The 57,671-nt window shown below is 68.5% G+C and carries 50 protein-coding genes (2 of these 50 cut by a window edge); 38 read left to right on the forward strand and 12 right to left on the reverse strand.

The window, feature by feature from the left end; translation table 11 throughout:
* The 3 genes in view from ACWETB_RS03595 to ACWETB_RS03605 are tightly spaced (at most 56 nt apart) and all read left to right on the forward strand, a layout consistent with a single transcriptional unit that may run on beyond the window.
* Positions 1-96, forward strand: partial view of a hypothetical protein gene (locus ACWETB_RS03595; protein WP_452209329.1) — the final stretch only. It extends 471 nt beyond the left edge of the window; 96 of the gene's 567 nt are visible here — the last part of the coding sequence; the start codon falls outside the window, past its left edge; it ends in the stop codon at positions 94-96.
* Positions 96-1,097: an ROK family protein gene (locus tag ACWETB_RS03600; RefSeq protein ID WP_449743708.1), complete on the forward strand. Its 1,002-nt coding sequence runs from the start codon at positions 96-98 to the stop codon at positions 1,095-1,097. Before ACWETB_RS03595 ends, ACWETB_RS03600 begins: the two co-directional genes overlap by 1 nt.
* Positions 1,098-1,153: 56 nt before the next feature.
* Positions 1,154-1,861, forward strand: coding sequence for a lysophospholipid acyltransferase family protein (locus tag ACWETB_RS03605; RefSeq protein WP_449743707.1), 708 nt, complete (start codon positions 1,154-1,156; stop codon positions 1,859-1,861).
* Between the two features lie 59 nt (positions 1,862-1,920).
* Here ACWETB_RS03605 and ACWETB_RS03610 read toward each other — a convergent pair whose 3' ends face one another.
* Positions 1,921-3,261 (reverse strand): glycosyltransferase 87 family protein, encoded by a 1,341-nt coding sequence (locus ACWETB_RS03610; protein ID WP_452209332.1) that lies wholly within the window; start codon positions 3,259-3,261, stop codon positions 1,921-1,923.
* A 57-nt stretch (positions 3,262-3,318) separates the two neighbouring features.
* Between ACWETB_RS03610 and ACWETB_RS03615 the strand changes: the two genes are divergently transcribed.
* The gene (locus ACWETB_RS03615) at positions 3,319-3,810 is read left to right on the forward strand and encodes a polyadenylate-specific 3'-exoribonuclease AS (protein ID WP_348804105.1); all 492 of its coding nucleotides are present in this window, start codon (positions 3,319-3,321) and stop codon (positions 3,808-3,810) included.
* A 95-nt stretch (positions 3,811-3,905) separates the two neighbouring features.
* Positions 3,906-5,312: a class II 3-deoxy-7-phosphoheptulonate synthase gene (locus ACWETB_RS03620; protein ID WP_449743705.1), complete on the forward strand. Its 1,407-nt coding sequence runs from the start codon at positions 3,906-3,908 to the stop codon at positions 5,310-5,312.
* Positions 5,313-5,349: 37 nt separating this feature from the next.
* Here ACWETB_RS03620 and ACWETB_RS03625 read toward each other — a convergent pair whose 3' ends face one another.
* Complete coding sequence (locus ACWETB_RS03625; protein ID WP_449743704.1) at positions 5,350-6,540, reverse strand: protein kinase domain-containing protein; 1,191 nt, start codon at positions 6,538-6,540, stop codon at positions 5,350-5,352.
* An 85-nt stretch (positions 6,541-6,625) separates the two neighbouring features.
* On the opposite strand from ACWETB_RS03625, the gene ACWETB_RS03630 reads away from it, so the two are divergent.
* On the forward strand, positions 6,626-6,991 hold the full coding sequence (locus tag ACWETB_RS03630; protein WP_449743703.1) for an Rv2175c family DNA-binding protein: 366 nt from the start codon (positions 6,626-6,628) through the stop codon (positions 6,989-6,991).
* Positions 6,992-7,012: 21 nt separating this feature from the next.
* On the opposite strand, the gene mptB is transcribed toward ACWETB_RS03630, so the two are convergent.
* Positions 7,013-8,530 (reverse strand): polyprenol phosphomannose-dependent alpha 1,6 mannosyltransferase MptB, encoded by a 1,518-nt coding sequence (gene mptB, locus ACWETB_RS03635; protein ID WP_452209335.1) that lies wholly within the window; start codon positions 8,528-8,530, stop codon positions 7,013-7,015.
* A gap of 6 nt (positions 8,531-8,536) precedes the next feature.
* Positions 8,537-9,679 (reverse strand): polyprenyl synthetase family protein, encoded by a 1,143-nt coding sequence (locus ACWETB_RS03640; protein WP_452209337.1) that lies wholly within the window; start codon positions 9,677-9,679, stop codon positions 8,537-8,539.
* A 156-nt stretch (positions 9,680-9,835) separates the two neighbouring features.
* On the opposite strand from ACWETB_RS03640, the gene ACWETB_RS03645 reads away from it, so the two are divergent.
* A complete protein-coding gene (locus ACWETB_RS03645; protein WP_348804099.1) occupies positions 9,836-10,792 on the forward strand; it encodes a methylenetetrahydrofolate reductase in 957 nt (318 codons plus the stop codon).
* Between the two features lie 57 nt (positions 10,793-10,849).
* On the opposite strand, the gene ACWETB_RS03650 is transcribed toward ACWETB_RS03645, so the two are convergent.
* The 3 genes from ACWETB_RS03650 to ACWETB_RS03660 form a co-directional block, all read right to left on the reverse strand.
* On the reverse strand, positions 10,850-11,794 hold the full coding sequence (locus ACWETB_RS03650; RefSeq protein ID WP_449743700.1) for an LppM family (lipo)protein: 945 nt from the start codon (positions 11,792-11,794) through the stop codon (positions 10,850-10,852).
* A 67-nt stretch (positions 11,795-11,861) separates the two neighbouring features.
* Positions 11,862-13,481, reverse strand: coding sequence for a phytoene desaturase family protein (locus tag ACWETB_RS03655; protein WP_452209340.1), 1,620 nt, complete (start codon positions 13,479-13,481; stop codon positions 11,862-11,864).
* Between the two features lie 33 nt (positions 13,482-13,514).
* The gene (locus tag ACWETB_RS03660) at positions 13,515-14,186 is read right to left on the reverse strand and encodes a GNAT family N-acetyltransferase (protein ID WP_449743698.1); all 672 of its coding nucleotides are present in this window, start codon (positions 14,184-14,186) and stop codon (positions 13,515-13,517) included.
* A gap of 268 nt (positions 14,187-14,454) precedes the next feature.
* Between ACWETB_RS03660 and ACWETB_RS03665 the strand changes: the two genes are divergently transcribed.
* From ACWETB_RS03665 to ileS, 22 genes are all read left to right on the forward strand, one after another.
* The gene (locus tag ACWETB_RS03665; RefSeq protein ID WP_449743697.1) at positions 14,455-14,916 is read left to right on the forward strand and encodes an SAV_6107 family HEPN domain-containing protein; all 462 of its coding nucleotides are present in this window, start codon (positions 14,455-14,457) and stop codon (positions 14,914-14,916) included.
* 165 nt (positions 14,917-15,081) lie between these two features.
* On the forward strand, positions 15,082-15,489 hold the full coding sequence (locus ACWETB_RS03670; RefSeq protein WP_452209343.1) for a DUF3040 domain-containing protein: 408 nt from the start codon (positions 15,082-15,084) through the stop codon (positions 15,487-15,489).
* Between the two features lie 591 nt (positions 15,490-16,080).
* Positions 16,081-16,521 (forward strand): division/cell wall cluster transcriptional repressor MraZ, encoded by a 441-nt coding sequence (gene mraZ, locus ACWETB_RS03675; RefSeq protein ID WP_348804093.1) that lies wholly within the window; start codon positions 16,081-16,083, stop codon positions 16,519-16,521.
* Between the two features lie 284 nt (positions 16,522-16,805).
* A complete protein-coding gene (rsmH, locus tag ACWETB_RS03680) occupies positions 16,806-17,747 on the forward strand; it encodes a 16S rRNA (cytosine(1402)-N(4))-methyltransferase RsmH (RefSeq protein ID WP_449744010.1) in 942 nt (313 codons plus the stop codon).
* Positions 17,744-18,631, forward strand: coding sequence for a hypothetical protein (locus ACWETB_RS03685; protein WP_449743891.1), 888 nt, complete (start codon positions 17,744-17,746; stop codon positions 18,629-18,631). Before rsmH ends, ACWETB_RS03685 begins: the two co-directional genes overlap by 4 nt.
* Before the next feature lie 21 nt (positions 18,632-18,652).
* The gene (locus ACWETB_RS03690; RefSeq protein WP_452209345.1) at positions 18,653-20,566 is read left to right on the forward strand and encodes a peptidoglycan D,D-transpeptidase FtsI family protein; all 1,914 of its coding nucleotides are present in this window, start codon (positions 18,653-18,655) and stop codon (positions 20,564-20,566) included.
* Positions 20,567-20,734: 168 nt separating this feature from the next.
* A complete protein-coding gene (locus ACWETB_RS03695) occupies positions 20,735-22,384 on the forward strand; it encodes a UDP-N-acetylmuramoyl-L-alanyl-D-glutamate--2,6-diaminopimelate ligase (protein WP_452209347.1) in 1,650 nt (549 codons plus the stop codon).
* Positions 22,377-22,940: a UDP-N-acetylmuramoyl-tripeptide--D-alanyl-D-alanine ligase gene (locus ACWETB_RS03700; RefSeq protein ID WP_449743894.1), complete on the forward strand. Its 564-nt coding sequence runs from the start codon at positions 22,377-22,379 to the stop codon at positions 22,938-22,940. The genes ACWETB_RS03695 and ACWETB_RS03700 overlap by 8 nt, the downstream gene beginning before the upstream one ends.
* A gap of 30 nt (positions 22,941-22,970) precedes the next feature.
* Positions 22,971-24,068: a phospho-N-acetylmuramoyl-pentapeptide-transferase gene (mraY, locus tag ACWETB_RS03705; protein ID WP_348804087.1), complete on the forward strand. Its 1,098-nt coding sequence runs from the start codon at positions 22,971-22,973 to the stop codon at positions 24,066-24,068.
* Between the two features lie 10 nt (positions 24,069-24,078).
* Entirely contained in the window at positions 24,079-25,788 is a 1,710-nt protein-coding gene (murD, locus tag ACWETB_RS03710; protein WP_452209350.1) for a UDP-N-acetylmuramoyl-L-alanine--D-glutamate ligase, read from the forward strand.
* Positions 25,785-27,611: a putative lipid II flippase FtsW gene (gene ftsW / locus ACWETB_RS03715; RefSeq protein ID WP_449743896.1), complete on the forward strand. Its 1,827-nt coding sequence runs from the start codon at positions 25,785-25,787 to the stop codon at positions 27,609-27,611. Before murD ends, ftsW begins: the two co-directional genes overlap by 4 nt.
* A 177-nt stretch (positions 27,612-27,788) precedes the next feature.
* Complete coding sequence (gene murG / locus ACWETB_RS03720; protein ID WP_452209352.1) at positions 27,789-28,991, forward strand: undecaprenyldiphospho-muramoylpentapeptide beta-N-acetylglucosaminyltransferase; 1,203 nt, start codon at positions 27,789-27,791, stop codon at positions 28,989-28,991.
* 38 nt (positions 28,992-29,029) lie between these two features.
* Entirely contained in the window at positions 29,030-30,592 is a 1,563-nt protein-coding gene (gene murC, locus ACWETB_RS03725) for a UDP-N-acetylmuramate--L-alanine ligase (RefSeq protein ID WP_452209354.1), read from the forward strand.
* Positions 30,589-31,290, forward strand: a complete 702-nt coding sequence (locus ACWETB_RS03730; protein WP_452209356.1) for a cell division protein FtsQ/DivIB — start codon at positions 30,589-30,591, stop codon at positions 31,288-31,290. Before murC ends, ACWETB_RS03730 begins: the two co-directional genes overlap by 4 nt.
* Positions 31,291-31,526: 236 nt before the next feature.
* Entirely contained in the window at positions 31,527-32,702 is a 1,176-nt protein-coding gene (gene ftsZ, locus ACWETB_RS03735; RefSeq protein WP_449743900.1) for a cell division protein FtsZ, read from the forward strand.
* A 1-nt stretch (position 32,703) separates the two neighbouring features.
* A complete protein-coding gene (gene pgeF / locus ACWETB_RS03740; protein ID WP_449743901.1) occupies positions 32,704-33,510 on the forward strand; it encodes a peptidoglycan editing factor PgeF in 807 nt (268 codons plus the stop codon).
* Positions 33,507-34,238, forward strand: a complete 732-nt coding sequence (locus ACWETB_RS03745) for a YggS family pyridoxal phosphate-dependent enzyme (protein ID WP_449743902.1) — start codon at positions 33,507-33,509, stop codon at positions 34,236-34,238. Before pgeF ends, ACWETB_RS03745 begins: the two co-directional genes overlap by 4 nt.
* Before the next feature lie 97 nt (positions 34,239-34,335).
* Positions 34,336-35,073 (forward strand): cell division protein SepF, encoded by a 738-nt coding sequence (locus tag ACWETB_RS03750; RefSeq protein WP_348804076.1) that lies wholly within the window; start codon positions 34,336-34,338, stop codon positions 35,071-35,073.
* A 143-nt stretch (positions 35,074-35,216) separates the two neighbouring features.
* On the forward strand, positions 35,217-35,534 hold the full coding sequence (locus ACWETB_RS03755; protein WP_452209512.1) for a YggT family protein: 318 nt from the start codon (positions 35,217-35,219) through the stop codon (positions 35,532-35,534).
* A 246-nt stretch (positions 35,535-35,780) separates the two neighbouring features.
* Positions 35,781-36,620, forward strand: a complete 840-nt coding sequence (gene wag31, locus ACWETB_RS03760) for a DivIVA-like cell division protein Wag31 (protein ID WP_452209360.1) — start codon at positions 35,781-35,783, stop codon at positions 36,618-36,620.
* A 24-nt stretch (positions 36,621-36,644) separates the two neighbouring features.
* Complete coding sequence (locus ACWETB_RS03765) at positions 36,645-37,427, forward strand: hypothetical protein (RefSeq protein WP_452209362.1); 783 nt, start codon at positions 36,645-36,647, stop codon at positions 37,425-37,427.
* 329 nt (positions 37,428-37,756) lie between these two features.
* Positions 37,757-40,957 (forward strand): isoleucine--tRNA ligase, encoded by a 3,201-nt coding sequence (gene ileS, locus ACWETB_RS03770; RefSeq protein WP_449743905.1) that lies wholly within the window; start codon positions 37,757-37,759, stop codon positions 40,955-40,957.
* A 210-nt stretch (positions 40,958-41,167) separates the two neighbouring features.
* Here ileS and ACWETB_RS03775 read toward each other — a convergent pair whose 3' ends face one another.
* Positions 41,168-41,896 (reverse strand): TetR/AcrR family transcriptional regulator, encoded by a 729-nt coding sequence (locus tag ACWETB_RS03775; RefSeq protein WP_452209364.1) that lies wholly within the window; start codon positions 41,894-41,896, stop codon positions 41,168-41,170.
* A 110-nt stretch (positions 41,897-42,006) separates the two neighbouring features.
* On the opposite strand from ACWETB_RS03775, the gene ACWETB_RS03780 reads away from it, so the two are divergent.
* Complete coding sequence (locus ACWETB_RS03780; protein WP_449743907.1) at positions 42,007-42,450, forward strand: nitroreductase family deazaflavin-dependent oxidoreductase; 444 nt, start codon at positions 42,007-42,009, stop codon at positions 42,448-42,450.
* 98 nt (positions 42,451-42,548) lie between these two features.
* Positions 42,549-44,027 (forward strand): DNA polymerase IV, encoded by a 1,479-nt coding sequence (locus ACWETB_RS03785; protein ID WP_452209514.1) that lies wholly within the window; start codon positions 42,549-42,551, stop codon positions 44,025-44,027.
* Here ACWETB_RS03785 and ACWETB_RS03790 read toward each other — a convergent pair.
* Positions 43,970-44,983: an asparaginase gene (locus ACWETB_RS03790; RefSeq protein ID WP_452209367.1), complete on the reverse strand. Its 1,014-nt coding sequence runs from the start codon at positions 44,981-44,983 to the stop codon at positions 43,970-43,972. The genes ACWETB_RS03785 and ACWETB_RS03790 overlap by 58 nt on opposite strands.
* A 241-nt stretch (positions 44,984-45,224) precedes the next feature.
* On the opposite strand from ACWETB_RS03790, the gene ACWETB_RS03795 reads away from it, so the two are divergent.
* Positions 45,225-45,779: a hypothetical protein gene (locus ACWETB_RS03795; protein ID WP_449743909.1), complete on the forward strand. Its 555-nt coding sequence runs from the start codon at positions 45,225-45,227 to the stop codon at positions 45,777-45,779.
* A gap of 102 nt (positions 45,780-45,881) precedes the next feature.
* Here ACWETB_RS03795 and ACWETB_RS03800 read toward each other — a convergent pair whose 3' ends face one another.
* Complete coding sequence (locus ACWETB_RS03800; protein ID WP_449744012.1) at positions 45,882-46,796, reverse strand: hypothetical protein; 915 nt, start codon at positions 46,794-46,796, stop codon at positions 45,882-45,884.
* A 240-nt stretch (positions 46,797-47,036) separates the two neighbouring features.
* On the opposite strand from ACWETB_RS03800, the gene lspA reads away from it, so the two are divergent.
* The 5 genes from lspA to ACWETB_RS03825 all read left to right on the forward strand — a co-directional run bounded on the left by lspA (position 47,037) and on the right by ACWETB_RS03825 (position 54,353).
* Entirely contained in the window at positions 47,037-47,627 is a 591-nt protein-coding gene (gene lspA / locus ACWETB_RS03805; RefSeq protein ID WP_449744013.1) for a signal peptidase II, read from the forward strand.
* Positions 47,620-48,546 carry an RluA family pseudouridine synthase gene (locus ACWETB_RS03810; protein ID WP_452209369.1) on the forward strand — a complete coding sequence of 309 codons (927 nt, stop codon included), beginning with the start codon at positions 47,620-47,622 and terminating at the stop codon, positions 48,544-48,546. The genes lspA and ACWETB_RS03810 overlap by 8 nt, the downstream gene beginning before the upstream one ends.
* A gap of 182 nt (positions 48,547-48,728) precedes the next feature.
* Positions 48,729-52,277 (forward strand): DNA polymerase III subunit alpha, encoded by a 3,549-nt coding sequence (dnaE, locus tag ACWETB_RS03815; protein WP_452209371.1) that lies wholly within the window; start codon positions 48,729-48,731, stop codon positions 52,275-52,277.
* Between the two features lie 40 nt (positions 52,278-52,317).
* Positions 52,318-53,985, forward strand: coding sequence for a potassium channel family protein (locus tag ACWETB_RS03820; protein WP_452209373.1), 1,668 nt, complete (start codon positions 52,318-52,320; stop codon positions 53,983-53,985).
* Positions 53,986-54,086: 101 nt separating this feature from the next.
* The gene (locus ACWETB_RS03825) at positions 54,087-54,353 is read left to right on the forward strand and encodes a hypothetical protein (RefSeq protein ID WP_452209375.1); all 267 of its coding nucleotides are present in this window, start codon (positions 54,087-54,089) and stop codon (positions 54,351-54,353) included.
* On the opposite strand, the gene ACWETB_RS03830 is transcribed toward ACWETB_RS03825, so the two are convergent.
* Positions 54,296-55,273, reverse strand: a complete 978-nt coding sequence (locus ACWETB_RS03830; RefSeq protein WP_452209377.1) for an SMP-30/gluconolactonase/LRE family protein — start codon at positions 55,271-55,273, stop codon at positions 54,296-54,298. The genes ACWETB_RS03825 and ACWETB_RS03830 overlap by 58 nt on opposite strands.
* A gap of 129 nt (positions 55,274-55,402) precedes the next feature.
* Between ACWETB_RS03830 and ilvA the strand changes: the two genes are divergently transcribed.
* Positions 55,403-56,797, forward strand: coding sequence for a threonine ammonia-lyase IlvA (gene ilvA, locus ACWETB_RS03835; protein ID WP_452209379.1), 1,395 nt, complete (start codon positions 55,403-55,405; stop codon positions 56,795-56,797).
* 15 nt (positions 56,798-56,812) lie between these two features.
* Here ilvA and treZ read toward each other — a convergent pair whose 3' ends face one another.
* Positions 56,813-57,671 carry the 3' end of a malto-oligosyltrehalose trehalohydrolase gene (treZ, locus tag ACWETB_RS03840; protein ID WP_452209381.1) on the reverse strand. Its footprint extends 983 nt past the window's final position, so the window shows 859 of its 1,842 coding nt (coding positions 984-1,842); its start codon lies off the right edge, out of view — the gene reads right to left on this strand; the stop codon is at positions 56,813-56,815.

A 57,671-nucleotide genomic window follows, 5' to 3' on the forward strand; every position in this document is an offset into this window, starting at 1 on the left:
GCTCCGGGTGCGCGTCCCGGTCCGGGTGCGTCCGACAGGTCTCGCGTCGATCCGTGGCCGCGCCCGGCTCCGGGGACGCCGGAAAGTGAGATGTGATGAGTGAGCTGACGATCGGAATCGACATCGGCGGCACCAGTGTTCGCGCCGCGGTCGTCGACGACGCCGGGGTCATGCTCGACACGCTGCGCGCGGCGACACCGCCGACGGCCCTCGCTCTCGAGCACTGCCTGGACCGGCTGGTCGGTGAACTCACCTCGCGGTGGTCGGCCGGGGCCGTGGGGATGGCGATCGCCGGATTCCTCACGCCCGACCGGCAGATCGTGCGTTTCGCCCCGCACCTGCCGTGGCGGGAGACGGCGGTGGCGCAGGAGATGACCGCCCGCATCGGGATTCCGGTGTTCACCGAACACGATGCGAACTCCGCCGCGGTCGCCGAACAGCGTTTCGGCGCCGCCGCACGCGGCCACAATGCCCTGGTGCTCGCGATCGGCACCGGCATCGGTGCCGGTCTGCTCATCGACGGGCGGATCTACCGCGGCAGTTTCGGTGTCGCTCCCGAACTCGGTCATCTCACGGTCGTCCCGGACGGCAGGCAATGCTCGTGCGGCAAGCGGGGTTGCTGGGAAAGGTATTGCAGCGGAACCGGTCTGGTGGACACCGTGGTGGAGCTGCTGGCCGACGGTGATTGGGGGCGCAGTCAGCTGGCCGCAGATGTGGCCGCCGATCCGGGCTCCTTGACCGGCCGCCGGGTGGCCGGTGCGGCCGCCGACGGCGATGCCGTGGCGGTGGCCGCGTTCGCCGCGTTCGCGGCCTCGCTCGGTCAGGGCCTGGCGATGATCGCCGACGTCTTCGACCCCGATCTGATCGTGATCGCCGGTGGTGTGGGGTCGGCGTCGGGGTTGTACCTGGATGAGGCCCGCGAACACTACGCGCGTCTGGTCACCGGGGCCGGGCACCGTCAACTCGCCCGTATCCGGGGCACGCAATTGGGGGAGAATGCCGGTGTCCTCGGCGCGGCCGCGGTGGCCCGTCAAGGTCTTGCGGCACTTCGTGGACAGACGGCCGATGCCGCACCGGCGGCAGCGGTGAGTGAGTAATGTTCCAACCGGGCCGAGGCGCGCTCACGGCGTGATGGAAGGTACTGAAAAGACCGATGTGGTACTACGCGTTCAAGTATGTGTTCCTGGGGCCGATTCTGCGGGTGCTGGGGCGTCCGACGGTGGAGGGGCTGGAGAATATACCGGCCCGCGGACCCGCCATCCTGGCGAGCAATCACCTTGCGGTGATGGATAGTTTCTTCCTTCCGCTGATGTGCCCGCGCCGGATCTACTTCCTCGCCAAGGCGGAGTACTTCACCGGTCGCGGCCTCAAGGGCGCGTTCCAGCGGTGGTTCTACACCGCCGTCGGCCAGATCCCCATCGACCGGTCCGGGGCCGAGGCCGCGGCCGGCGCGCTGACCGCGGCGAGCCGGCAGTTGGAGAAGGGTGAACTGATGGGGATGTATCCGGAGGGCACCCGGTCACCGGACGGTCGTCTTTACAAAGGCAAGACGGGGCTGGCGCGTATCGCGCTGGAGACCGGTGTGCCGGTGATCCCGATCGCGATGATCGGCACCGACAAGTTCAATCCGCCGGGGACGGTGCTGCCGCGACCGACCCGGGTCATCGTGAAGGTCGGCAAACCGCTGAACTTCGACCGCTACGAGGGCATGCAGGGCAATCGGTTCATTGAGCGTGCGGTCACCGACGAGATCATGTACGAGCTCATGCGATTGACCGGTCAGCAGTACGTCGACGTGTACGCGGCGTCGCTGAAGGAACGCAAGCAGTCCGAACACCCGAAGGAGACCCCGGCGGCCTGATCACCCCCCGTCAGGGTTGGGAAGGCCGCTCGCCGGCGCTTGATGGGTCGGTGTGCGCCTCAGCGAGTGTGGCTGTCGGCCAGGGTGCGATCGGCCCCGGCACGTCCGGCGGTGTCGTCGGAGGCGGGGGTGTACGGCAGGCGCCAGATCAGCACGAGCGCGGCGATGCCCCAGATCGAGTACGAGCTGCCGACGATGTGGCCCCATACCGACCACGTCGAGGAGTCCTGCGCCAGGAACTGGAACGGGCCCAGCGAGAACAGGATCAGCCCGGTCATTGCCAACGTCAGGTAGCCGATCCGGCCGGCCCGTGAGGTCGTGCGCGCCGCGACGGTCACCGCGGTGAGGATCAGTGGGATCGCCCACACCCAGTGATGCGCCCACGATGTGGGCGAGACGAGCAGGCCCCAGACCGCGATCACGCAGGTGGCCAGCACCGCATTGATGCGGGCGGTGGTGTCGGCGCGGGCGCGGAAGGACTCCACCGGGTGGCAGGCGCGCACGGCGCACACCGCCAATGCGGTGATGACCAGCGCGCTGATCACCCACGCGATCTGACCGTCGAGTCCGGGCAGGATGCGAATCCACGCGGCGTTGAGGTTTTGATTGATCCGGCCGGCCGGATCACCGATGCGGGTGGTGTGGAACAGGGTGTGCGTCCAGTACCCGTAGGAGTCGTGCGGCAACCACACCCACGCAAAGGCGCCGGCGAGCACGAAGGTGGCCGCGGCGGTCGCCACCGCACGCCACCGGCGGGCGACGATGAACACCCCGATGAACACCAGGGGCGTCAGTTTGATGGCCGACGCCAATCCGATGAGAATTCCCTGCCCGCGGGTCCACGGGCGGCGTAGTCGGGTGATCACGAAGATGTCGACGATGATCATCGCCATCAGGATCACGTTGACCTGGCCGAAACCGAGGGTCATCCACACCGGATTGAGCCACAACGTCCCGGTGGCGATGAGCAGGGCCAACCACCAGCGGTTCCCGCGGTTACCGATCGACAGCAGCGTCGCCACGATGTGCAGGATCACCACCACCAGGGCGGTGGTCACCACCGACATGATCACCCCGGCCACCGGCAGCGGCATGGCACCCAGCGGCACGAAGCCGAGGGCCGCGAACGGCGGATAGGTGAACGGCAACCAGATGCCATCGCTGGTGAAGGGCATCGATCCGTCGGCGTAGAGGCTCTGACCGTCCTGCCAGATCTGCGCGCCGATCCGGTAGACGTCGAGGTCTATGCGGGTGCGGGTGCCGAAGTTGGAGGTGAACGGCACCCCGAACATCTGCATCCCCGCCGACACCGCGAATGCCACGCCGATGAGCACGCGCACCGCACGCGAGGGCGACCAGCGGCCCAGTCGCTCGTCGAGTGCGGTCAGCGGAGCGTTCATGGCCTTCGTTTCTTCCGGTGATGTCCACTCGGATGGCGGGTGCGCATACTTACCAGTATGCGGTTCTTCTACGATTCGGAGTTTATCGAGGACGGCACCACGATCGAGCTCATCTCGATGGGTGTCGTCGCGGAGGACGGACGGGAATTCTACGCGGTGTCCACCGAGTTCGATCCGGCGCGTGCCGGTGGGTGGGTGCGGGCCAACGTCCTGCCCAAACTCCCGTCCCCGTCGGCGTCGGTGTGGCGGTCACGTCGGCAGATCCGCGACGAACTCTTCGCCTTCCTCACCGAGACCGGCGACGACATCGAGTTGTGGGCCTGGGTCGGCGCCTATGACCACGTCGCGCTCTGCCAGTTGTGGGGTCCGATGACGGCGCTGCCACGCCAGATCCCCCGCTACACCCGCGAGTTGCGGCAGCACTGGGACGCGGCCGGACGGCCGGCGCTGCCGTCGGCACCCGCCGATGCCCACGATGCGCTGGCCGATGCCCGGCACAACTTTCGCAAGTGGCAGGCGATCGAACGGTCCCGGACCTCCATGCGCTGAACCGGCGTCGTGGCGTCGTGGGTGTCGCGGACGTCGTCGACGCCGATATGGCGGTCCCGGGATGATGGTCTCCGGCCGGTCGCTACCCTGGACGGGTGGTGAACTGGACCGTAGACGTTCCGATCGACGAATTGCCCGAACTCCCGCCGTTGCCGGGTGACCTGCAGGCGCGCTTTGCCGATGCCCTCGGCCGGCCCGCCCTGCAGCAGCCGAGCTGGCCCGCCGACGAGGCCCGCCGGATGCGCACGGTGCTGGAAAGTGTTCCGCCGATCTGCATGCCCGCCGAGGTGCGCACGCTCGGCGAGCAGCTCGCCGAGGTCGCGCAGGGCCGCGCCTTCCTGCTGCAGGGCGGTGACTGTGCCGAGACGTTCGCCGACAACACCGAGCCGCACATCAAGGGCAACATCCGCACGCTGCTGCAGATGGCGGTGGTGCTCACCTACGGCGCCAGCATGCCGGTGGTCAAACTCGCCCGAATCGCCGGGCAGTACGCCAAGCCGCGCTCGTCGGACACCGACGCCCTCGGCCTGCCGTCCTATCGCGGTGACATGGTCAACGGGTTCCCGGCGGAAGCGGGTGTGCGCATCCACGATCCCTCGCGCCTGGTCCGCGCCTACGCCAACGCCTCCGCGGCGATGAATCTCGTTCGGGCACTGACTCATTCGGAGGCGGACCTGCGCCGGGTGCACGACTGGAACCGCGAGTTCGTGCGCACCTCACCGGCCGGTGCGCGGTATGAGGCACTCGCCGCCGAGATCGATCGCGGGCTGCGATTCATGGACGCCTGTGGCGTCGACGACGCGTCGCTGGGTGCCGCCGACATCTTCGCCTCGCACGAGGCGCTGGTCATGGACTACGAGCGCGCGTTGCTGCGCCTGGCCGACGCACCCGAGGATCCGAGTGCCGGCCCGGACGGGAAGGTGCTCTACGACTTGTCCGCGCATTTCCTCTGGATCGGGGAACGCACCCGGCAACTCGACGGCGCCCACATCGCCTTCGCCGAGCTGATCCGCAATCCGATCGGCGTCAAGATCGGGCCGTCGACCACCCCCGAGCAGGCAGTCGAATACGTCGAGCGCCTCGATCCCTACAACGAGCCCGGTCGGCTGACGCTGGTGGCGCGGATGGGCAACGGCAAGGTGCGTGATGTACTGCCCGCCATCGTGACCGCCGTCGAGGCCAGCGGCCACAAGGTGATCTGGCAGAGCGATCCGATGCACGGCAACACCCACGAGTCGTCGACCGGTTACAAGACCCGGCACTTCGACCGGGTCGTCGACGAGGTGCAGGGCTTCTTCGAGGTCCATCACGCTCTCGGTACCCACCCGGGCGGCATCCACATCGAGTTGACCGGCGAGGATGTGACCGAGTGCCTCGGCGGGGCCCAGGACATCTCCGATCTCGACCTCGCCGGCCGGTACGAGACGGCCTGCGATCCGCGCCTGAACACCCAGCAGTCGCTGGAGTTGGCCTTCCTGGTCGCGGAGATGCTGCGCGGCTGACGACGCCCGGGCATGCACAGGGCGTTCCGTCGACGGTTCAGGTGACCGGCAGCATCGAGCCCGCCCACCATCCGACGCCGCCGGCGACGGCCGCGAGCATCAGCACCACGATGATCCAGATCAGCGCGCGGAGACGACCCGACGCGGGATCGGCCATCTCCTCGGCGAGGGGATGGGGAGGTGTCTCGACGCGTGCCGTGGCCGCACGTGACGGGCGCCGGGATGCCTCGCGTGCCTCGTCGTCGCCGGCCTCGGAGTCGGGGGCGGTCGGCTGTGGACGGGAGGCCACGCGGGTGTGATGGGCGGCGCCCGCTCGTGCGCGCAGACGTGCGACCGTGTCGCGTTCGGCCGACCGGCGTGGGGCGGGCACGGTGAACGGCGGCAGGTCGAGGTCGTCGGCGACGTCGAGGAGTGCCTCCCGCATCGCGAAGCCGTCGGCGTAGCGGTCGGCGGGCCGTCGTTCGGTGGCCCGCAGCACGACCTCGTCGAGTTCGTTGGGTACGCCGGCGATCACATCACCAGGTGCCGGCACATCGTAGGTGAGTCGCTGGTACGCCAGTGCCAGAGGGGTGTCACCGCGGAAAGGTGTTCGGCCGGTAAGTAGTTCGAACATCATCACGCCCATCGAGTACACGTCGCTGCGGGCGTCGGCGTGCCCCGCCTCCACCTGCTCGGGGGAGAGGTAGGCGGCGGTGCCCAGAATGACGCTCGCCGAGGTGACCCCGGATTCGGCGACGGCGCGCACCAGGCCGAAGTCGGCGACCTTGACCTCCCCGGCATCGGAGATCAGGACGTTCTCCGGTTTGACGTCGCGGTGCACCAGTCCGGCGCGGTGGGCGGTGCCCAGGCCGCCCAGGACCGGGTCGGCGACCGCCACGACGGCATGCGGTGGCATCGGTCCACGTTCGCGCAGCAACTCGCGCAGGCTCCCGCCCTCGACGAGTTCCATCACCAGGAACGCCACCCCGTCGTCGATGCCCTGGTCGTAGACCGCCACCAGTCCGGGATGCTTCAGCCCGGCCACCGCGCGCGCCTCGAACTCGAAGCGGCGCAAGAACTGTGGATCGGCGGCATACCGGGTGTCCATCACCTTGACCGCGACGTCGCGGCCGAGTCGCAGATCCACCCCGAGATACACCGCCGACATCCCGCCACGGGCAATCGGCGCATCGATGCGGTAGCGGTCCTCGAGGACCGATCCGATCACCTCGTCGACGCCAGCCTTCACGTCAATGCAATCTACCCGTGTCCCACCGTGCGAGTCGTGCACAACCGTGCGCCACGGCGCGCGGTGAGACGGTAGGCTCTGGGCGGTGAGTTCACTTCCGCTCTCGCCGGACATTATTCCCGCTGACGTCGAGACCTACTCCGTCGATCAGGTGGCAGCCCGACTCCGGGTGTCATCGTCCAAGGTGCGCACCCTCATCCGGGACCATCGCCTGCTCGCCATCTCGCGAGACCGACAGCCGGCCATCCCGCGCCTGTTCTTCGATGACCTCGGGATCGCCAAGCATTTCACCGGTCTCGTCGACGTACTCCTCGACGGCGGGTTCACCCGCGACGACGCGATGGCGTGGTTGTTCACGGTGCAGGACGATCTCGACATGTATCCGGCCGCGGCCCTGCACACGCACTCGGCGCGGGAGGTCATCCGCCGCGCGCAGGCCGAGGCGTTCTGAGGACACGCGCCAAAGGCCCGGTCACTCACCCCAGGCGCGACGGGCGAGCGCCCGCAGCCGCAACGGATCCGGGCGGATCAGCGAGATCGCCGCGAGCGCGGACAGCGCGACGGCCAGCACCACCTCGGGGAGCTTGTAAAACACGATCGAGTCGTCGGGCTGGAACACGATCAGCATGAAGGTGGAGACGGCGACGACGAGGGCGCGGGTCCACTCGGGGAGCGTGAACGCGGCGGCGATCACCAGAACCCACGTGTAGTACCACGGCAGGGTAGACGGTTCGAGCACGAGCACCGCCAGCATCGCCCACGCCAGTGCGGTCATGGCGGAGCGTTCGTCGCGCCGACCGCGCCACCACAGGGCGACCAGGATGACCGCCAGGCAGACGGCCCCGATCGCCCGTGTCACCGTCAGCACCGGCCACAGGCTCAACGAGGTGAAGGGTGCGGCCACCAGCGTGACCAGGTGGGCGGCTGCGGTGGGCAGGGTGAACCAGTTGATGATCCGATCGGCCCACCCCAGTCCGGTCAGCCAGCCCAGACCGAGTCCCAGTGCCGCCGTCCACGCGGCGAACACGGCCACCGGGACCGCCACCACCGCGGCGAGCGTCGACGTCACGTCCCGGGCGGTGAGTGTGCGCTGCGCGCGTATGTGCGCCAGCCAGATCCACAGCATGAACGGAATCGCCACGCCCGCGGTGATCTTGACCGAGACCGCGAGCCCCAGCACGGCGAGCCCCGCGACGTGGCGGCCGTCGACGACGAGGGCGACACCCGCGGCGAGCAGGCCCATCATCAGCAGCTCCACGTGAGGTCCGCCGACGAGGTGGATCAGCACCATCGGGTTGAGCAGGGCCAGCCACAGCCCGGCCTGCGCCCCGGCACCGAAGTGGTCGGCCAGACGCCCGACGGCCCACAACGACAGTGCGAGCCCGGGCAGCAACACCACGCGCATCGCGATGACGCCGAGATACACGTGCTCACCGGTGATCTCGTCGACACCACGGGCAATGGCCATGAACATCGGGCCGTACGGAGCGGTGGTCGACGCCCAGACCTGCGCCATGCTGTCGACGAGCGGGCCCGGGTGATGTGCCGGGCCGTCGGCGTACGGGTCGAACCCGGCACCGAACACCGACGCCTGGCCGAGATAGGCGTAGACATCCCGGCTGAACAGCGGAACGGACACCAGAAGTGGTGCAGCCCAGCCGATCACGGCCCAGCGGATGGTCGTCGCCGACGGACGATCGGCGGGCGCGATCCGCGGGCCGACGCGGCGGCCGATCCGTACCCACGAGAAGATCATCAGCGCCACACCCAGCCAGAAGATGGTGCCGCCCAACGTCTTACCGTGTCCGTAGGTCACCGCGTCGAGACCAAGACCGGCGAGTCCCGGATGATTGCGCGGGATATCGGCGACCGCGAACCCGCCGAGACAGACGAGGATCGACCCGACGAGGCCGCGCCAGATGTCGGTGCGGGTGCCGTCGCGGTGGGCGGTGAGCTCACTGCCGCCGGCGGGGATCACGCTGTGGCGCATCGACGATCAGGCCTCACGGTGCGCTATCGACTCGGCCAGGCCGCGGAGTTGGGTCCGGACGCCGGCTGCGATGTCGGCCGCGTCCAGGCGTGCGGTCGCCGACCCGAGCAGTCCGTCGACGCGGTCCTCGACCTCCGCACGGGCGCCGACGTCGACGAGGATCGAACGGGCACCGGCGAGTTCGTCGGAGTCGAGCGTCCGGCCGAGGTATCCGCGCAGGCGGTCGGCCAGTGTCGGGTCGCGGTCGGTGGCCCGACGTAACCCGGAGGCGAGCAGCACCGTGCGCTTGCCCTCGACGAGGTCGTCGCCGGATGGTTTGCCGGTGCGGTCGGGATCGCCGAATACCCCGAGGACGTCGTCACGCAACTGGAAGGCGATGCCGAGGTCGTGGCCGACGGCGGCCAGGTCGTCGAGCAGTTGTGGTGGCGCCCCGGCCATCCGGGCGCCGAGTTCGAGAGGCCGGGCCACGGTGTAGGCGGCGGTCTTGTATCGCATCACCCGATACGCCGCCTCGACGCTGTCGTCGCCGGCGGCCTCGTTGACGATGTCGAGATACTGGCCACCGAGGACCTCGGTGCGCATCGCCGCCCACGTCGAACCGACGGCGGCGGGCAGGGGAGTCGGTGCGTCGTCGGTGGGATCCGCGCCGGCGGGGGAGTGTCCGGCAACCATGTCGTCGGCCCACGCCAGGGCGAAGTCACCGGCCAGGATCGCCGCCGCCACACCGTGATCGGCGGCATCGCCGGACCACTCTGATTCCCGGTGGTGCTGTTCGAAGAGTCGGTGCACGGTCGGGCGGCCGCGACGCGTGTCGGAGTGGTCGATGATGTCGTCGTGGATCAGGGCGCATGCCTGCACGAGTTCCAGTGCGGCACAGACACGTAACGCATCCGTCGCGGTCTGCTCCGGCTGCGGTGGCCGACGATCGGGGTGGCCGATCCCGCAGAGCCAGCCCGCATAGCCGAAGGTGGGCCGGACCCGTTTGCCGCCGTACCGCACGAAGTCGGCGACGATCTCGGCGGCGTGGCCGACAACCGGCGAGATCTCGGTGGCCACCGGCACTGCGCGGGCGAAGAACTCCTCGAGCACGACGCCGGAGGCGGCGGGCACCTCCGACAACGAGGTCGGTGGGACTACGGTCGGCGTCACCCACTCAGGCTAGGGCATGGCGCGCGACGCTCCGGGGCTGCCGTCGCGCCCCACGGAATCTGCGTCCGAGTCCGTGACGGAGTGAGGAAAGGGCGCTCTAACTTCAGCGGCGTGCGCCGCGCGGAGGAGATCGCCCGGCGTACGTACAATGGCGCGGTGACCACCTCCTCCCCGGCGACGTCCGTCGTCGAGCGCCTCGCCACGCCGCCGGCCAACGGCGTGGTGCATTTCTCGGTCGAGTTCTTCCCCCCACGCGACGCCGACGCCGAGGCCCGTCTGTGGCGGGCGGTGCGGGTCTTCGAGCGCCTCGATCCGGCCTTCGTGTCGCTGACCTACGGTGCCGGTGGCTCAACACGGGACCGCACCGTGCGCATCGCCGGTGAACTCGCCGCCCAGACCACGCTGCTGCCCGTCGCCCACCTGACCGCGGTCAACCACAGCATCGCCGAACTGCGCGGACTCGTCGGCGCCTACGCCGATCAGGGCATCACCAACCTGCTCGCCCTGCGTGGCGACCCGCCCGGTGATCCCCTCGGCGAGTGGGTCCGGCACCCGCAGGGTCTGTCGTATGCGCAGGAACTCGTCGAACTGATCGAGAGTCTCGGCGACTTCCACGTGGGTGTCGCCTCCTTCCCCGAAGGCCACCATCGGGCCCGTGACCTCGCCCAGGACACCGAGGTGCTGGTCAACAAGCTGCGAGCGGGTGCGGAGTACTCGGTGTCGCAGATGTTCTTCGATGTCGAGGACTTCCTGCGGTTGCGTGACCGGGTGGCCGCCGCCGATCCGGAACAGGCGCACAAGCCACTGATCCCTGGCCTCATGCCCATCACCTCGCTGGCCAGCGCGCGGCGGATGACCCAGCTGTCGGGGTCGGTGATCCCGCCGGCCGTAGAGCAGCGTTTCGCCGCGGCCGCCGGCGACGGTCCCGAGGAGGACCGCGCCGCGGTGCGTCAGGTGGGTATCGATTTCGCCACCGAGACCGCGCAGCGGCTGATCGCCGAGGGCGTCGTGTGCCTGCACTTCTGCAGTCTCAACTTCGCCAAGGCCACCTGTGAGGTTCTCGAACGGCTCGGCGTCGACACCCGCGAGGCGTTGCCGAGCGCCGTCGGCTGATCGCGATCACCTGTTCGGCGGGTCGGCTGCCTTGACCATCGACACCGGCAGCAGCGACTACGTGTTCTCCGAGCGGGGTACCTCGTGGCGGCCCGCCGTCGGCGTCGATCCGACCGCGGCCGCATCCCGCGCGGGTTCGTCGCCGCGGGGACCCGACGGCCCGGGGGAAGCGGGATCGGCGCTCGTGTTCTTGTTTGTCGATCGCTTGCCGGCCTTCGAGGTCTTCGCCGTCTCGGCGGGCCGGCCAGGGCGCGGGCTGCGATCACGGGAGACGTAGGCCAGCCGGGCGACCACCAGGACCACCGCGAGGCAGATCAGCACCATCAGGATCGTCCACCCGCCGAACGCCGCGGTGGCCGGATCGGCATAGGTCGCCTCGGCGGTGAAGTCGGAGGGTTTTCCCGGTTCGGGTGTCCACGAAACCGAGGTGTCGCTGCTCTGGTCGCCGTTGGTCGCGGTCACCGGTCCCGCGAAGGACATGGTGAGTTTCACGTAGTCGCGGTTGGCCACCAGGCCGGTGAGGTCGGCGGTGCCGCGGAACCGCACCACGTCGCCGCTACGTTTGGCACTGAGCTCCATCGTCATCGGCGTGTCGCCGAAGCTGTCGGCCACGATGTCGCCGAGTTGGCTGAGTTGTCCGGCGGTGAGATTGCTGAACGTGGCCCGGCTACCGACCCGGGTCGCGGTGTCGTCCCCCTCCGTGGTGCCACCGCCCGGTTGCGCCGAGGCGCTGGTCGACGGTGTTTCGCGGTAGTCGGTGATCGCGATGTCGCGGCGCATCGATTCGGGGATGTCGAACTGCGGTGCGCCGCGCGGATTGTCCGGGCTCGTCGCGACGATCACGCTGCCCGCGAAGCGATCGCCGACCGTCGTCGAGCGTTCCAGACATCCCGACATCAGTGGTGCGGCCAGCATGAGCAGCACCGCGAGCAGGAAGGCGGGGCCGGGATGGTTGCGGGGACGCGGCATCGGTCGTGGAGTCGGCGGGCGCACGGTGCTCATCGTGCCAGAGACCCGTCGCCGTGGGGTGGGCGACACGTCGTGGCGTCCCGGCAGCCGACGCGGCGCGTCAGCGACGGCGACGACGGGTCTGGGAGATCGCGGCGAGTCCGGCGATGCGGCCGCTGGCACCGGTGACGCCGCCGCCGGGATGGGTCGATGCGCCGGCGAGCAACACTCCGTCGGCGCCGGGCACCGTGTGGCCGGAGAGGTCCGGATGCGGCCGGAACATGAACATCTGGTCGATCGACATCTCGACGTGCATGATGTTGCCGCCGACGAGACCCAACTCGGACTCGAGGAACTCCGGGGTCTGTCCGAAGCGGTGCTCGACGCTGTCGGTGATGCCGGGGGCGTGACGTTCGAGTTCGGCGATGATTGCGTCGGTGGCGATGTGTTCGGCGGCCGACCACGAGGTTCCGTCGGCGAGCCGGCGCGGATGCCACTGCGCCCACAGGGTGATCAGATGCCGGTCGGCCGGGGCGAGGGAGGGATCGATCGCCGAGTAGCTCATCGCCACACAGGCCGGTCGCGCCGGGAGTTCTCCGATGGCGGCCGCGGCCTCGGCGCGTCGCAGGTGCGCGCGGTCCGACACCAGCAGTCCGAGCCCGGAGTGCACGCCATGGGCGGGCAGGTCGCCGGGCAGTTCCCGGTAGGTGGGCAGATCGCGAGTGCCCAGCCGCACCGCCATGCCGATCCCGGTGCCGACGACGATCTGCGAACGCCATCGGGCGAGGAGATCGGCGTCGAATCCGCCGGCCAGCAGCAACTCGAGGGTGGTCATGATGTGGCAGGCACTGATGACGGCTCGGCCGCAATGACCCTCACCGTCGGCGGTCCTTACCCGCCAGTGGTCGCCGCATCGGCCGATCTCGATGGCGGTGGATGCCGTGCGCACCTCACCGCCGTCGGAATCGATGCGGCGTAACAACGCCTCGGTGAGCGCGCCGCTGCCGCCGACCGCACGTCCGGGCGGTATCCGGTGCATGAGCGCGGCGAAACCGATCATCGGAGCGGTCGCCGGAGCGTTCATCGGCGGACCGGACTGCGCTCCGAACCAGGCCAGGGCCGCCTTGAGCTGTTCGGAGCGGAACCAGCGATCCAGCAGGGCATCACCGGAGGACATCAGCTCCTGGGTGAGCGAGAGCATCCGGCCCGAACGCGCGCCGATCGGCCCGCGACGCGCGGTGGTGGCGGTGGATCCGAGGGTGCCGAACGCCTGCGCGAACCGGCCGGGGGTGGCCGGTTGGTAGAACGACCGCATGAGTGCCTCGGCGCGCGGGGTCCAGGTGGCCACGAAGTCGCGATAGGCCGCGGCGTCCTCGGGGCCGCATGCGCGTTCGATGGAAGCGCACGTCGCGTCGAGGTCGGTGCGGAACACGATCGGGCCGGCGGTGTCGGTGGCCGGGCAGAACGCCCACGGATCGCAGTCGAGGTAGGTCAGTCCCGTCTCGCTCAGGGACAGCTCGTCGGGCACCGGGGAATGCCGGATCATCAGGTGCGCCGACGAGCCGCGGTCGACCCGATATCCGGGGAAGCGTTCGACGGTCGACACGGCTCCGCCGGGCACGGTGTCGCGTTCCAGAACGCGCACCGACCGTCCGGCCCGGCCCAGGTAGGCGGCGGCGACCAGGCCGTTGTGACCACCGCCCACCACGACGGCGTCGGTGGTGTGATGACCGGAGATCATCGGGAGATCGTCGGTGGCAGGTGATGCGACCGGTCACGGGCAGGCATGGCGACCTGCCGATGTCGTTGGGGGATCGACCAGGGGCAGTCCGCGGCCGAGAAACGCGAAGGGACGCGGATCGCCGGTGAAGGTGAAGTTGCGCAGCACGTCGCAGAATCCCATCCGGCGATAGAGCGACCACGCGCGGTTGCCTTCGTCGGGTATCTCGGGCGTCGAGAGCAGCACGTGCCGTTCGGGGCGGTCGGCCAGGAGCTGACACAGCAACCACTGCCCGATCCCGTGTCCCTGGGCGGTCGGGTGGACATGCAGTTCGGTCAGTTCGAAGTAGCTGTCGGTGAGTTCGTCGATGATGTGCGGATCGCGTCCGGACACCCGCAGACCGGCCCGTAACTGCTGATTCCACCATTGGTCCCGGGCGCCGCGGTATCCGTAGGCGACGCCGACGAGGACCTCGTCGGCGTCCGGTGAGATCGGCGATCCGATGCGGCGCCGGGCGACGTCCATCGACCTGACCATCGAGGGGGACGGTCGCTGCAGTGCGCCGAACGCGGTCCAACCGGTACGTGCGATGTGTTCGCGCCAGAGTCCGGCCCGATGTAGCTCGGTGCCGCGCGGATAGTTCATCGCCGTGACGTAGATGTCGAGCGCGGGCTCGAGCCAGACAGCGGAATCCTGTCCGTGCAGCCTGACGAGCCGGATCGTCACGAGAAGCCTCTCTGGTCGGATTGTCGGTGGCATCGGGCATCTTGATCTCTGGAGCGGATCTAGCTATATTGAATATGTCGAACGGGTGTTCGATGAATGTGCCTCCGCAAGCTGTTCGCCGATGCCCCGACGACAACACGATCCGGTGGTGGACGAGGGAAGCGTCTGCCACCGGGCCGTGTTGAACGGTACGCGAACACACGCTGCCGACCGCGCAGGTGCGGTCGAGCACAGAGCGGTGGGGCACAACGGCAGGAAGGGGATCACGATGGCACGTCGCGCACAGTCCGCAACGGCGGTGAACCCGATCGTGGTGGGTCGGGCACGTGACCTGCTGTCGCGCGCCGATCTGCTCCTCGACAACGCCATCGCGGTCACCGATGACGCCGAACGCTTCCGCCAGCTCTACCTCGCCGCCCTGCGTGCCGCCGGAGCGGCGATCGCGATCGGGGAGTCCTCACGCCGATCCACCCGCGGACTCCCGACGAACGCCTGGAGCAGGCTCGCGATCGTGATGCCGGAACTGGATTTCTACGCCGACTTTTTCGCCGCCCGATCCTCTCTTCGGATGAATATCGAAGCCGGGATCGAGCGCACGGTGAATGCGGACGTCGGCGCCGAAACCCATCGACGGGTGCTGGAGTTTCTCGACGCCGTCGAGACGCTGGTCATGGCCTATGAACGAGGTGGTCGACCCTCTGCCGAGCCGTCCCTGGCCCATCCGGCCTGAGCGGATCGGTCGATCGATGGGGTCGGAAGACATGAATTCGATCCAACGGGGGCGGTTATGGTGGTCGCCGCCCGAATCACCTCGTATCATGAAAGAAACGCCGCGAGACACGTCATCGTCGAAGATCGCGGCAACGCACTCGTCGGTAACAGGTAAGGAGGGTCGGTGCCACTCTCAGAGCACGAGCAGCGGATGCTCGAAGAGATCGAAAGCGCTCTGTACGCGGAGGACCCGAAGTTCGCGTCCAGCGTCACACGTCGCCGTCTCGGACGGTCGTCAGGTCGTCGTCGCATTCAAGCGGCGGTCGTTTTCGTCCTCGGACTGGTTCTGCTGGTGCTGGGACCGATCACCGGTCTCACGGTTGGTGGGTTCCCGATCCTGTCCCTCGTCGGATTCCTGGTGATGTTCGGCGCCGCACTCCTGGCGTTGTGGGGTGGCGGCAAGCCGGGCACATCGTCCGGCGGATCGAACGACTCGGCCGGCGGCCGCGGTGGCAAACAATCCGCGCCCAAGCGCAAGTTCACCGCGCGCATGGAGGACCGGTTCAACCGCCGCTTCGAGCACGGCGAGTGACGCCCTGACCTGATTCCGGACCCCTGCGGTCCACAGCTGTATCCGTCGACGGCGGCGCACATCTTGTGCGCCGCCGTCGTCGTGTGACTCGTCGTATGTACTCAAGCCCGGTGTGCTCACCCTGCCGGCCGGACGGACCCGTTGATTCCCGCCCGATGGCCCGCGGTTGCTCACCGGCCGTCTCCGTCGCGTCGGTCCTCCCCGAAACCACGCGCATCCCACCGGCGCTCACGTAAATCACCGGGTTTCCACCCGCGTCCCCACCGCGCTCCACTCGCGTCCCCACCGCGCCCCACCCGGTGCCCCACTGTGCCCCACCGGACTCCCCACCACGCCCCACTGGGCGCCCGATCGCGCCTCAGTAGGTACTTTTCGTACCTCCATTCACACGATTCGGGTGCCGGGGACCGGCGCGGACGCCGCGCCGCGCCGTGTGTCGCGTTCTGAAAATGGCTTTTGACCTGCGGATATATCGAAGAGTGGGGCGGTGGTGGGGACGGGGGGGTGGAAAGTGGTGGAAAGTGGGGTACTGTGGGCGTCACTGGGTGAGGCGAACCGGAGAGTCGGACCCAGTGGGCGGGAGGTGCCGACGTGTCCGTGCGATTTGTCGGTACCTACACGCCCAAATTGGATGACAAGGGGCGACTCACGTTGCCCGCGAAGTTTCGCGACGCATTGGCAGGAGGGGTGATGGTCACACGAGGCCAGGACCACAGCCTGTCGGTGTATCGAGCCGAAGAGTTCGATGCGATCGCGGAGAGGACGATGGAGGCGTCGCGTAACGATCCCGAAGCGCGCGCATTCCAGCGGTACTTCTTCGCCAGCACCGACGAGCAACGCCCCGACGGCCAGGGCCGGATCACCCTGGCGGCCGAGCATCGGCAGTACGCGGGACTGTCCAAGGAATGCGTGGTGATCGGCAGTTTCGATCATCTGGAGATCTGGGACGCGCAGGCATGGCGTGACTACCAGAACCAACACGAGGAGAACTTCTCGGCGGCGAACTCCTCATCGCTGAGCGCGGTGCTGTAGCCGAGAACATGGGTGCCGGACAGATGCACCGGGCTTCGGATGGTTCGAGGCCTCGTCCCGGTCCGACCCTGGCGTACTTCCCCAACGCCAGGTGCGCGACCGGGACGAGACCCCGCACCATCGGTGGCCGCCGTAGCCGAGGAAACGATTCCGACCACATCGCCCTGCGCGGGTGGCGTGGCCGGCGCACGCGAAGGGGCACGACGGTGACATCGCAGGATGACGACGAGAGCGGCGCAACCGCCACGAATCGTCGCTCCGGCGAGCATGGTCACATCCCGGTGATGGCTCGGCGCATCATCGAACTGACGGCGCCGGCGCTCTCCGATGCCACTGTGGCACAACCGATCTTCGTCGATGCCACGCTCGGCGCCGGAGGTCACAGCGAACTCGTTCTCACCGAATTTCCCGATACCCGGGTGATCGGCATCGATCGTGATTCCTCTGCGCTTGCCATCGCGGGCGATCGGCTGTCCGCATTCGGCGACCGGATCTCGTTGCACCAGGCCCGTTTCGACGAGATCCCCGCGGTCCTGTCCGCGGCGGGCGTCGACCGGATCGATGCCGCGTTGTTCGATCTCGGGGTGTCGTCGATGCAACTCGACCAGGCCGAACGGGGATTCGCCTACGCCATCGACGCCCCGCTGGACATGCGGATGACCCTCGCCGACGGGCCCACCGCCGCCGACGTCCTCAACACCTATTCACACGGCGAACTCGCCAGGGTCCTCTCGGAATACGGCGAGGAACGCTTCGCCGGAAAGATCGCCTCGGCGGTGCTGCGCGAACGTGAACGCGAACCGTTCACCACCAGCGGACGACTCGTCGAGTTGCTCTACGCCACCATCCCGGCAGCCACCCGGCGAACCGGTGGGCACCCGGCCAAACGCACCTTTCAGGCGTTGCGGATCGAGGTCAATCACGAACTCGACGCTCTGCGCCACGCACTGCCGGCGGCACTGGCGGCGCTCCGGGTCGGTGGACGCGTGGTGGTGATGAGTTATCAGTCGCTCGAGGACAAGATTGTCAAGCGGGAGTTCGCACTTCGCACCACGTCCACCTCACCGCGCGGACTCCCGGTCGAATTGCCCGGAACCGCACCACGTTTCCGGCTCGTCACGCGCGGAGCGGAACGCGCCGACGATGCGGAACTCGAGAGTAATCCGCGTTCGGCCCCGGTACGGGTTCGAGCGATCGAGCGAATCGCCGAGGAGGTGACGTCATGACCCTGATGGACGACGTCGACGTCGACGCAGTGCGCGAGAGGTCGTCCGGCAACTCACGGCGGCGCCGGAGCGGTGCGGACGCGGACCGTCCGACGCGGTCACGGGCCGCCCAACGCGCAATCGATCGCCACAGCAGACGACGCGCCGCCGACGACGCCGACGTGGCACGTGCGGCACGGCTGCAGGCCGCCGCGGGTGGCGTGGGGAATCGCCGAATCACGCTCTCGCAGCGGCTGTCCCGGGTTCCCTTCGTCGTTCCGGTGCTGCTGTTGCTCGCACTGGGTCTGGGTACGAGTCTGTGGCTGTCGACGATGGCTGCGCAGGACTCCTACGAAATCGGTCTGGCGCGCAACGAGAATCAGGCGTTGGCCGACCACGCCGACGCGCTCAAGCGCACCTTCGAATCGGGCAACTCGGCACCGGAGTTGTCCGACAAGGCATCTGCGCTCGGTCTGGTACCCGCACAGAACCCGGCGCGCATGGTGCTCGGTCCGGACGGCAAGGTGCGGATCATCGGTGATCCGACCCCGGCCACCGGCACCCGCATGGGCACCATCAACCCGGATCCGCGACCGAACCCGACCGCACAGATCGATCCCAACAAGGTTGACGACTCGGTCGGCCTGTCGGGTTCGGCGGCGACCACCGCGACCACGAGCGCCCCGACGACCCCCACCGCATCCACCCCGGCGCCATCCACCCCGGCAACTCCGACGACGGCACCGAACACCACACCCGCCCCGTCGTCGATGCCGAGTGGTTCGGTCGAATCGGGCCAAACGCCCAGCGCACCTGCGCCGAACGTGCTGCCCACCTCCGCGCCGGCCTCCGCGGCGCCGTCGACCGGCAACCCGCCGGGCGGAAATTCCGGGGAGAACCGTTAGCGCGGTGGACAATTGACAACCATGACGACACGTGCGACCGCGCCCGCCGCACCCGGACGACCTGCCTCCGGCAGGGGCGGTGCCGGCGTCACCCCGCCAAAGCCGCCCCGCGGTTCCAAGCGTCCGGGTAAGCGTCCCGAGACATTCGTGCTCCGCAGCCGGATCGCCGGTGTGGTGGTGCTGCTCGCGGTGATCGCCGTCGCGATCCGGATGGTGGTGGTGCACACCATCGAAGCGCCGGAACTGTCCGCGCAGGCCGCGCAGCAACGTGAGTACACCCAGGTGCTCACCGCCAAGCGAGGCGCGATCCTCGACCGCAACGGTCGGCCGCTGGCCTACACCGACGAGGCACGGTCACTGACGTTCCTGCCCAAGGCCGTTCGCGCGGCCATCAGCGCGGCCCATCACGACAACCCCGACCTGCCCGATGTCGACACGCGACTGAACCAGATCGCCACCGGAGTCTCCGAGGCGCTCGGCGGATCGATCAGCGTCGACGATCTGCGCAAGAAACTCACCGGCGACGAGACCTTCGTCTACCTCGCCCGCTCGGTAAGCCCCGAGGTCGCCTCCCGCATCATCGCCGACTACCCCGAGGTCGGCGCGGACCCGCAGAGCATCCGCCTCTACCCCGGTGGATCGTTGGCGGCCAACGTGATCGGCGACGTCAACTACGACGGCAACGGCCTCATCGGGTTGGAGGCCTCACTGGACTCCGTCCTCGCCGGCACCGACGGTTCACGAACCTATGACCGCGGTTCGGACGGGGCGATCATCCCCGGGTCCACCCGCAACGTGCACCCGGCGATCAACGGTGCGACGGTGCGACTGACGCTGGACTCCGACATCCAGTGGTTCGTACAGAGCGAGGTGTCCAAGGCCAAGCAACTCTCCGGCGCCAAGTCCGCGTCGGCGGTCGTGCTCGACTCTCGCACCGGCGAGGTGCTCGCGATGGCCAACGACGGGACGTTCAACGCCTCGACGCCGCTGTCCGAACAGCCCGACGCCGATCTCGGCAATCCGGCCGTCACCTCGCCGTTCGAGCCCGGTTCGGTGAACAAGATCATCACGGCGTCGGCGGCCCTCGAGTACGGTCTCACCACACCCGATCAGGTCCATCAGGTTCCCGGCAGTATCCGGATGTCGGGGGTCACCGTCAACGATGCCTGGACTCATGGTGTCGCCCCCTACACGACCACCGGGATCTTCGGGAAGTCGTCCAATGTCGGCACCCTGATGCTGGCCCAGCAGGTCGGTGAGGAACGTTTCGCCGACATGGTCAACCGGTTCGGTCTCGGCAAGCTCACCGGTGTCGGACTGCCGGCCGAGAGCGGTGGCGAGGTGCCCGCACTGAGTCAGTGGTCGGGTGGCTCGTTCGCCAACCTGCCGATCGGTCAGGGCCTGTCGATGACGCTGCTGCAGATGACCGGGATGTATCAGGCCATCGCCAACAACGGGTTGCGCATCCCGCCGCGGATACTGATGTCGGAGCAGCGGGAAGGGCAGGGCGCCCAGACCGAGCCGACGCCGGCGGGTGTGCAGGTGGTCCGGCCGGACACCGCGCGGACCGTGCGCGACATGTTCCGGGCCGTCTTCCAGGACGACCCGATGGGCGTGCAGAGCGGTACCGGGGCCAAGGGCGCCGTCGCCGGCTATCAGCTGTCCGGCAAGACCGGTACCGCCCAGCAGGTCGACCCGTCGTGCGGCTGCTACTCGAACTCCAGCTACAACATCACCTTCGCCGGCATCGCCCCGGCCGACAATCCGCGCTTCGTCGTCGGGATCATGCTGGACAACCCGCGGCGCAGTTCCGACGGCAGCGGGGGCCAGTCGGCGGCACCGCTGTTCGGCACGATCGCCTCGTGGATCCTGCAGCACGACCGCGTTCCGCAGTCCGCGCAGCCCACCCCGAGGTTGGTTCTGCAGGCATCCTGACCGGCCGGGCGCGTCGTCGACGGCTCCCGCAAACAGTTTGACCAACGCCGTGCGACCCGCCCGGGACACGGCGATGCCTGACGGTATCGTGAGTGCGTTCATCTCCCGCCGCGGCCGTCATCGGTCGGCCGGAGACATCCGCAGGGGGAGAGGAGAGGATCTATCGCCATGGCATCTCGTCGCGAGTCCGCCTCCCGTCGCCGGTCGGCTACCCGTGGCGCGGCAGATCTGAGTCGCCCGCGTCACGTGGAACCCACCGAGGTGAATGTGTTGTCGGCGTCCACCGGCGCCCGCCTGGACCTCGTGGGCGCGGCCACCGGATCGACCGCCGTCACCGGGGTCTGCCTGCGCGCACAGGACGTCGAGCCCGGTGATCTGTTCGCGGCACTCCCCGGCGCGCGGGCGCACGGTGCGCAATTCGTCGCCGAGGCGATCGAGCGTGGCGCCACCGCGGTGCTCACCGACGCCGCCGGACGGGCCGAGATCGCCCGCTCGGCGCCCGCCGAGGCCACCTACGCGGTCCTGGTCGCCCACGATCCGCGCAGCGTGCTCGGCGCGGTGAGTTCACGGGTCTACGGGAATCCGTCGCAGCGGCTGAAGCTCATCGGTATCACCGGCACCTCGGGTAAGACGACCACCTCCTACATGGTCGAGGCGGCGTTGCTCGCCGCCGGACACTCCGTCGGGCTGATCGGCACCGTCGAGACACGGGTCGACGGTGTCGCCGTTCCCAGCTCACTGACCACCCCCGAGGCGCCGAATCTGCAGGGTCTGCTGGCGGCGATGGTCGAACGTGGCGTCGACGCCGTCGTGATGGAGGTCTCGAGCCATGCCCTGGCCCTCGGGCGCGTCGACGGGGCACACTTCGCGGTCGGTGCCTTCACCAACCTCTCGCAGGACCACCTCGACTTCCATCCGACGATGCGCGCCTACTTCGAGGCGAAGGCACGACTGTTCGCCTCCGGTTCGTCGGTGCGCGCGGTGCGGTCGGTGATCTGCGTCGACGACGACTGGGGACGGCGGATGGCCGAGGTCGCCGCGGCCGGTGCGCCGAGCGCCCCGATCACCGTGGCCACCACCGACGTCCCGGCGTCCTGGCATGCCGGTCCGTCGACGGTGGACGCCGACGGTTCCCAACGCGTCGAACTACGCGGTCCCGGGCGGATCGCCACCGAGGTCAGCGTGCCGCTGCCGGGTCGCTACAACGTCGCCAACGCCGCCCTCGCGGTCGCGGTGGCCGTGGCCGCGGGGGTCAGCGCCTCGCAGGCCGCGAAGGCGATGCGGTCGGTGTCGGTGCCGGGGCGCCTCGAACGAGTCGACGCCGGGCAGCCCTTCCTCGCGATCGTCGACTACGCCCACAAGCCCGGCGCCCTCGAGGCGGTGCTGTCGACGCTGCGTGGGCAGGCCACCGGCCGTATTGCGGTGGTCGTCGGCGCGGGCGGGGACCGCGATCACGGCAAACGCCCGGTGATGGGTGCCGTCGCCGCACGTGGCGCCGATCTGGTGATCATCACCGACGACAATCCCCGGACCGAGGATCCGGCGACGATCCGGTCGGCGATGCTTGCGGGCCTGGCCGAGGTGCCCTCCGATGAGCGGCCCGCGGGGGCGCAGGAACGGGAGATCGGCGACCGCCGGGCCGCGATCGAGGCGGCGATCGGCTGGGCCCGGCCCGGTGACATCGTGCTGGTGGCCGGCAAGGGCCACGAGGTGGGCCAGGAGATCAACGGGGTCAAGCACCCCTTCGATGACCGTGTGGTCGTCGCCGAGGCCCTGGCCGCCGTGGCGGCCGCAGCACCGGGGGTGCCCGGTGAGTGAGGTGATCACGATTCTCGCCGCGCCGACATCGGCGCGGACCCGCGACGTCGCCAGGTTGTTGCGTACCCTCGTCGAGTCGGCCGACGGCGCCCGACGCGTGTCGCGCGGTGCCCCGCCCGGGGTGCAACCGGACCGGGCCGACGCCGAACGCACGTGGGCGATCCTCGGCGAGCTGCGCACCGACGAGGCCGACGGTCCGGTGCGCTCGGCGAATGAGCACGTCGTCGAGCATGACCTCCTCGGGCGGCAGGCCGTCCGGCTGGCAGTCGACAAGGTGCTGTGTGTCGGTGCCTCGTCCCGGGCCGTGCGGGCGCTGCACCAGGGTGCGGTGATGGAAGGGTCGTGGGGTGACGAGGCGCGATTGGCCGAGGACGTCGAGGAGGCCCTCGACCTCGTCGTCGCCGAACAGGCGTGGACACCACACGCCGGTGACACCGTGCTGCTGGCCGTCCCCGAGCTGTCCCCCGAGACCGTGGCGCAGCGCTGGCGAGATCTCGGCCACGAGGTCACCATCCGTGCGGCACAAGATGATTCGGACGAGTCCGATGAACGGTAACGAACAACGAATGAAGGCGAGGTCCGTCAGGTGACCCAGATCCTCATCGCGGGTGCGATCGCGGTGGCGGTGTCGATCATGCTCACCCCGTTGCTGATCCGACTCTTCTCGCGCCAGGGCTTCGGGCAGGAGATCCGCGTCGAGGGCCCCAAGAGCCACCAGACCAAACGCGGCACCCCGTCGATGGGCGGTGTCGCGATCCTGATCGCGCTGTGGGCCGGCTACTTCGGCGCCCACCTCGCCGGGGTCTTCATGGACTCCGACGCCGGGCCCAGTGCCTCCGGTCTGCTCGTCCTGGGCTTGGCGACCGCCCTGGGTATCGTCGGATTCCTCGACGACTTCATCAAGATCCACAAACACCGCAATCTCGGTCTCAACAAGACCGCCAAGTCGATCGGGCAGTTCATCGCGGCGATCTTGTTCGGCGTCCTGGTCCTGCAGTTCCGCAACGACGCCGGTCTGACGCCGGCGGGACCGTACCTGTCCTACGTGCGGGACATCGACGTCATCTCGATGGTCTCGGTGGCCTTCGTGATCTTCGTGTGGCTGGTGGTGGCCGCGTGGTCGAATGCGGTGAACTTCACCGACGGACTCGACGGGTTGGCCGCCGGATCGATGGCCATGGTGCTGGGCTCGTATGTGCTCGTCGCCTTCTTCCAGTTCGTCAACGCCTGCTCCGGCGGCGCCAAGCCGGCCAACGACATCCCCAAGGGCTGCTACAACGTGCGTGATCCGCTGGATCTGGCGTTGATCGCGGTCGCCGGGGGTGGCGCCTGCCTGGGATTCCTCTGGTGGAATGCCGCGCCCGCCAAGATCTTCATGGGTGACACCGGGTCGTTGGCCCTCGGTGGCATGCTGGCCGGCCTGTCGATCACCACACGCACCGAACTCCTCGCGGTGGTCATCGGAGCATTGTTCGTCGCCGAGATCGTGTCGGTCGTCATCCAGATCGCGTTCTTCCGCACGACCGGACGGCGGGTGTTCCGGATGGCGCCGTTCCATCACCATTTCGAACTCGGGGGGTGGGCCGAGACCACGGTCATCATCCGGTTCTGGCTGCTGACCGCGATCGCCTGCGCGTTGGGGCTGTCGCTGTTCTACGGCGAGTTCCTCACGGTCAGTGGCTGAGGCGGACCCGATGAGTGACCACGCAGACGCCGACGCGCCGCGCGCGGATGACCTCGATGATCCGGCGACGTGGTTGCCGGGACGATCGGTGGTCGTCGCCGGTGGCGGGACCGCCGGGATGTCGGCGGCCGATCACCTTCTCGCCCTCGGCGCACGGGTACGGATCGCCGACGACCGGGTTCGCGACGATGTGGACACCCCGACCGGCGACGCCCCGACCGCCGACCCCCCGATTGCCGGGGCCGCGGCGATCGTCGAGCGTGGCGCCACACTGATCTCGATCACTGCTCTGCTCGCCGACGCCGACTGGACTGCACGAACCGATCTCGTTGTGGTCTCGCCCGGGTTCGCACCCACCCATGCGGTGCCCGCAGCCGCGCTGGCCGCCGGTGTTCCCGTCTGGGGTGAGGTCGAACTCGCGTGGCGTCTGGACGCCGCGCAGATCTACGGACCGTCGCGGACCTGGCTCGTGGTGACCGGCACCAACGGCAAAACCACCACCACCTCGATGCTCACCGAGATCGTGGCCGCCTCCGGTCGAGGCGCGGCCGCCTGCGGCAACATCGGGTTGCCGGTACTCGACGCGATGCGCGCCGAGCGCCCCGTGGAGGTGCTCTGCGCCGAGTTGTCGTCGTTTCAACTGCACTGGGCGCCGTCGATCGCACCGGCGGCCGGGGTGGTGCTCAACGTCGCCGACGATCATCTCGATTGGCACGGATCGTTCGACGCCTACGCGCAGGCCAAGCAGATCGCCTTGCACGGGACGGTCGGCGTGGTCGGCCTCGACAACGCGGTTGCCGCGAGCATGCCGGTGTCCGGCCGAAGGGTCGGATTCACGCTCGCCGAGCCGCGGCCCGGTGAGCTGGGCATCCGGGACGGACACCTGATCGACCGGGCCTTCGCGCTCGAGGGCGACGTCCCCGGCGATGACGGGGTCGTGCTCGCCGACGTCGCGACCATCGCGCCGCCCGGGCCGTCCGGACAGTCCGATGCATTGGCGGCGGCGGCGCTGGCGCGGGCCATCGGAGTCGACGCGGCGTCCATTGGCGCTGCTCTTGGCGCTTTCCGGCCCGCCGCGCACCGCGGCGAGGTCGTGGCCACCCGCGCGGGTATCGACTTCGTCGACGACTCCAAGGCAACCAATCCGCATGCCGCACAGGCCGCGGTCGCCGCGCACCGGCGCGTGGTCCTGATCGCCGGGGGACTGCTGAAGGGGGCCTCCCTGGCGGAGATGCTCACCGCTGTCGGCTCCCGCCTCGACGGGGTCGTCGTGATCGGTCAGGATCGGGATCTGATCGTCGAGGCTATCGCGCGACACGCCCCAGAAGTCCCAACAGTCACAGTGTTCACAGGGGACGATGGCTGCGTGACGGTACAGCGCGAGTTCTCCCTTCCCGCGGGATTCGATCTGCCCACGGCATCCGACCTTCCCGGGGCCCCGACCTCTCGACCGGCGACCCCGTCCGACGCCGCCGTCGCGGTGATGGACCGGGCCGTCGAGGTCGCCTGGGCCCTGGCCGATAGGCCCCGTGATAGCGCAGCCGATAGGCCCCGTGATAGCGCAGCCGCCAGGCCCGAGGCGATTCTGCTCGCACCGGCCGCGGCGTCGCTGGACATGTTCGCCGGCTACGGACGGCGCGGTGACGCGTTTGCCGTGGCGGCCCGGTCCTTGGCCGGATCGGCACCGACAGCCGGTACCCACGAGCCGACGCGCCCATGACCCCGCGGACCGACACCGGCACAGATACCGGCGCCGCGTCGAAGGCAGGACCCGCCGAGAAGTCGAAGGCACCGACGTCGTCTCCGGACGACACGGTGCCCGCGGACCCTGCGGCCGACGAGTCCACGCCGGGTAAGCGGGACGGGGCCGACCGGGACACGACCGATCAGGACCGGGATGCCCGGGCGGGTTCGGGGGGCGCGGCGAAGAAGTCCGGCCGATCCGCGCGTGCCCGGAACGCGAAATCCCCGACGACGGTGACCGGGTCGCTGAGCTCGGTCGTCGGCACCATTGGCGAGGGTGTGCGGAGCCTGCTCGGCCGACCGTTGGCGTCGTATCACCTGGTCCTCACGCTGGCATTGCTGCTGACCGTGTTCGGACTGGTGATGGTGCTCTCGGCATCGTCGGTCGAGGGATACTCGCAGGACGGCTCGGCCTACGGGCTCTTCGCGACCCAGGTGGTGTTCGCGCTGTTGGGCCTGGTCGTCTTCTACTTCACGTTGCGCCTGCCGGTGCGGTTGCTGCGTCGTGTCGCGGCACCGTTGATGATCGTCACCACCATCCTGCTGGCGCTCGTGCTGATCCCCGGGATCGGCACGCTGAGCCAGGGTGCGCGGCGTTGGTTCGTGATCTCGGGGTTGTCGGTTCAGCCGTCGGAACTGGTCAAGGTGGCGCTGTGCGTGTGGGGGGCCCATCTGTTGGCTTCGCGCCGCCGGGAACATGCACCGTTGCGCGAGCTGCTGATACCACTGTTGCCGGTCGGTGTGCTGATCTGTCTGCTGATCATCCTCGAACCCAACCTGTCGACCACCATCACGATCGCCATCATCGTCGGCACCCTGCTGTGGTTCGCCGGCCTGCCGATCAAGGTGTTCAGTGCCTTCGCGGTCACCGGCATCGCCATCGCCATCCTGCTGGCCCTGGTCGAGGGTTACCGATCGCAGCGCGTGATGAGCTTCCTCGGCGGCATTGACGACCCGCAGGGCGCCGGTTACCAGGCGCGCCAGGCCACCTACGCCCTGGCCAACGGCGGCGTCTTCGGGGTCGGTCTCGGTCAGAGCCGGGCCAAGTGGAACTACCTGCCGAACGCCCACAACGACTTCATCTTCGCGATCATCGGTGAGGAACTCGGCCTGATCGGCGGGCTGCTGGTGGTGATGCTGTTCGTCATCCTGGCGTTCGTCGGTTTCCGGATCGCGCATCGCTGCACCGACCCGTTCCTGCGTCTGATGACCGCCACCATCACCGTGTTGATCACCGCTCAGGCGTTGATCAACATCGGCTACGTGATCGGGCTGCTGCCGGTGACCGGTATCCAGTTGCCGCTGTTGTCGGCCGGTGGCACGTCGACGCTGACGGTGCTCGCGATGCTCGGGTTGTTGGCGAATGCGGCCCGCCACGAACCCGAGGCGGTCGTGGCGCTGTCCTCGCCGCCCACCCGTCGCTTCGGCCGGTTGTTCCGTCTGCCCAGGCCGGTGGCCTACCAGCCGTCCCGGGCGGAGGTGCTGCGTGACCGCCTCGACGGCCGACGATCCGGGGCCGCGCCGGCACGCCGAGGGCGACCGACGACCGCCGGACCGGCCGAACCGGCCCGATCGGGCTGGCGACGCGTGTGGCCCGGCGGGCGCGGTGACGCGTCACCGATGGCACCGTCACCGGCTGCGCCGCCGACGTCGCCCGGCAGGTATTCTCCTGCTCGGTATCGTGGCGCACCGACGCCCGGCGCCACCCGCGCCGGTGGTGGCCCGTCGAGAACGCGATATGCGGGTGCGCCGATGAGGTCGGAGCCGCGGGGGCACAACGGTCGCCCAGCCCGACGGTGACCGGACCCGATGACCCGGGCGAGGCGCGGGCCGGGTGTGCCCCGGCATGAATCGGGCCGGGGCGAACCGTCCTCGGTGACCGGTGCCGCGGCGAACCGTGGTGGGGCGCGGCCCGCATGACGTGCAGTGATGCACTCGGACGACGAGCCGGACCTCGGCTCACACGGAGAGGAAGCGATGGAGTCGCCTGAGCAGGCGGATGGCAGCGGTCGCCCGCTGTCGGTGGTGGTGGCCGGTGGCGGCACCGCCGGACACATCGAGCCGGCGCTGGCGGTGGCCGATGCCGTCCGGCGGCTCGATCCGCGGGCCCGGATCACCGCGCTCGGTACCCGCCGGGGCCTGGAGACCACCCTGGTCCCCGACCGCGGGTACGAGCTGGCCCTGATCCCGCCGGTGCCGTTGCCCCGCAAGCCCGGCCTGGAGTTGGCCAAGACGCCGGCGCGGCTGGCCCGGTCGGTGGCCGCGGCACGCAAGGTGCTCGCCTCGGTCCAGGCCGACGTCGTCGTCGGATTCGGCGGGTATGTGTCGATCCCGGCGTACCTCGCGGCGCAGACCCATCTGCGTGCCAAGAAGAGACTGCCGATCGTCATTCACGAGGCCAACGCGTCGGCCGGTATCGCGAACAAGGTCGGCGCCCGCTTCGCCGATGTGGTGCTCGCCGCGGTCGACGGGTCCGGGCTGGAGAACGCCTGCGTCGTCGGAATCCCGGTCCGGGGCCAGATCGCCGAACTCGACCGGGCCGCGTTGCGGGCCAAGGCCCGGCACTACTTCGGTCTCAACGAGGAGGCACCGACACTTCTGGTGTTCGGTGGGTCGCAGGGAGCCCAACAGCTCAACAAGGCGGTCGAGGCTGCCGCCGGGGCGTTGGGCAGTGCCGGCATCGGCGTGCTGCACGCCTACGGACCCAAGAATTCGATCGATCCGGCGACCCCGGCGGGCGCACCGCCGTATCAGGGTGTCGGCTATCTCAAGCGGATGGATCTGGCGTATGCCGCCGCCGACCTGGCGATCTGCCGGTCGGGGGCGATGACGGTGGCCGAGGTGTCGGCCACCGGGCTGCCCGCGGTGTACGTGCCGCTCCCGCACGGCAACGGTGAGCAGCGACTCAACGCTCTCCCGGTGGTCGAGGCCGGTGGGGGAATCCTGGTCGACAACGACGATCTCACCACCGAGTGGGTGGAACGGGAGATCCCGGCGTTGCTCGGTGATCGGGCGCGGTTGGCGGCGATGTCGGCGGCGGCCGCGGGCACCGGCCATCGGGATGCGGCGGTCGAGGTGGCGCGGGCGGCGCTGGAGTTGGCGGCGCAGTTCCGGGCCGGCGATCACCGCGGACACTTGGCACACGCGTTTCGCTCGCCGGGTTCGGCTCCGGAGCAGTGAACAATTATGCATCGGAACGAGTGGGTGGAGGTGAGTCGGTGACCGGCGAGGCGACGCAATCGGGAGCCGGAACGCTGCCGGCCCACCTGCGGCGGGTGCACATGGTCGGTATCGGCGGTGCCGGCATGTCCGGGCTGGCGCGAATCCTGCTCGCGCGGGGTGCGGCGGTGTCCGGCTCGGACGCCAAGAGCAGCCGGGGTGTGCTCGCCCTGCGTGCGCGGGGCGCCCACATCCAGGTGGGACACGACCCGTCGGCGCTCGATCTGATCCCGGGCGGGCCGTCGGTGGTGGTGACCACCCATGCAGCCATCCCCAAGACCAATCCCGAACTCGTCGTGGCCCGGTCCCGGGGTATCCCGATCCTGCTGCGCCCGCATGTGCTGGCCGAGTTGATGGTCGGGTACCGCACGGTCCTCGTCGCGGGCACGCACGGGAAGACGTCGACGACGTCGATGGCCGTGGTGGCCCTGCAGCATTGCGGTGTCGATCCGTCCTTCGCGATCGGTGGTGAGCTGAACGAGTCGGGCACCAACGCCCATCACGGCAGTGGTGCGGTGTTCGTGGCCGAGGCCGACGAGAGCGATGGTTCGCTGCTGGAGTACACGCCCGACATCGTCGTGATCACCAACATCGAGTCCGATCACCTCGACTATTTCGGTACGGTCGAGCGCTACGTCGCGGTGTTCGACGCCTTCGTGGCCCGGATCGTCGACGGCGGCGTCCTGGTGGTGTGCCTCGACGATCCCGGCGCGCGGGCGTTGGCGCAGCGGTGCGCGGCGACGCTGGCCGCCCGGGGAGTGTCGGTGCTGGGATACGGCACCGACGGTGTGGCGGTGCCCGACGGTGTGTCGATGGTGGCGAGCGTGCAGTCGTGGACGCCGACGACCGCAGGCAGCGATGTCGAGGTCCGGTTCGCGCCGCCGGTCACCGGCGTCGCCGAAACCCGCCGAATGTCGTTGACGCTGCCCGGTATTCACATGGCGCGTAATGCCATCGGGGCGACGATCGGTGCGGTGTGCGCCGGCGCCGATCTTCCCGGGGTGATCGACGGCATCGAGGCCTTCTCCGGGGTGCGTCGGCGGTTCGAGTTCAAGGGCCGCGCTCGCGGGGTCGAGGTCTTCGACGACTACGCACACCATCCCACCGAGGTGGCCGCGGTGCTCACCGCCGCGCGCGCAATCGTCGACGCCGATCCCGGCGTCGAGCGACGCGTCATCGCCGTTTTCCAGCCTCATCTGTATTCGCGCACCGAGGAATTCGCCGATCAGTTCGCCGCGGCACTCGATCTGGCCGACGTGGTCGTCGTCGCCGACGTCTACGGGGCGCGCGAGGACCCGATCCCCGGTGTGAGCGGGCGGATGATCGTGGAGCGGATGTCGCGTCCGGCGACGTTCGTGGCGGACCTGTCCTCGCTGGCGCAGACGGTGGCCGCTGCGGTGCTGCCCGGGGACATCGTGCTGACGCTGGGTGCCGGGGACATCACCATGCAGGGCCCGGAAATCCTTGCTGTGCTGGACGATTCGCATAAGGCGGCCCCAGAACAGGCGGGCCCAGAAGAGGCGGGCCCCGAACCGGCGAGCCCCGAACCGGCGGAACCGTGAGGCCCCGGCTGCCACGGCGTCGCCGATCCCGGATCCTGCTGGGCGGTGTGGTGGCGGCCGTCGTGATCGTCGGGATGGTGCTCGTCGCGTATCTGACACCGCTGATGTCGGTGCGCGGCACCGAGATCAGCGGTACCCGGACGGTGCCGGGTGCTCAGGTGCTCGCCGCGGCCGCGGTGCCGTCGGGAACCCCGTTGCTGCAGGTCGACACCGGTGCTGCGGCACGGCGGATCGCCGCGATCCCGTCGGTGGAATCGGCTCGCGTGCAACGCAGTTACCCGTCGACCCTGGAGATCACCATCACCGAGCGGGTCCCGGTCGCGGTGGTCACCGAGGGGGACAAGCTCCACGTCCTCGATCGGTCGGGGGTCGGCTACCTCACCTATCCCGCGGCCTCGGCGCCGCCGGACATCAAGAAGCTGCCCGTTTTCCACACCGCGACACCGGGTCCTGCCGACCCCACCACGCGGGCCGCGCTGGCGGTGGTGGCCGGGCTGCCGCCGTCGTTGTCCAAGCAGGTGGTCAGTGTCACGGCCTCCTCGCCGGTGGACATCCACCTGGAGCTGACCGGAAATCGGAATGTGGTGTGGGGTGACGATTCCCAGGGTGCGGAGAAGGCGCGCACGCTCAGTTATCTGTTGACCCGCGACGCCACGCAGTTCAACGTCTCCGCTCCCGCCTTTCCGACATACCGGTAGCGGCACGCCATCCCGTTAGGGGTGCACCACCTCAGGTGGAGGCGCGACAGCCGCGGCGATGCGGCCGTCCGCGCGCCTCTTTCCGACATATCGGCGGGGATTTGGCGACACGCCGAGGCACCTCCCGGGTCTGGGGCGCACCGGTGCCTAGCGTCGTCACCAACACCACTACTTGACATAACTCTAGATCTATGGTTGAGGTTTAGGGTTTTGACCCGAGAAGGAAGGCGAGTGTCATGACGCCACCGCACAACTACCTGGCCGTGATCAAGGTCGTCGGCATCGGCGGCGGCGGCGTCAACGCCGTCAACCGGATGATCGAGCAGGGCCTCAAGGGCGTTGAGTTCATCGCCATCAACACCGACGCGCAGGCGCTGTTGATGAGCGACGCCGACGTCAAGCTCGACGTCGGACGTGATTCCACGCGTGGTCTCGGCGCCGGTGCCGACCCCGAGGTGGGTCGTCGCGCGGCCGAGGATGCCCGCGACGAGATCGAGGAGCTCCTCAAGGGTGCTGACATGGTGTTCGTGACCGCGGGTGAGGGCGGCGGCACCGGAACCGGCGGCGCGCCGGTGGTGGCCGCGATCGCGCGCAAGCTGGGCGCGCTGACCGTCGGCGTGGTGACCCGCCCGTTCGGCTTCGAGGGTAAGCGGCGTGGCAATCAGGCCGAGGCCGGCATCACCGCACTGCGCGAATCCTGCGACACCCTGATCGTCATTCCGAATGATCGTCTGCTGCAGCTCGGCGACGCCCAGGTCAGCCTGATGGACGCCTTCCGCAGCGCCGACGAGGTGCTGCTCAACGGTGTGCAGGGCATCACCGACCTGATCACCACCCCCGGTCTGATCAACGTCGACTTCGCCGACGTCAAGGGCGTGATGAGTGACGCGGGCAGCGCGCTGATGGGTATCGGTTCGTCCCGCGGTGAGGATCGTGCCAAGAAGGCCGCGGAGTCGGCGATCAACTCGCCGCTTCTCGAGGCCTCGATGGAAGGCGCACGCGGCGTGCTCATCTCGATCGCCGGCGGTAGCGACCTGGGCCTGTTCGAGATCCACAACGCGGCGACCCAGGTGCAGGAGGCGGCCCACGAGGACGCCAACATCATCTTCGGCACCGTGATCGACGACAACCTCGGTGACGAGGTCCGGGTGACGGTGATCGCGGCCGGGTTCGACGGCGGGGCACCGCGCAAACGGACCGACGCACCCACGGCCGCCGCCGGGAAGTCGGCGGTCGGGTCGGCCACCGCCGGTACCGTTTCGACCCCCACCAGGAGCGATCCGCTCTTCGGTGACCTCCCGGCCGGGCAGGGCGATCCCTTCGCCTCCAACGCCGCCCCCGAGCGGCCCCGCCGCAACAATGTGACCCTCGACGACGACGACGTCGATGTTCCGTCCTTCATGAAGCGGTGAGATGAACTCACCGGTTTCCGGTGGTGCGCGGGTCCGGCGCGTGGTGACCACCCGCGCCGGCGGCGTCTCGCGTGCGCCGTATGACAGCTTCAATCTCGGTGATCATGTCGGCGACGACCCCTCGGCCGTGGCGGTCAACCGGCGACGCCTCGCCGAGCAGATCGGTGTCGATGAGTCGTCGGTGGTCTGGATGGAGCAGATCCACAGTCGCAACGTCACGGTCATTGACGAGCAGACGCTTGGATCCGCCGAGGCCGAGCGGGTCGGACCGTCGATCCGTGTGCCGGCGACCGACGCGCTCGTCACGACGGTCCCCGGTGTGGCGCTGGCCGTCCTGAGCGCCGACTGCGTGCCGGTACTGCTCAGCGACGACGAGGCCGGTGTGATCGCCGGTGTGCACGCCGGGCGGGTGGGTGCGCGGATCGGGATCATCCCGGCGACGCTGCGGATGATGATCCGGCTCGGCGCGCGTCCCGAACGCATCGGGGCGTTCCTCGGGCCGGCGGCGAGCGGTGAACGCTACGAGGTCCCCGAGGCGATGCAGCGCGACGTCGAGGAACACCTCCCGGGCAGTGCCTGTCGAACCCGTCAGGGAACCGCGGGCCTCGACCTGCGCGCCGGGATTCGTCGGCAGCTCCTCGCCGTCGGGGTCGGTGCGGTGGCGCAGGATCCGCGCTGCACCATCTCCGACACCGAGTTGTTCAGCCATCGACGTGGCGCCCCCACCGGCCGGTTGGCGTCGGTGATCTGGATTGATCCCGGCGTCGATCCCGACGAGGACGCCGGCGGCCCGGTGGCCGGGTCGTGAGCGATCCGCGCGCGGACGAACTCGCCGGGCGACTCGCGGCCGTGCGTGAGCGGCTCGACGCCGCGGTCGCCGCGGCCGGTCGCCCGGTGGGCGACGTCGAACTGCTGGTGGTCACCAAGTTCTTCCCGGCATCCGACGTGATGCGGCTGATCGAGCTGGGGGAGCGGGCCTTCGGCGAGTCCCGGGAACCGGAGGCAAGCCGCAAGATCGCCGAACTCGGCGACGCCGTACCGACTCGTCGGGCGGTGTTCGACATGATCGGCAGCGTGCAGACCAAGAAGGCGAAAACCGTTGCGCGGTGGGCGCGTTCGGTGCATTCGGTCGATCGCGACAAGCTCGTCGGGCATCTGGGCCGGGCGGCCGAACAAGCACTTGACGAGCACGTGCGCGACGTGCCGCTCGGCGTGTTCGCCCAGGTGAGTCTCGACGGTGACCCGACGCGCGGTGGTGTCGAGATCGCAGACCTGCCGGCCCTGGCCGAGACCATCGCCGCGGAGCCGTCTCTGAGGCTGCGTGGGCTCATGGTGATCACGCCCGTCGACGGTTCTCACCGGCAGTGGATGGAGCGGATGTCCGAGGTCCGGGAGGGTTTTCTCGCCGATCACCCGCAGGCCGGTGAGCTGTCCGCCGGGATGAGTGGGGACATGGAGATCGCGATCGAATACGGCTCGACATGCGTGCGTGTCGGTACCGCGATCATGGGTTCTCGGCCGATACTCTCTCAGTAATCACATTGGTCACACGAGAACCAACGAGAACAACAACACCCACCGGCACCACCTGCCACACCGCTCTAAGCGTCGGACGACAGAGAGGCCCCCGCACATGACCACGATGCAGAAATTCAAGGCATATTTCGGCATGGTGCCTCCGAGCGAGTACGAGGACGATTACCTCGACGAGCCGGGCCCCGGACCGGTGCGGGCGGTGCCGCGGGAGCGGTCCTACCGCGACGAGTACTACGGCGACGTCTCCTACCGCGACGAGGTCGCCGGAGAAGGCTACGGGGAGTTCCGCGAGGTCGGCTTCCGGGAGCGCGACGGATACGGCGAGGAACGCCGCTACGCCGCGGCCGGATACGAATTCGAGGCCGGCTACGCCGCGGCACCGGAATACGCCTACGCGGGCAGTGTCCGGGCGGCCGTCGAGCACGGTCCGGAGCGTGTGCGTCCGGCCCGGCTCGAGCCGCTGCAGCGGTCGAGCAGCGCGACGTTGCGCGCTGCGAGCGGGCCCCGCGGCGTCGAATCACGCGGAGAACTCGAGCGGGTGTTCGCCGACGGACCGCTGCACAAGATCACCACGCTGCGCCCGTCCGACTATGGCGAGGCGCGCACGATCGGCGAGCGCTTCCGCGACGGCAACCCGGTGATCATGGACCTGGTCAACATGAGCAACGACGACGCCAAGCGACTCGTCGACTTCGCCGCCGGACTCGCGTTCGCGTTGCGCGGTTCGTTCGACAAGGTCGCCACCAAGGTGTTCTTGCTCTCGCCCGCCGACATCGACGTCTCGGCCGAGGATCGGCGCAAGATCGCCGAAACCGGCTTCTACAATCAGTCCTGAACTGCGTAAATCGGCCCAATCGCCCACCATCCGGCGGGCTCGGGCCATCCCATCCGATCGTCGTCGTCGCGCCCGCGGAGACGTGCCGGGTCATACCGGTGCGACCGCGGGCGCGCGGCGTCAGGCACTCTTGAGAAGTGGCGATGCTGTTCGAAATCCTCTACTACGTTCTGTTCGTCTACTGGTTGCTGCTCCTGGCCCGGCTCATCGTGGAACTGGTGCGCAGTTTCGCGCGGGAATGGCGACCGACCGGAATCGTCGTGGTGGTCATCGAGGTGACCTTCACCCTCACCGACCCCCCGATCAAACTCCTGCGACGCATCATTCCGCCGATTCCCCTCGGACCGGTGCGGCTGGATCTGTCCCTGATGATCGTGCTGATCGTTGTCGTCATCGCGATGCAATTCGTGGGCTCGATCCGGACATCGGCGGCCCTGGCCGCGCTCGGCATGCCGGTCTGAATGTAGGAGCGCCATCGGGTACGTGTCTGCCGGTAGTGGGCCATTTCGGCGGGCATGGATGTCATAGTTAGATGACTGTTTGGTTGCGAGACGACGTCGATGATCTACAACGAACGGTTCAGGTGTGACAGGATAGGACGCCAGTTACAGATTTTGACTGGTATGAATGATCAGTGACACTCTGTACTGGGCACAGTTTTCGACCGTCAACAACACATAATCTCGAACGACATTGAGGGGACCGACATGCGGCTGACACCAGCTGATGTGCACAACGTCGCGTTCAGCAAACCGCCTATCGGTAAACGCGGCTACAACGAGGACGAGGTAGATCAATTTCTCGACTTCGTCGAGGCGGAACTCGCGCGTCTGATCGATGAGAACTCTGATCTGAAGCAGCGCGTCGAGGAACTCGAAGGCGAACTCGCCGACGCCAAGTCGGGTGCGGTCGCCGCCGCTCCGGCACCGTCGGAGGACCACACGCAGGTCTTCTCGATGTCCAAGCCCGAGCCCGAGCCCGCCCCGGCCCCGGTGGCCGCTGCCGCACCGGTCGGCGCATTCGCCGACGGCGACGCCCATGTCCGGGCCGCCAAGGTTCTGGCCCTGGCGCAGGAGACGGCCGACCGTCTGACCGGATCGTCGCGACAGGAGGCCGACGCCCTGCTGTCGGACGCCCGTCAGCGAGCCGACTCGATGGTCGCCGACGCGCAGAGCAAGTCCGAGGCCACCCTGACCGATGCCCGGCAGCGATCCGAGGCGATCCTCGCCGACGCGCAGACCCGTGCGGAGGCGCAGGTGCGTCAGGCGCAGGAGCGTGCCGACGCCCTGCAGTCCGATGCCGAGCGCAAGCACGCCGAGATCATGGGCACCATCAACCAGCAGCGTGGTGTGCTCGAAGGCCGCATCGAACAGCTCAAGGTGTTCGAACGCGAGTACCGCACCCGCCTGAAGACCTACCTGGAATCGCAACTCGAGGAGTTGCAGCAGCGCGGCAGCGCCGCACCGGTGGAGAGTGGACGCCCCGTCGACCAGTCGTTCTCCACGGATCCGGGCAATGGTGGGTTCAGCAACTACTCGCAGAGCTGATCGCCGGCGACGTGAGCACATGACATGCTGACCCTGGCCCTGGCGGCCACGCTCGTCGGTTTCGTCCTGCTCGTCGTCGGTTTGATCACGGGCACACTGTGGCTCGCGGTCGCGTGCATCGTGGTGTGTCTGGTCGGACTGATCTTCCTGGTCGCCGACATCGTGTGGTCGGGGCGCCGGAGCAAGCCCGAGCCCGATCGGGGTGGCGGGTTCGGCTTCGGGACCGATGAGGACGCTGCCGTCGACGAGGCGGGTACCCACCCTGCCGGCGACGAGGCCGCCGTCGATCCCACGAGTACCGATGATGCCGGATCGGCATCGGCCCAGGCCGCTCACGCAGACGGGCCCGCCGGCTCGTCGCCGCCGTATCCCGGCCCCGCCGGAGGTGTACCGACCTCGACAGAGGGCGAGCGAGCGGCTCTCTGGAAGGGTGTGGTGACCCCGCGCCCGTCGGCCGAGGATCCAACGTCCGACCCCGACATGGTCGATCATCCGACGATCGCTCCGCAGTCGCATCCGACCGTGGCTGCACCGTCGACCGCCGAACGTGGCTACGCCGACTACCTGCGATCCGTGGGCGCCGACGACATCGTCAGCGGCCGGACACCCGCCGACGTCCCACCACCAGCCGAGGCACCGGGGCAGGGTTCGGCTCCCGCCACACCGGCGTCCGGCACGCCCGACCCGACACGGACAGCGTCACAGCCGCCTCAGGCGACCTCCGACGCCGACGATGATCGTGAGGATCCGTCCCCGCGCCGTACGTTCGATCCGCTCGATCCGAATTGGCGCCCGCCACTGTCCTGAGTCGCTGCGGGGGAGCGGCAGCGGGCCCACAAACGATTTGGTCCTCGGCCGCCCTCGGCGGCTACACTGAGTTCTGCATCGATCCGGCCATCACCGGGGAGCACCTGGAAGAACGGGGTATGGCCGGGCCCACCCGGTCCGGCAATGTCCGCCCTCAGTAGAACCAGGCGGGTTGGCCCGTCACAGCCTTGTTGATCCGCGACGGTCGCCCATCGGCGGTCCCGCGGGTGCCGAGTGGCATCGGTGTCTGCCGATGCAAGCGGGGTGGTACCGCGCAGATGATGCGTCCCCGTGCCGAATGAGCAGTGATGGCACGAGGAGACCTTCGTATGAGCGACGCCAGTTCGTCCCCCGACACCCACGTGTACCCCGTCGTCGACATGACCGACGGCGAGCGCGGAGCACCGTCGTTCCCCACGGTCGAAGAACGGGTCCTGGCCTACTGGGATGCCGACGACACCTTCCGTGCGTCGATCACCAACCGCGCCGACGCCCCCGAGTTCGTCTTCTACGACGGCCCGCCGTTCGCCAACGGCCTGCCCCACTACGGACATCTGCTGACCGGCTACGTCAAGGATGTGGTACCGCGGTACCAGACGATGCTCGGCAAGAAGGTGGAGCGCCGCTTCGGCTGGGACACCCACGGTCTACCCGCCGAACTCGAGGCCGAACGCCAACTCGGGATCACCGACAAGTCGGAGATCGAGACCATGGGCGTCGAGAAGTTCAACGACTACTGTCGCGATTCGGTACTGCGCTACACCGGTGAATGGCGCGATTACGTGACCCGGCAGGCCCGCTGGGTGGACTTCGACAACGATTACAAGACCCTCGACATCGACTTCATGGAGTCGGTCATGTGGGCCTTCCGGCGGCTGTGGGACAAGGGCCTGATCTATCAGGGTCATCGCGTGCTGCCGTACTCCTGGTACGAGCAGACACCGCTGAGCAATCAAGAATCCAAGCTCGACGACGCCTACCGGATGCGGCAGGACCCGGCGGTCACCGTGCGCATGCCGCTGGTCGTCCCCGACGGTCCGCATACCGCACTCGACGGTGTGAACGCCCTCATCTGGACGACCACCCCGTGGACACTGCCGAGCAACCTCGCCATCGCCGTCAATCCGGATGTCACCTACGTCCACCTCAGGGCGGCCGACGGGCAGGAATACCTGCTTGCCGAGGCGCTGGTGGGTGCCTACGCCAAGGAGTTCGGTGATTCCGAGACCCTGGGCACCTACCGGGGAGCCGACCTCGCCGATCTGCACTACACGCCGCCGTTCGACTTCTTCGCCGGCCATCCGAATGCGCACCGGATCCTGTTGGGCGACTACGTCACCACCGACAGCGGCACCGGAATCGTGCATCTGGCACCGGCTTTCGGCGAAGAGGACATGGAACTGGCCACGGCCAACGGCATCGAGGTGGTGCAGCCACTGGATCCGGGCGGCCGATTCACCGCGCAGGTGCCACCGTACGAAGGCTTGATGGTCTTCGATGCGAATCCGGTGATCATCAAAGACCTCAAGGGTGTGGGCAAGATCCTGCGGCACGAGACGATCGAGCACTCCTATCCGCATTCGTGGCGATCAGGAAAGCCGTTGATCTACATGGCCGTGCCGTCGTGGTTCGTGGCCGTGGCGCCGATCAAGGAACGGATGCTCGAGCTCAACAAGCAGATCACCTGGGCGCCCGAACACATCCGGGACGGTCAGTTCGGCAAGTGGCTCGAGGGTGCGCGGGACTGGAACATCAGCCGAAATCGCTTCTGGGGTGCGCCGATCCCGGTCTGGGTGTCGGACAATCCGGAGTATCCGCGGACCGATGTCTACGGCTCACTCGACGAGCTCGAGCGGGATTTCGGGGTGCGACCGGACAATCTGCATCGTCCCTACATCGACGAGCTGACCCGGCCCAATCCCGATGATCCGACCGGTGAGTCGACGATGCGCCGCGTCCCCGAGGTACTCGACTGCTGGTTCGAGTCCGGGTCGATGCCGTATGCGCAGGTGCACTACCCGTTCCAGAACGCCGACTGGTTCGACGGTGACGCCGATTCCGGTGCGCTGCCGCACAACCCGGGTGACTTCATCGTCGAGTACAACGGTCAGACCCGCGGCTGGTTCTACAACCTGCACGTACTGGCGACGGCCCTGTTCGACCGGCCCGCGTTCAAGAGCGTGATCGCGCACGGCATCGTGCTCGGCGACGACGGCCAGAAGATGAGCAAGTCCAAGCGCAACTACCCTGACGTCAACGAGGTCTTCGACCGCGATGGCTCCGATGCGATGCGCTGGTTCCTGATGGCCTCGCCGGTGCTGCGGGGCGGCAACCTGGTGGTCACCGAGAAGGGAATCCGCGAGGGAGTCCGTCAGGCGCTGCTGCCGCTGTGGAATGCCTACAGTTTCCTGCAGCTCTACGCCGAGCGGCCGGCCACCTGGCGGACCGACTCGACCAACGTGCTCGACCGCTACATCCTGGCCAAGCTGGCGGTCACCCGCGACGACATGACCACGGCGCTCGACACCTATGACATCGCCGGGGCGTGTGAGTCGTTCCGCGAGTTCGTCGAGTCACTGACCAACTGGTACGTCCGTCGGTCCCGGGCGCGGTTCTGGGCGGGGCAGGACGCCGATGCGGACGCCTTCGACACGCTGTACACGGTGCTCGAGGTGGCCTCCCGGCTGGCGGCGCCGCTGCTGCCGCTGGCCACCGAGGCGATTTGGCGCGGGCTGACCGGCGGACGGTCGGTGCACCTCACCGACTGGCCGAGTGCCGACGAACTGCCCGGCGATACCGCGTTGGTGTCGGCGATGGACGAGGTGCAGGCGGTGTGTTCGACGGCGTCGAGTATCCGCAAGGCCAACCAGCTGCGGGTGCGACTTCCGTTGCCGGGGTTGACGATCGCGTCGCCGACGGCTGAGCAACTCACCCCGTTCACCGATCTCATCGCCGACGAGATGAATGTGAAGTCGGTGCAGTTGTCCACCGACGCCGACGCCTACGGACGTCACGAACTGGTGGTGAACGCCCGCGCGGCCGGACCCCGTTTGGGCAAGGACGTGCAAAGGGTGATCAAGGCGGTCAAGGCGGGCAATTGGACCGTGTCATCGGCCGCCGATGGCACCGAGGTGGTCTCGGCTGACGGAATCGATCTGCAGCCCGGTGAGTACACGCGCAAACTGGTTGCGGTGGAGCCGGATTCGACGGCCGAACTGCCCGGTGGCGGTGGCCTGGTGGTGCTCGACACCGCGGTGACCGAGGAACTCGAATCCGAGGGCTGGGCCAAGGACCGCGTGCGGGAACTGCAGGATGCGCGAAAGACGTTGGGACTCGACGTCTCCGACCGCATCGAGATCCGTCTGGTGGTACCCGCCGGGCGTGCCGAATGGGCCCGGCGTCATGCCGAGCTGATCGCCGGTGAGGTTCTCGCGGTCCGCTTCGACGTCGACGTTGACGGTGCTGTCGGAGCGATCGCACTCGGCGACGGCGTCAGCGCCGATGTGGTGAAGGCGCCCGCCGGAAGCTGATCGCCGGCACGGTCGTTGAGAGCGCTCTGAATGTCACTGACAGCGCTCTGAATCTCCCTGACAGCGCTCGCGCCCACGTTGACGGCGCTTCGCCAAGCGCGTCAACGACGGGTAGGGCGCTGTCAACGACGGGTTGAGCGCTGTCAATGACGGGTAGGGCGCTGTCAATGACGGGTAGGGCGCTGTCAACGTCGGAGGGGCGGGCTCGGATCAGTCCCGACGCAGGATCACCGACAGCACGGTGTCGACCTGTGCGCCGAACAACTGCTCCGGGGCGGCGAAGGTGTCGGTGCCGTACTGGCCGAAGACCTCCAACGAGGTCGCGCCGATCACGGTGGACCACAACAGTGTTCCGGCCAGCAGGACGTCGTCGGGCAGTGTGCTGTCGAACTCGGTGCGGATGGCGTCGAGGTCGGTGGACAGTCCGGCGGGCAGGGAGGTCCGGGGATCGGTGGTCCGTCCGGCGGCATGTGCGTCGGCGAGTTCGGCGAGCAGGCGGGCGATCACCCTGGTACCGGGCGCGACGGTGCGGTCGGCGGGGGCGGCGTAGCCGGGTACCGGGCTGCCGTACAGCAGCGCCCACCGGGCTGGGTCGTTGATCGCCCAGGAACGAATCGCGGTGGCGACGGCCAGGATTCGGACGTAGGAATCCGTCGGTTCGGCGGCATCGGCGGCGGCGTCGACCGCCTCGCCGAGGTCGGTGTACCCCTCGACGAGCAGCAGCGTGAGCAACTCGTCGCGACTGGGCACATAGCGATAGACCGCTGAGGAGACCACGCCGAGTTCCCGGGCGATCGCGCGCAGCGAGAGCCCCGCGGCTCCGTGGGTGCGCAGATGCTCACGCCCGAGCCGCAGTATCTCGGACTCCATGACCTGTCGATTCTGTGCACGGGAACGCGATGTGGTCGCGCGGGACGGAGGAGTGTCGGCAGGGGGCATGACGACCATCGTGCCATGAATGAGAGCGGTGCTCTTGATTTTCTGGCCGGCATGATGGATTCTGAAATAGAGAGCACTGCTCTCGATTCCGCCTCGACGAAAGGGCCGACATGTCCGACACCCACTACCGCGCACCTCAGGGCCTCGATGTCCGCTTCAACGCCATCGTCCGATGGTTCGCCGATCGCGGCGTGAATCTCGCCGGCGCGCAGACCCTGACCGTCCTCGGACGGAAGACCGGCACGCCGCAGCGAATCCCGGTCAACCCGTTGACCATCGACGGCGCGCAGTACCTGGTCTCGGTACGGGGTCAGACCCAATGGGTGCGCAACGTGCGGGTCAACGGGGCGGTCGAGTTGCGTCGCGGTCGTCGCACTCGTGCCGCCCACCTCACCGAGGTGCCCGATTCCGCGCGCCCGGCGATCATCCGCCGCTACCTGGACAAGTGGGGCTGGGAAGTCGGCCGTTTCCTGCCCGATGGAGTCGGCGTCGACGCCACCACCGCTCAGATCCGCGCCCACGCCCACCAGATCCCGGTCTTCGTCGTCGGGTGACCCGCGGGGCGGCCGCCTCATCCGGTACTGCCTACGCTGGTGAGGTGTCCGATCGATCCGCTCCCTCCGGAGAGGGGGAACGCAGTGCCCGCTGGGTGATGCACCTGGACATGGATGCCTTCTTCGCCTCGGTGGAACAACTCACCCGGCCCACCCTCGCCGGGCGGCCCGTCCTCGTCGGCGGTACCGGCGGACGCGGAGTCGTGGCCGGCGCGAGCTACGCCGCCCGTGCCTACGGCGCACGATCGGCGATGCCGATGCACCAGGCCCGCCGACTGGTCGGCGCGACCGCGGTGGTGTTGCCGCCACGCGGCAGCGTCTACCGCGCGGTGAGCGAACGGATCTTCGCGATCGTCCGCGAAGCGGTGGGTGTGATCGAGATGCTGTCCTTCGACGAGGCATTCGCCGAACCGTCCGAGCTCAGTGGCGAAAGTGGTGCCGCTGCACAGGAGTTCGCGGAGTCCATCCGGCGCCGCATCCGGGATGAGGTGGGGCTGGCGGCCTCGGTCGGCTTCGGGTCGGGCAAGCAGATCGCCAAAATCGCATCGGGGATGGCCAAACCCGACGGCGTGATGGTCATCGGACCATCCGGCGAACTCGAGTTCCTGCACGCACTTCCGGTGCGCAAACTCTGGGGCATCGGCCCGGTATCCGGAGACCGGCTGGCGCGCTTGGGGATTGCCACCATCGGTGACTTCGCGGCACTGTCCGAGGTCGAGGTGGCCTCGGTGCTCGGGTCGACCGTCGGGCCGGCGCTGCATCGCCTGGCCCAGGGCATTGACGAGCGCCCCGTCACCGAACGTGCTGCGGCGAAACAGATCTCGGCGGAATCGACATTCGCCGACGACATCGTGACCCTGCCCGCCCTGCGGCCGGCGATCGCCCGCGCGGCCGCCGACGCCCATCGGCGGCTCGTCGCGGACGGTCGCGGGGCCCGCACCGTGGTCCTGAAACTCAAACGCTCCGACATGTCCGTCCTCACCCGCAGTTCCACCCTTCCTGCCGCCACCAGCGACCTCGACGCGCTGGTCGCCATCGCTCAGCGACTGGCCCTCGATCCGGAGGCGATCGGCCCGATCCGGCTCGTCGGCGTCGGGTACTCCGGACTGAGCGACATCGAGCAGTACGCACTCTTCGGCGACGCCGCGGTCACGGCCGGCGCCATCAGTTCTGCCTACCTCGATCCGGGCGACACCCCTGTGGTCGATCCCGATTCGGTCGACCCCGACTCAGGCGACATCGATCCGGTGCACACCGATTCCCTCGGCCTCGACGTCCCCACCGGAAACCGCACGAGCGCGAATCCGGCTGGGGAGCAACACCATTGGGCAACCGGCCGCGACGTGGTGCACCCAGACCACGGGCACGGGTGGGTGCAGGGTGCCGGTCACGGGGTGGTGACGGTGCGCTTCGAGACGCGGGCCACCGGACCCGGACCGGTCCGCACGTTCACCGAGTCGGACGCAAACCTGCAACCGGCCGATCCGCTCGACAGTCTCGCGTGGCCGCCGACGGCGACTCAGGCCGGCCAGTCACGCGGTTCGGATGCCGAGAAGAAGTCGGCCACCTCGTCCTGATCGCAGCCGGTGCCGAGTAGTGCCAACAGCGCCATCCGGGCCTGCGGCGGACGCAGCCACCGGGAGACGATCGCGCCGGCCCGCTCCAGATCGACGGCGCCGCCACCGCCGCCATAGGTGGGCACGACCGGGCCGAACGGAACCCGGGTGGACACGACGACGACCACGCCGCGTCGGCGCGCCAGATCCACCTCGGCCGTGATGTCGGGAGGGGTGTTGCCCGAACCGGTCCCGGCCAACACGATGCCACCCGCATGCTGTGCGACGGCCGCGGCGATGATGCCGGGGGAGACACCCGGATACAGGCTGTAGGTGTCCACCCGCGCCAACCGGCCACTCGGCACCGGACCGGTCAGCAGCGGTCGTGGCAACCCGTCATGCACCGAGTCGAACGCGTCGAGGTCGACCGTGGACGCCTTGAACGCACCACGCGCCGCGACGAGCTGCCCACCGAGGAGGATGCCGACCCCGTGACCGCGGCTCGCCGGGTCTGCCGCGTGGGCCAACGCCGCGGCGATGTTCTCCGGGCCGTCGGAATCCGGGGAATCGGCCGGATACTGGGCGCCGGTGAACACCACCGGCCGCGGATCGGCCGCGAACAGGTCGGCGAGAAAGGCGGTCTCCTCCATCGTGTCGGTGCCGTGGGTGACCACCACGCCGTCCACCGCGTCGTCGGCGAGGGCATCGGCGATGGCCGAGACGATCCGGAACTGATCGGCCGGGGTCAGTGCCGACGAATCCTTCGCCATCAGGTCGACGGCGACCACGTCGATGTCGACCGACCGCGGTGTCGTTGTCTCCTCGGCGTCTGCGCCGACGGTGTCCGGCACCTCGGCGACACCCATCAGATCATCGGCCGACAACGTCGGCACGGCCCCGTCGGAGGTCGTCTGCGAGGCGACGGTGCCGCCGGTGGTGATCAAGACGATGCGGGCGCGTACCTGCGAAGGTGCCATGGATCACAAGGTTCCCCGGAACCTCCGGGTGGCGTCAACCGTTGCGGGGTGGAGTCGAGGACCGACCTCGATGCGGGGCACCCGGTCGGTGACCGGTGACGCCGGATTGGGCCGGGGTTGGCGCTCATGCCCGATCCTGTTTGGCATAGTGGGGAGAACTCGTCGCGGCGCGCGGGGCGGGGAGTCCCGGCGCCGTGCATCCGAACAGATGCCCAGACCCGAAGACCAGTGAGGGAGTTCGTTGAAGTTTCCGAAGTTCGTAGGTGCGGTCATGATCGCCGCCGCGGTCACCGCCGGCCTCGCCGCCTGTGGCAGCGATGACGGTTCCGATGACATCCCCACCATCCCCGCGACCAGCAGTTCGGCGGCGTCCGACGGCAGCGATGTCACCAATCCGGATTCGCCGCCATCGGTGGCCACGCTGAACCAGATGCTCGACACCGCGCTCGACCCGCAGGTGCCGAACGCGCAGAAGGTCGTCCTGGTCCAGAATTCGCAGAAGGACCCGTCCGTCTTCGATAAGCTGGTCGAGGCCCGCCGGCAGAACCCGGACGTGACCTACACCCTCAAGGGCCCGGTCACCGTCGACGGACCCAACCGCGCGACGGTGCGCGCAACCGTGAAACTGCCCGATCAGGCACCCCAGGACATCGATGCCCAGATCGTCTACGACAACGGTCGCTGGAAGCTGGCGTCGAGCTTCGTCTGCCCGCTGATCACCAGCAACGGTGTCACCAGCGCGATGTGCCCGTCGACGAGCACCCGCCGCACCACCACCAGCCGCGCACCCAACTGACCGCGCGGCCCCGACCGACGACGATGGCCACCGATCCGGAAGGGATCGGTGGCCATCGTCGTATGCCCTACAGGAGTGGCCCAGGGGGCCGCGCCGACGTCGTCAGGGCGACTTCCAGGCCATGGTGAACCCAAACGTCTGCAGCAGCGGCTGATTCGCGTCGGCGCCGACGAGCTCGCGCGCCCCGCGATACTCGGCCTTTCCCGCGACGGGCAGCCCGCGGGTCAGATCGATCGTCACCTCGCCGGAACCGGTGTAGGAATACCGGTCGATGGTCAGGGTCGCATCGCCGCCGGGAATGGTGAACACCGAATTGACCGGTGACTCGTCGGCGGTGAAGGACACCGTCAGACGGTCACCCTCCCACCGCGTCAGCCGCGCCTCGATGGTCTGCACGACGGTCGCCGCCGAGGAGAGGGTGCGTTCGGTGCGCCACGTGGCGCCGACACCGATGGGATCGGTGGGCAGTGTGATCGCGTTCTGCAACGACTGGACCAGCGACTGTTCGACGGCGCGTCGCGCCGATTCCGACGACGGATCGGTCGGGGCCAGACGCAACGACAGCGGGGCCAGACCGGGACCGACACCAATCTCGGCAACGCTGCCGGCGACCGGCGGCAACTGACCGCCGAGTTCCGGCTGCGCCGACGTCGGGGCGCCGAGCACCGCGGTCAGCCGATCGAGTGCATCGCATCCGAAACGCGCCGTCAGCGGTGTGTCGAGGGACTGCGTCGTCTGTGCCGTCGTCGACGACTCGGTGGAGGTGGTCGAGAGGGTGACCTGCTGCGCCGAGGCGAGGTCGGGGGCGGCGCTCGCGGCGCGGAGGGGCCCGGTGCCCGGCGAGGTGAGTGTCACCGATGCCGACGGAATCGGGATCTGCGTCGCCATACTCGCGGCGGTGGCCGCCGACACGCATGGCCCGCTCGGCACCGCCGGGGTCGCCGACGCCGGGGTGTCGGTATCGGAGCCACACGCGGCGAGGAGCAGACCGCACGTCGCGGCGCAGGCGGCGACCATCGACGAGCGCGTGCGGATGGATACCGATTGATGGCGGGACACCGGCTGATGGCGCGTCGATGACGCGGTGGAATCGGACGTCAGGGACACGGCAGTCAGCGTATTGCACGCATCAGGGATGATGGTCGGGTGGATGAAGCAGCGCGTGAGGAGCCCTCGGCGGGCGGACGGGAGATCGACGCACCCGAGGTCACCGCGTCGTCGGATGACGGCGCCGACGATCCGGGGAGCGGCACTCCTGTGGCGACCGGGCCGACCGAGCCCACCCGTGGTGGCCGGGTCCTCGGGATTCTCGCCGTGATCGCCGGCTGCGTCATCGCCCTGGACATCCTGACCAAGACACTCGCGGTGTCGCTGCTCACCCCCGGTGACCCGGTGTCGATCATCGGTGACGTCGTCACCCTGCGCCTGGTCCGCAACAGCGGTGCGGCCTTCTCGATGGCGTCCGGCTACACCTGGGTGCTCACCGTTGTCGCGCTGGTAGTGGTCGTGGTGATCATCCGCTACAGCAGGCGACTCCGCTCGGGCTGGTGGATGCTCGGACTCGGGCTGGTCCTCGGGGGTGCGCTGGGCAACCTGATCGACCGCATCTTCCGGGCCCCCGGACCGCTGCGCGGCCACGTCGTCGACTTCGTCTCGGTGGGCTGGTGGCCGGTGTTCAACGTCGCCGACTCCGCGGTCGTCTGCGGCGCGATCCTGCTGGTCGTCCTGTCGCTGCTGGGATTCGACTACGACGGCTCACGATCCGGGTGGGCGGCGCGTCATGGCGACACCGAGGGCGACGACACCGAGGGCGACGGCACCGAGGATCGGCAGGCCACCGATGCGTGAGTCACGGACCCTCCCGATTCCCGACGGCGTGGCCGGCATGCGCACCGACGCCGGGGTGGCCCGCATCCTCGGACTCTCGCGTACCGTCGCCGGGCAGCTCGCCGACGACGGTGACATCACCGTCGACGGTGTCGCGGTCGGCAAGTCGCACAAACTGACCGCGGGCAGCCTTCTCGACGTGCTGTTGCCCGAACCCGCCGAACCGCTGCGGGTGGAGCCGACCCCCGTCGAGGATCTCGAGGTCATCTACCACGATTCCGACATCATCGTCGTCGACAAGCCGGTCGGGGTGGCCGCGCATCCCTCACTGGGCTGGAGCGGTCCCACCGTCGTCGGTGCCCTCGAGGCCGCCGGATTCCGGATCTCCACCTCGGGTGCCGCCGAACGCCAGGGCATCGTGTCCCGGCTCGACGTCGGCACCTCCGGATTGATGGTCGTCGCCGTCTCGGAACGGGCCTACTCGCTGCTCAAACGGGCGTTCCGGGACCGGGAAGTGGACAAGGGGTATCACGCGCTGGTCCAGGGGCACCTCGATCCGCCGGAGGGCACCATCGACGCCCCGATCGGCCGCCACCGCGGCAACGACTGGAAGTTCGCCGTCACCGCGGCCGGCAAACCCAGCATCACCCACTACGACACCATCGAGATGTTCGCGGCCGCATCGCTGCTCGACATCCATCTCGAGACCGGACGCACCCACCAGATCCGGGTGCACTTCTCGGCGCTGCACCATCCGTGCTGCGGCGACCTCACCTATGGCGCCGACCCGACCCTGGCCGCCCGGCTCGGGCTGGAGCGTCAGTGGCTGCATGCCCGGTCGCTGGGCTTCGCGCATCCCGCGGACGGTCGGTATGTCGAGTTCACCAGTCCGTATCCGGCCGACCTGCAGCACGCCCTGGACGTGTTGCGGGCCGGCTGAGGCCACGCTCCGGGTACGACGCTCGGGTACGACACGCCGGGTACGACACACCGGGCCCGACACACGCGTGATCGCCTCACCAGCCACATGCGGCGTGCCCGGCGTCGGCTGTCGGTGGTTGCGCCTACAGTTGGTGACGCCCCATCCGACCAGTCGAGAAACACCGAGGTGAGAAGCGTCCCGTGGCCGACTCGTTTGTTCACCTGCACAACCACACCGAGTACTCCATGCTCGACGGTGCCGCGAAGGTGGCGCCGCTGTTCGCCGAGGCCAAACGCCTCGGGATGACCGCCATCGGCATGACCGACCACGGCAACATGTTCGGCGCCAGCGAGTTCTACAACACCGCGATCAAGAACGACATCACGCCGATCATCGGCATCGAGGCCTACATCGCGCCGGAGTCGCGGTTCACCACCAAGCGCGTGCAATGGGGTACCCGCGACCAGAAGGACGACGACGTCTCCGGATCGGGCGCGTACACCCACATGACGATGGTCGCCGCCAACGCCACCGGTCTGCGCAACCTGTTCAAACTGTCGTCGCTGGCCTCCATCGAGGGACAGCTTGGCAAGTGGGCCCGGATGGATGCGGATCTGATCGCCGAGTACGCCGAGGGCATCATCGCCACCACCGGCTGCCCGTCCGGGGAGGTGCAGACCCGTCTGCGACTCGGGCAGGAACGGGAGGCACTCGAGGCCGCGGCCAAGTGGCAGGAGATCTTCGGCAAGGAGAACTTCTATCTCGAGTTGATGGAGCACGGTCTGGAGATCGAACGCCGGGTGCGTGACGGACTCCTCGAGGTGGGCCGCAAGCTGGGCATCCAGCCCATCGTCACCAACGACTGCCACTACGTCACCAAGGCGCACGCCGCCAGCCACGAGGCGTTGCTGTGCGTGCAGACCGGCAAGACCCTCTCCGATCCCACCCGATTCAAGTTCGACGGCGACGGCTACTACCTCAAGTCCGCCGAAGAGATGCGCGCACAATGGGATTCGGTGGTCCCGGGTGCATGTGACGCGACCGTCGAGATCGGTGAGCGGGTCGAGAGCTACGCCGACGTGTTCACCCACCGCGACCGCATGCCGGTCTTCCCCGTCCCCGACGGGGAGTCACAGCAGACCTGGCTGCGCAAGGAAGTGGCCAAGGGACTGGCCGAACGACGCTTCGGTGGGCAGACGGTGCCGGAGGACTACCAGCGCCGCGCGAACTACGAACTCGACGTCATCATCCAGATGGGATTCCCCGCCTACTTCCTCGTCGTCGGCGACCTCATCAAGCATGCCCACGAGGTCGGCATCCGCGTCGGCCCGGGTCGTGGGTCGGCGGCCGGCTCGCTGGTGGCGTGGGCGTTGGGCATCACCAACATCGATCCGATTCCGCACGGACTGCTGTTCGAGCGATTCCTCAACCCCGAACGCGTGTCGATGCCCGACATCGACATCGACTTCGACGACCGCCGCCGCGGCGAGATGGTGCGCTATGCCACCGACCGGTGGGGCAGCGACAAGGTGGCCCAAGTCATCACCTTCGGCACCATCAAAACCAAGGCCGCCATCAAGGACTCCGCCCGCGTCCAGTTCGGCCAGCCCGGGTTCGCCATCGCCGACCGCATCACCAAGGCGCTGCCGCCGCCCATCATGGCCAAGGACATCCCGGTTTGGGGTATCACCAATCCCGAACACGAGCGGTTCAACGAGGCCACCGAGGTCCGCACGCTCATCGAGACCGACCCGGACGTCAAGAAGATCTACGACACCGCACTGGGTCTGGAGGGACTGATCCGCAACGCGGGTGTGCACGCCTGCGCGGTGATCATGTCCTCCGAACCGCTCACCGACGCGATCCCGGTGTGGAAGCGTGCGCAGGACGGCGCCATCATCACCGGGTGGGATTACCCGTCGTGCGAGGCCATCGGCCTGCTGAAGATGGACTTCCTCGGGCTGCGCAACCTCACCGTCATCGGTGACGCCCTGGAGAACATCACCCTCAACCGCGGTATCGACCTCGACCTCGACACCCTCCCACTCGAAGACCCCAAGACCTACGAACTGCTCGCCCGCGGTGACACCCTCGGCGTGTTCCAGCTCGACGGCGCGGCCATGCGTGAACTGCTGAAGATGATGCAGCCCACCGGGTTCGAGGACATCGTCGCGGTGCTCGCGCTGTACCGGCCCGGCCCGATGGGCGTCAACGCGCACACCGACTACGCCAAACGCAAGAACGGTCTGCAGGAGATCCGGCCGATCCATCCCGAACTCGAGGAACCGCTCAAGGAGATCCTCGCCGAGACCTACGGCCTGATCGTCTACCAAGAGCAGATCATGCAGATCGCGCAGAAGGTGGCCGGCTACTCGCTCGGACAGGCCGACCTGCTGCGCCGCGCGATGGGTAAGAAGAAGAAGGAGATCCTCGACGAGGCCTACGACGGCTTCGCCGACGGAATGCGCAACAACGGGTTCTCCCAGGCCGCGATCACCGCGCTGTGGGACACGGTGCTGCCGTTCGCCGGGTACGCGTTCAACAAGTCGCACGCCGCCGGCTACGGCCTGGTGTCGTTCTGGACCGCCTACCTCAAGGCCAACTATCCGGCCGAGTACATGGCGGGTCTGCTCACCTCGGTCGGCGACGACAAGGACAAGGCCGCCATCTATCTGGCCGACTGCCGCAAACTCGGCATCACGGTGCTGCCGCCGGACGTCAACGAGTCGCAACGCAACTTCGCCGCCGTCGGTACCGACATCCGGTTCGGTCTGGCCGCCATCCGCAACGTCGGCTCCGGCGTCGTCTCCTCGATCCTGGCGGCGCGTGAGGAGAAGGGGAAGTTCACCAGCTTCTCCGACTACCTCAACAAGATCGACGTCACCGCCTGCAACAAGAAGGTCTCCGAATCGCTGATCAAGGCCGGCGCCTTCGACTCGCTCGAGCATCCGCGCAAGGGTCTGTTCCTGATCCACGCCGAGGCCGTGGAATCGGTGATCGGCACCAAGAAGGCCGAGGCGATCGGACAGTTCGATCTGTTCGGCGGTGGCGACGACGACGCATCCGATTCGCTCGCCGAGGTGTTCGCGGTCAAGGTGCCCGATCAGGAGTGGGACACCAAGCACAAGCTCACCCTCGAGCGGGAGATGTTGGGGCTCTACGTGTCCGGGCATCCCCTCGCGGGCGTCGAACACGCGATCGCCGCGCAGACCGACACCTCGATCACACAGTTGCTCGAGGGCAATGTCGGCGACGGTGCGCAGATCACGATCGGCGGCATCATCTCCGCGGTCACCCGGAGGGTGAACAAGAAGGGTGAGCCGTGGGCCGCGGTCACCCTCGAGGACATGGTCGGTGGTGTCGAGGTCTACTTCTTCCCGCGGGCGTTCGCGGCATACGGAATGGACATCGCACCGGACAACATCGTGCTCATCAGGGCGCGGGTCAACCAGCGTGACGATTCGACGATGATCAGCGCCAATGATCTCGCCGTTCCCGATCTCGCCGCGGCCGGGGCGTCGAAGCCGGTGGCTCTGACCTTGCCGGCGCGGATGTGCACCCCGGACCGGGTGCAGGCGCTCAAGCAGGTGTTGACCCGGCATCCCGGGACCGCGGATGTGCACGTCACCCTGGTCAGCGACGAGCGGTCCACGCTGCTGCGCCTCACCGAGTCGCTGCGGGTGACGCCGAGTTCGGCGCTGATGGGTGATCTGAAGGCACTGCTCGGCCCCAGCTGCCTGGGGCAGTAGCCGACCGGCGCGGTGGCCGCGCGCTGATTACCCTCATCAGATGCCCGGTCACATCATCGTGCACGGCGACGACGCGCTGAGTGTCCGCATCGCCGAGGAGATCTCGAGCGGCGGCGTGCGCGTCGTCACCGTGGCCACCCCGGCGGATCTGTCCACCGCCGACATCGCCACGGCCACGGCGGTGGTGTGCGCCGGATCCGACGACGCGGTCAATCTGGAGTTCGCGCTGCTGGCCCGGCAGCACAGCACGACGGCGCGCGTCGTGGTGAACATGTCCAATCAGGTGTTGCGCGCGGCGGTGACGGCGGGCAACGGACCGGGCGCGGTGCTCGACGTGGCCGAACTCGCCGCGCCGTCGGTCGTCGAGGCATGCCTGTCGCGGACCACCCATTCCATCTCCGCCGCCGGCACCGAGTTCATCATGGCCGTCACCGACACGCCCTCCGCAGGCACGCTGCGTGACCTGTACGGCGACCTGGCCCCGGTGGCGGTGATCGCCGGCGGGGACGACGCCGCGGAAAGCGTGGTGTGTTGCCCGGGTCGCGATCTCGACGTCGGCGTCGGCGATCGTGTGGCCGTCATCGGAACCTCAGACGATCTCGCGGTCGCCGGGATCGCATGGGAAAGACCGAATCCGGCCCGTCGGCGGCCACCGCCGTTGCCGGTGCGTGGGGTCGGCGCGCTGCGCGGTTTCCTCGAGGATGTGAATCCGAACCTGTTCCGCGCACTCGGGGTGTCGTTCACACTGCTGCTGGGCGCCACCCTGCTCTTGCGTTTCACCTATCACAAGCCGGGGATGAGCTTTGTCGACGCGCTGTACTTCTCCACCGAGACCATTGCGACCGTCGGCTACGGCGACTTCAGTTTCGTCGATCAGCCGGTCTGGCTGCGGCTGTTCTCCATCGGCCTGATGTTTGCCGGTGTGACGACGACCGCGGTGCTGATGGCCTTCGTCGCCGACGTCCTGCTGTCACGGCGTATCGGGCAGTCCGCGGGCAAACGTCGTGCCCGGGAGATGCGCGAGCACGTCATCGTCGTGGGTTTGGGCTCCTTTGGCATTCGGGTGGCGACCGATCTGCGGGCGGCCGGCCACGATGTGGTCGCGATCGAGTCGAGCACCGACAATCGCTTCCTGGCGACCGCCGCCGCGGCCGACGTGCCGGTCATCTTCGGGGACGCCACCCTGCGTCAGACCCTCGAGGACGCCCGGATCGGCCGGGCGCGTGCGGTCGCGGTGCTCACCCATGACGACATGATCAACATCGAGACCGGAATCATCGCCCGCGAGTCACTCGGCGAGCGGTGGGGCAACACGTCGGCCGAACGGGGTGTGCCCGTCGTGCTCCGGGTCTTCGACCACACCCTCGGTTCCGCCGTCGCCCACCGCTTCGGTTTCGAGAACGTCCGCTCCACCGTCGAACTGGCCGCACCCTGGTTCATCGGCGCGGCACTGGGGTTGCAGGTGATCTCGACCTTCTCGGTGGGGCAACGCTCTTTCATGGTCGGTGGGGTCTTCGTGCGGCGCGGCAGCACCCTCGACGGTATCTCGATGGCGGAGCTGCCCACCCTCACCCGGGTCATCGCCATCGATCGCCACACCGGTGCGATCCTGCATCCGCGCCGCGACGACCGGTTGCGCGCCGAGGACACCGCCTATCTGGTCGGCCCGTATCACGAACTCCTCGACACCCTGCGCCGTGGACAGTGAACATCACACCCGGGAAAGGTTTCGGCTGGCCGAAACATTGTTGCCGACGATGCTAATATCGGCTGTGACGCTAACCGAAGTCTGATGTTCCGGGAGTATCGATGACAGCGATGATCGAGACCATGCAGCCCCGAACGCGGGGCGCGGTGCCCACCATCGACATCGCCGGGACCGACTGGCCGGTCTACAAGGTGCAGGCCGTCGCCGCCGCCGTGCTCGCCGCAGTGCTGAGCCTGGCCGTGTTCACCTCGATGCAGACCGCGGCCTGGGTGTCGGGCGTCGTCCTGGTCTCCACGTGGTGGATCGGCCGTTACCGGGCGGCGAAGGGCATGGGTGCGGACGGATCGAACCCGGCCGGGATCTCATAGATCCGGCCGTCGAAGCCGGCCCGGAACAGTCGTCCCGCCGAGAAGCCGCGGTTCCCGCCGCCGTAACTGACCACGCTCGAGAGTGGAAGTCCTTGCGCCAGGACGCAATAGGCGCCCGGTGCGGTCACCCGCACGATCTGTCCGGCGGCGTTGAACGGCACGATAGGTCGTTCCTTCGAGTCGAGCGTGAGACCGTCGGGCGCCGCCAGGGCATCGCCGCCGCCCAGGGTGAGGAGACTCTGCACCACGCGGGGATCGGCCGTCGAGATGCGGCTCACCCCCGGATTGGTGAACGTCCGCGAGACATACAACCACCGGTCGCCCCGGCCGAGGACCGCGCCGTTGGCGCTCGGCAGCGAACCCCACGTCGGGTTGACCGCCCCAGCGGGCGACACCCGCCCGATCAGATTCCCGAAGTCGTTGGTGGCGTAGACGACGCCGTTGCCCGCGACGGCCATGCCGTCGGCCGCCGACAATCCGCCGACCCACGGCCGCAACAGGTTGGTGGCGGTGTTCAGGCGTGCGATGGCGCCCGGCCGGAGGGCGTCGCCGACGATGACGCGCGGATCCGCGCCGTACCCGACGAGAAGGGTGCCGTCGGGGGTCCAGGCGAGCGCACCCGCGCCGCCGGCCGGCACCCGCGCGATCGGTACCGCGCGAGATCCCGGGGCGTCGAGTCGGAACACCTGCCCGCTGATGAGGTCGGTGGTGTAGAGCCGCCCGCGGCCGTCGACGGTCAGTCCCTCCAGTGCTGCGCCCGGCACCGTCCCGACCAACCGGGCCGGCGAGGCCCCCGGGCACGGCGGTGCCGCTTGTGCGGTCGTGGTGCCCGTCGCGACGATGGTGGTCAGCGCGATCGCTCCGGCCGCGACGGCGAGCGCAGCTCGGCGAAGAACTCGGTTCCGGTGACGCAGTCGCATGCGGGCTCCTCGCGGGGTGTGACGGACGTTACCCACTGCGAGTGTAAGCACGCCGCGAGGTGAGATGCCAGGGTCTCCCGGGACCCGCCGCGCGCACGGGTCGTCGCGCCCAGTGAGATCATGGAGTGCGTGAGTACGTCGCGCGACACCCTTTCCACATCCGGAACAGCCACCTCCGGAGCAGCCCCGTCCGGCCCCGGCCTGTCGGTTGCGTCGATCGACGCGGCCGCCGAGCGGATCGCCCCGGCGGTGTCGCGCACCCCGCTCGAACCGGCCCCGCGGCTGAGTGATCTGGTCGGCGCGCAGGTCTTTCTCAAACGTGAGGACCTGCAAACGGTGCGCTCGTACAAGATTCGCGGCGCCTACAACGTGATGGCGCAACTGTCCGACGACGAACGCGCGCGGGGAGTCGTGGCGGCCAGCGCCGGTAACCACGCCCAGGGCGTCGCCTTCGCGTGCCGGTCCATGCAGGTGCGTGGCCGGATCTACGTACCGACCACCACACCCAAGCAGAAGCGCGACCGGATCCTCTGGCACGGTGGGGAATTCGTGGAGCTGCATGCGGTGGGTGACACCTACGACGCGGCGGCGGCCGCCGCGCAGGGTGACGTGCTGAGCACTGGTGCGACCTGGATCCACGCCTTCGACGATCCGCGCACCGCCGCCGGGCAGGGCACCATCGCCAAGGAGATCGTCGAGCAACTCGGCGGCGCGCCCGACGTCATGGTCACCCCGGTCGGCGGTGGGGGCTGCCTGGCCGGGATCGCCACCTACCTGCACACGATCTCGGAGTCGAGCACGATCGTCGGCGTCGAACCGACCGGTGCGGTGTCGCTGGCCGCCGCGCTGGCCGGCGGGGGACCGGTGACCCTCGACGAGATCGACCCGTTCGTCGACGGTGCATCGGTCAAGCGGATCGGTGCCCTCGGCTATCGGGTGATGGCGGATCTGGGGTCGTCGGCGACCGCGCATCCGTTGCTGGGCCCCGCGCCGAAGGTCCCGGTGCTCCCGGACGAGCCGGTGACGCTGCGGCCCGGTGCCGCGCACATCACCCACGTCGACGAGGGTGCGATCTGTTCGACGATGCTCGATCTCTACCAGAACGAGGGCATCATCGCCGAGCCCGCCGGAGCACTGGCGGTCACCGGTCTGGCGAAGCTGAACCTGCCCGCCGGAGCGACGGTCGTCTGCCTGGTCTCCGGGGGTAACAACGACGTGTCGCGGTACGGCGAGATCATCGAACGATCCCTGGTGCACCGCGGTCTCAAGCACTACTTCCTCGTCGATTTCCCCCAGGAACCCGGGGCCCTGCGGCGCTTCCTCGACGAGGTCCTCGGACCCGACGACGACATCACCCTGTTCGAGTACGTCAAACGCAACAACAGGGAAACCGGCGCAGCGTTGGTCGGCGTGCAACTCGGCAGCCCCGACGGACTGGCCGGCCTGATGGATCGGATGGCCCGCTCGCGACTCAATTGCGAACGGCTCGAACCGGATTCGCCGGCGTATCGGTACCTGACCTGATCCCGGCCGTCGGCGTCACGGCGCCGGCGTGCGCCTGCCGACGATCACGTTGTGTCCGGCGCTGCCGAGCCCCTCGTCGGTCACTGTCGGCTCCTCCCACGACAACACCGGATGCAGGCTGATCGGCACCCTCACCTCGTGGTCGGCGAGTACCGCCACCACCGACCAGTCGGGCTCGCGATGCATCGCGAACCAGCCGGCCTGCTCGTCGAAGTCGATTCGCACCGAGGCGAAGTCGTCGCGGGCGAAGGTCGGTTCCTGCTTTCGCAGCGCGATCAACGCCCGATAGAACCGCAACATCCGGGCATGGGAATCCCGGTCGAGTTCGGACCAGTCGAGCTTCGAGCGCAGAAAGGTCTGCGGGTCCTGCGGGTCGGGGACGTCGTCGACATTCCACCCGTGTTCGGCGAACTCCGACTTGCGCCCGTTGCGGGTGGCCTCGCCGAGTTCGGGTTCGGGATGAGAGGTGAAGAACTGGAACGGGGTGTCGGCCGCCCACTCTTCGCCCATGAACAGCATGGGGGTGTACGGGGACAACAGCACCAGCGCCGCCTTGATGGCGAGTTGCCCGCCGTCGAGGTACGCGGTCGGCCGGTCCCCGATCGCGCGATTGCCGATCTGGTCGTGATCGCAGGTGTAGGCGACCAGCGCGGTGGTCGGAACCGAGTCGGGGATCGGCCGGCCGTGGTGTCGGCGCCGGAACGATGAATACGTGCCGTCATGAAAGAAGCCGCCCCGCAGCACCTTTGCGAGTGCGGCGTAGCTGCCGAAGTCGGCGTAGTAGCCCTGCCGTTCGCCGGAGACGGTCGTATGGATGGCGTGGTGGATGTCGTCGTCCCACTGCGCGGTCAATCCGTACCCGCCCGCCGAGCGC

It is taken from the genome of Gordonia sp. NPDC003950, from assembly GCF_053605205.1.

Excerpts from the sequence above, each read along its gene's own strand:
- ACWETB_RS03600 (WP_449743708.1), top strand. The coding sequence starts at position 96 with ATGAGTGAGCTGACGATCGGAATCGACATCGGCGGCACCAGTGTTCGC.
- ACWETB_RS03605 (WP_449743707.1), top strand. The coding sequence starts at position 1,154 with ATGTGGTACTACGCGTTCAAGTATGTGTTCCTGGGGCCGATTCTGCGG.
- ACWETB_RS03610 (WP_452209332.1), bottom strand. The coding sequence starts at position 3,261 with ATGAACGCTCCGCTGACCGCACTCGACGAGCGACTGGGCCGCTGGTCG.
- ACWETB_RS03615 (WP_348804105.1), top strand. The coding sequence starts at position 3,319 with ATGCGGTTCTTCTACGATTCGGAGTTTATCGAGGACGGCACCACGATC.
- mptB (WP_452209335.1), bottom strand. The coding sequence starts at position 8,530 with ATGCGCCACAGCGTGATCCCCGCCGGCGGCAGTGAGCTCACCGCCCAC.
- ACWETB_RS03650 (WP_449743700.1), bottom strand. The coding sequence starts at position 11,794 with ATGAGCACCGTGCGCCCGCCGACTCCACGACCGATGCCGCGTCCCCGC.
- ACWETB_RS03655 (WP_452209340.1), bottom strand. The coding sequence starts at position 13,481 with ATGATCTCCGGTCATCACACCACCGACGCCGTCGTGGTGGGCGGTGGT.
- ACWETB_RS03665 (WP_449743697.1), top strand. The coding sequence starts at position 14,455 with ATGGCACGTCGCGCACAGTCCGCAACGGCGGTGAACCCGATCGTGGTG.
- rsmH (WP_449744010.1), top strand. The coding sequence starts at position 16,806 with ATGGCTCGGCGCATCATCGAACTGACGGCGCCGGCGCTCTCCGATGCC.
- ACWETB_RS03685 (WP_449743891.1), top strand. The coding sequence starts at position 17,744 with ATGACCCTGATGGACGACGTCGACGTCGACGCAGTGCGCGAGAGGTCG.
- ACWETB_RS03690 (WP_452209345.1), top strand. The coding sequence starts at position 18,653 with ATGACGACACGTGCGACCGCGCCCGCCGCACCCGGACGACCTGCCTCC.
- ACWETB_RS03695 (WP_452209347.1), top strand. The coding sequence starts at position 20,735 with ATGGCATCTCGTCGCGAGTCCGCCTCCCGTCGCCGGTCGGCTACCCGT.
- murD (WP_452209350.1), top strand. The coding sequence starts at position 24,079 with ATGAGTGACCACGCAGACGCCGACGCGCCGCGCGCGGATGACCTCGAT.
- ftsW (WP_449743896.1), top strand. The coding sequence starts at position 25,785 with ATGACCCCGCGGACCGACACCGGCACAGATACCGGCGCCGCGTCGAAG.
- murG (WP_452209352.1), top strand. The coding sequence starts at position 27,789 with ATGGAGTCGCCTGAGCAGGCGGATGGCAGCGGTCGCCCGCTGTCGGTG.
- ftsZ (WP_449743900.1), top strand. The coding sequence starts at position 31,527 with ATGACGCCACCGCACAACTACCTGGCCGTGATCAAGGTCGTCGGCATC.
- pgeF (WP_449743901.1), top strand. The coding sequence starts at position 32,704 with ATGAACTCACCGGTTTCCGGTGGTGCGCGGGTCCGGCGCGTGGTGACC.
- ACWETB_RS03750 (WP_348804076.1), top strand. The coding sequence starts at position 34,336 with ATGACCACGATGCAGAAATTCAAGGCATATTTCGGCATGGTGCCTCCG.
- ACWETB_RS03755 (WP_452209512.1), top strand. The coding sequence starts at position 35,217 with ATGCTGTTCGAAATCCTCTACTACGTTCTGTTCGTCTACTGGTTGCTG.
- wag31 (WP_452209360.1), top strand. The coding sequence starts at position 35,781 with ATGCGGCTGACACCAGCTGATGTGCACAACGTCGCGTTCAGCAAACCG.
- ACWETB_RS03765 (WP_452209362.1), top strand. The coding sequence starts at position 36,645 with ATGCTGACCCTGGCCCTGGCGGCCACGCTCGTCGGTTTCGTCCTGCTC.
- ileS (WP_449743905.1), top strand. The coding sequence starts at position 37,757 with ATGAGCGACGCCAGTTCGTCCCCCGACACCCACGTGTACCCCGTCGTC.
- ACWETB_RS03775 (WP_452209364.1), bottom strand. The coding sequence starts at position 41,896 with ATGCCCCCTGCCGACACTCCTCCGTCCCGCGCGACCACATCGCGTTCC.
- ACWETB_RS03780 (WP_449743907.1), top strand. The coding sequence starts at position 42,007 with ATGTCCGACACCCACTACCGCGCACCTCAGGGCCTCGATGTCCGCTTC.
- ACWETB_RS03785 (WP_452209514.1), top strand. The coding sequence starts at position 42,549 with ATGCACCTGGACATGGATGCCTTCTTCGCCTCGGTGGAACAACTCACC.
- ACWETB_RS03790 (WP_452209367.1), bottom strand. The coding sequence starts at position 44,983 with ATGGCACCTTCGCAGGTACGCGCCCGCATCGTCTTGATCACCACCGGC.
- ACWETB_RS03800 (WP_449744012.1), bottom strand. The coding sequence starts at position 46,796 with ATGGTCGCCGCCTGCGCCGCGACGTGCGGTCTGCTCCTCGCCGCGTGT.
- ACWETB_RS03810 (WP_452209369.1), top strand. The coding sequence starts at position 47,620 with ATGCGTGAGTCACGGACCCTCCCGATTCCCGACGGCGTGGCCGGCATG.
- ACWETB_RS03820 (WP_452209373.1), top strand. The coding sequence starts at position 52,318 with ATGCCCGGTCACATCATCGTGCACGGCGACGACGCGCTGAGTGTCCGC.
- ACWETB_RS03825 (WP_452209375.1), top strand. The coding sequence starts at position 54,087 with ATGACAGCGATGATCGAGACCATGCAGCCCCGAACGCGGGGCGCGGTG.
- ACWETB_RS03830 (WP_452209377.1), bottom strand. The coding sequence starts at position 55,273 with ATGCGACTGCGTCACCGGAACCGAGTTCTTCGCCGAGCTGCGCTCGCC.